At 35.4% G+C, this 57671-nt stretch carries 43 protein-coding genes, 1 tRNA gene, 1 other RNA gene, 1 pseudogene and 2 other annotated features (1 of these 48 running past the window's edge); of the genes and pseudogenes, 9 read left to right on the top strand and 37 right to left on the bottom strand.

The window, feature by feature from the left end:
- On the bottom strand, positions 1-407 hold a 407-nt coding region (locus H8S00_RS02465), incomplete at its 3' end, for a helix-turn-helix domain-containing protein (RefSeq protein WP_186839937.1).
- Between the two features lie 257 nt (positions 408-664).
- On the opposite strand from H8S00_RS02465, the gene abc-f reads away from it, so the two are divergent.
- Entirely contained in the window at positions 665-2578 is a 1914-nt protein-coding gene (gene abc-f / locus H8S00_RS02470) for a ribosomal protection-like ABC-F family protein (RefSeq protein WP_186839938.1), read from the top strand.
- Positions 2579-2668: 90 nt separating this feature from the next.
- Positions 2669-3601 (top strand): carbamate kinase, encoded by a 933-nt coding sequence (gene arcC, locus H8S00_RS02475; protein ID WP_021953271.1) that lies wholly within the window; start codon positions 2669-2671, stop codon positions 3599-3601.
- A 58-nt stretch (positions 3602-3659) separates the two neighbouring features.
- Here the strand turns inward: arcC and ppk1 are convergent, their stop codons facing one another.
- From ppk1 to H8S00_RS02510, 7 genes are all read right to left on the bottom strand, one after another.
- Entirely contained in the window at positions 3660-5894 is a 2235-nt protein-coding gene (gene ppk1, locus H8S00_RS02480; RefSeq protein WP_186839939.1) for a polyphosphate kinase 1, read from the bottom strand.
- Positions 5879-6952: a 6-phosphofructokinase gene (locus H8S00_RS02485; protein WP_021953273.1), complete on the bottom strand. Its 1074-nt coding sequence runs from the start codon at positions 6950-6952 to the stop codon at positions 5879-5881. Before H8S00_RS02485 ends, ppk1 begins: the two co-directional genes overlap by 16 nt.
- A gap of 149 nt (positions 6953-7101) precedes the next feature.
- Entirely contained in the window at positions 7102-8835 is a 1734-nt protein-coding gene (locus H8S00_RS02490; protein ID WP_118588452.1) for an ABC transporter ATP-binding protein, read from the bottom strand.
- A 98-nt stretch (positions 8836-8933) separates the two neighbouring features.
- Complete coding sequence (locus H8S00_RS02495) at positions 8934-10085, bottom strand: T9SS type A sorting domain-containing protein (protein ID WP_186839940.1); 1152 nt, start codon at positions 10083-10085, stop codon at positions 8934-8936.
- A 33-nt stretch (positions 10086-10118) separates the two neighbouring features.
- Positions 10119-11327, bottom strand: a complete 1209-nt coding sequence (locus H8S00_RS02500) for an NADP-dependent isocitrate dehydrogenase (RefSeq protein WP_118588450.1) — start codon at positions 11325-11327, stop codon at positions 10119-10121.
- A 154-nt stretch (positions 11328-11481) separates the two neighbouring features.
- On the bottom strand, positions 11482-13764 hold the full coding sequence (locus H8S00_RS02505) for a fibronectin type III domain-containing protein (RefSeq protein ID WP_186839941.1): 2283 nt from the start codon (positions 13762-13764) through the stop codon (positions 11482-11484).
- A gap of 53 nt (positions 13765-13817) precedes the next feature.
- The gene (locus tag H8S00_RS02510; protein ID WP_118588448.1) at positions 13818-14720 is read right to left on the bottom strand and encodes a S8 family peptidase; all 903 of its coding nucleotides are present in this window, start codon (positions 14718-14720) and stop codon (positions 13818-13820) included.
- Positions 14721-14862: 142 nt separating this feature from the next.
- Between H8S00_RS02510 and H8S00_RS02515 the strand changes: the two genes are divergently transcribed.
- From H8S00_RS02515 to H8S00_RS02525, 3 genes are all read left to right on the top strand, one after another.
- Complete coding sequence (locus tag H8S00_RS02515; protein WP_021953279.1) at positions 14863-15105, top strand: hypothetical protein; 243 nt, start codon at positions 14863-14865, stop codon at positions 15103-15105.
- Positions 15106-15284: 179 nt separating this feature from the next.
- Entirely contained in the window at positions 15285-15659 is a 375-nt protein-coding gene (locus tag H8S00_RS02520; protein WP_118588447.1) for a hypothetical protein, read from the top strand.
- An 11-nt stretch (positions 15660-15670) separates the two neighbouring features.
- On the top strand, positions 15671-15976 hold the full coding sequence (locus tag H8S00_RS02525; protein WP_021953281.1) for a hypothetical protein: 306 nt from the start codon (positions 15671-15673) through the stop codon (positions 15974-15976).
- Between the two features lie 180 nt (positions 15977-16156).
- Here the strand turns inward: H8S00_RS02525 and leuS are convergent, their stop codons facing one another.
- The 8 genes and pseudogenes from leuS to H8S00_RS02565 all read right to left on the bottom strand — a co-directional run bounded on the left by leuS (position 16157) and on the right by H8S00_RS02565 (position 28708).
- Positions 16157-18571 carry a leucine--tRNA ligase gene (leuS, locus tag H8S00_RS02530; RefSeq protein WP_186839942.1) on the bottom strand — a complete coding sequence of 805 codons (2415 nt, stop codon included), beginning with the start codon at positions 18569-18571 and terminating at the stop codon, positions 16157-16159.
- A 93-nt stretch (positions 18572-18664) separates the two neighbouring features.
- Complete coding sequence (locus H8S00_RS02535; RefSeq protein ID WP_118588444.1) at positions 18665-20020, bottom strand: L,D-transpeptidase; 1356 nt, start codon at positions 20018-20020, stop codon at positions 18665-18667.
- Positions 20021-20147: 127 nt separating this feature from the next.
- The gene (gene trpA / locus H8S00_RS02540) at positions 20148-20918 is read right to left on the bottom strand and encodes a tryptophan synthase subunit alpha (RefSeq protein WP_118588443.1); all 771 of its coding nucleotides are present in this window, start codon (positions 20916-20918) and stop codon (positions 20148-20150) included.
- The gene (gene trpB / locus H8S00_RS02545) at positions 20911-22095 is read right to left on the bottom strand and encodes a tryptophan synthase subunit beta (RefSeq protein WP_118588442.1); all 1185 of its coding nucleotides are present in this window, start codon (positions 22093-22095) and stop codon (positions 20911-20913) included. Before trpB ends, trpA begins: the two co-directional genes overlap by 8 nt.
- A gap of 18 nt (positions 22096-22113) precedes the next feature.
- Positions 22114-22344 carry a beta/alpha barrel domain-containing protein gene (locus tag H8S00_RS02550; RefSeq protein WP_118588441.1) on the bottom strand — a complete coding sequence of 77 codons (231 nt, stop codon included), beginning with the start codon at positions 22342-22344 and terminating at the stop codon, positions 22114-22116.
- A 25-nt stretch (positions 22345-22369) separates the two neighbouring features.
- A pseudogene (locus H8S00_RS02555) lies at positions 22370-22950 on the bottom strand (chorismate-binding protein).
- A gap of 99 nt (positions 22951-23049) precedes the next feature.
- Positions 23050-23298, bottom strand: a binding site (T-box leader).
- A gap of 62 nt (positions 23299-23360) precedes the next feature.
- Positions 23361-25433 (bottom strand): elongation factor G, encoded by a 2073-nt coding sequence (locus H8S00_RS02560; RefSeq protein WP_118588440.1) that lies wholly within the window; start codon positions 25431-25433, stop codon positions 23361-23363.
- Between the two features lie 116 nt (positions 25434-25549).
- Positions 25550-28708 carry a family 43 glycosylhydrolase gene (locus H8S00_RS02565; protein WP_118588439.1) on the bottom strand — a complete coding sequence of 1053 codons (3159 nt, stop codon included), beginning with the start codon at positions 28706-28708 and terminating at the stop codon, positions 25550-25552.
- Positions 28709-28999: 291 nt separating this feature from the next.
- On the opposite strand from H8S00_RS02565, the gene H8S00_RS02570 reads away from it, so the two are divergent.
- Positions 29000-30109: a prephenate dehydrogenase gene (locus tag H8S00_RS02570; RefSeq protein ID WP_021953291.1), complete on the top strand. Its 1110-nt coding sequence runs from the start codon at positions 29000-29002 to the stop codon at positions 30107-30109.
- Position 30110: 1 nt separating this feature from the next.
- Here the strand turns inward: H8S00_RS02570 and H8S00_RS02575 are convergent, their stop codons facing one another.
- From H8S00_RS02575 to pheS, 6 genes are all read right to left on the bottom strand, one after another.
- A complete protein-coding gene (locus tag H8S00_RS02575; protein ID WP_118588438.1) occupies positions 30111-30752 on the bottom strand; it encodes an HAD family hydrolase in 642 nt (213 codons plus the stop codon).
- 24 nt (positions 30753-30776) lie between these two features.
- Positions 30777-32060, bottom strand: a complete 1284-nt coding sequence (gene aroA, locus H8S00_RS02580) for a 3-phosphoshikimate 1-carboxyvinyltransferase (protein WP_243052965.1) — start codon at positions 32058-32060, stop codon at positions 30777-30779.
- A gap of 20 nt (positions 32061-32080) precedes the next feature.
- Entirely contained in the window at positions 32081-33124 is a 1044-nt protein-coding gene (queA, locus tag H8S00_RS02585) for a tRNA preQ1(34) S-adenosylmethionine ribosyltransferase-isomerase QueA (RefSeq protein WP_494545894.1), read from the bottom strand.
- 15 nt (positions 33125-33139) lie between these two features.
- Positions 33140-33598, bottom strand: coding sequence for a D-aminoacyl-tRNA deacylase (dtd, locus tag H8S00_RS02590; protein WP_118588436.1), 459 nt, complete (start codon positions 33596-33598; stop codon positions 33140-33142).
- 216 nt (positions 33599-33814) lie between these two features.
- A complete protein-coding gene (gene pheT, locus H8S00_RS02595) occupies positions 33815-36232 on the bottom strand; it encodes a phenylalanine--tRNA ligase subunit beta (RefSeq protein ID WP_186839943.1) in 2418 nt (805 codons plus the stop codon).
- Between the two features lie 19 nt (positions 36233-36251).
- Entirely contained in the window at positions 36252-37271 is a 1020-nt protein-coding gene (gene pheS, locus H8S00_RS02600) for a phenylalanine--tRNA ligase subunit alpha (protein WP_021953297.1), read from the bottom strand.
- Between the two features lie 76 nt (positions 37272-37347).
- Positions 37348-37581 (bottom strand) — a binding site (T-box leader).
- A 263-nt stretch (positions 37582-37844) separates the two neighbouring features.
- On the opposite strand from pheS, the gene H8S00_RS02605 reads away from it, so the two are divergent.
- Positions 37845-38696, top strand: coding sequence for a YihY/virulence factor BrkB family protein (locus tag H8S00_RS02605; protein ID WP_021953299.1), 852 nt, complete (start codon positions 37845-37847; stop codon positions 38694-38696).
- 2 nt (positions 38697-38698) lie between these two features.
- Here H8S00_RS02605 and H8S00_RS02610 read toward each other — a convergent pair whose 3' ends face one another.
- The 9 genes from H8S00_RS02610 to leuC form a co-directional block, all read right to left on the bottom strand.
- Positions 38699-40057, bottom strand: coding sequence for a SpoIID/LytB domain-containing protein (locus tag H8S00_RS02610; protein ID WP_118589005.1), 1359 nt, complete (start codon positions 40055-40057; stop codon positions 38699-38701).
- Between the two features lie 157 nt (positions 40058-40214).
- A non-coding RNA gene (gene ssrS / locus H8S00_RS02615) (6S RNA) lies at positions 40215-40394 on the bottom strand.
- 77 nt (positions 40395-40471) lie between these two features.
- Positions 40472-41131 carry an LbetaH domain-containing protein gene (locus H8S00_RS02620; RefSeq protein WP_021953301.1) on the bottom strand — a complete coding sequence of 220 codons (660 nt, stop codon included), beginning with the start codon at positions 41129-41131 and terminating at the stop codon, positions 40472-40474.
- A gap of 63 nt (positions 41132-41194) precedes the next feature.
- Positions 41195-43015: a glutamine--fructose-6-phosphate transaminase (isomerizing) gene (gene glmS / locus H8S00_RS02625; RefSeq protein ID WP_118589004.1), complete on the bottom strand. Its 1821-nt coding sequence runs from the start codon at positions 43013-43015 to the stop codon at positions 41195-41197.
- Entirely contained in the window at positions 43015-45102 is a 2088-nt protein-coding gene (locus tag H8S00_RS02630; protein ID WP_118589003.1) for a DNA topoisomerase, read from the bottom strand. Before H8S00_RS02630 ends, glmS begins: the two co-directional genes overlap by 1 nt.
- Before the next feature lie 13 nt (positions 45103-45115).
- On the bottom strand, positions 45116-45688 hold the full coding sequence (yfbR, locus tag H8S00_RS02635) for a 5'-deoxynucleotidase (RefSeq protein ID WP_118589002.1): 573 nt from the start codon (positions 45686-45688) through the stop codon (positions 45116-45118).
- Positions 45689-45843: 155 nt separating this feature from the next.
- Entirely contained in the window at positions 45844-47331 is a 1488-nt protein-coding gene (gene thrC / locus H8S00_RS02640; protein ID WP_118589001.1) for a threonine synthase, read from the bottom strand.
- 19 nt (positions 47332-47350) lie between these two features.
- Positions 47351-47836, bottom strand: coding sequence for a 3-isopropylmalate dehydratase small subunit (leuD, locus tag H8S00_RS02645; protein WP_118589000.1), 486 nt, complete (start codon positions 47834-47836; stop codon positions 47351-47353).
- 10 nt (positions 47837-47846) lie between these two features.
- Positions 47847-49112, bottom strand: coding sequence for a 3-isopropylmalate dehydratase large subunit (gene leuC, locus H8S00_RS02650; protein WP_118588999.1), 1266 nt, complete (start codon positions 49110-49112; stop codon positions 47847-47849).
- Positions 49113-49316: 204 nt separating this feature from the next.
- Here leuC and H8S00_RS02655 point away from each other — a divergent pair.
- Together H8S00_RS02655 and mnmL are read left to right on the top strand one after the other, a co-directional pair.
- Positions 49317-49406, top strand: a tRNA-Ser gene (locus H8S00_RS02655).
- A gap of 28 nt (positions 49407-49434) precedes the next feature.
- A complete protein-coding gene (gene mnmL, locus H8S00_RS02660; protein ID WP_118588998.1) occupies positions 49435-50343 on the top strand; it encodes a tRNA modification radical SAM protein MnmL/YtqA in 909 nt (302 codons plus the stop codon).
- Between the two features lie 70 nt (positions 50344-50413).
- Here mnmL and ftsZ read toward each other — a convergent pair whose 3' ends face one another.
- The 6 genes from ftsZ to H8S00_RS02690 form a co-directional block, all read right to left on the bottom strand.
- Entirely contained in the window at positions 50414-51544 is a 1131-nt protein-coding gene (ftsZ, locus tag H8S00_RS02665; protein WP_118588997.1) for a cell division protein FtsZ, read from the bottom strand.
- 284 nt (positions 51545-51828) lie between these two features.
- Positions 51829-52587 carry a cell division protein FtsQ/DivIB gene (locus tag H8S00_RS02670; protein ID WP_147365644.1) on the bottom strand — a complete coding sequence of 253 codons (759 nt, stop codon included), beginning with the start codon at positions 52585-52587 and terminating at the stop codon, positions 51829-51831.
- 39 nt (positions 52588-52626) lie between these two features.
- Positions 52627-53820 (bottom strand): FtsW/RodA/SpoVE family cell cycle protein, encoded by a 1194-nt coding sequence (locus H8S00_RS02675; RefSeq protein WP_021953312.1) that lies wholly within the window; start codon positions 53818-53820, stop codon positions 52627-52629.
- Positions 53821-53833: 13 nt separating this feature from the next.
- A complete protein-coding gene (murD, locus tag H8S00_RS02680) occupies positions 53834-55195 on the bottom strand; it encodes a UDP-N-acetylmuramoyl-L-alanine--D-glutamate ligase (RefSeq protein ID WP_118588995.1) in 1362 nt (453 codons plus the stop codon).
- A 39-nt stretch (positions 55196-55234) separates the two neighbouring features.
- Positions 55235-56215, bottom strand: coding sequence for a phospho-N-acetylmuramoyl-pentapeptide-transferase (gene mraY / locus H8S00_RS02685; RefSeq protein WP_021953314.1), 981 nt, complete (start codon positions 56213-56215; stop codon positions 55235-55237).
- Between the two features lies 1 nt (position 56216).
- Positions 56217-57671, bottom strand: the 3' portion of a protein-coding gene (locus tag H8S00_RS02690) for a peptidoglycan D,D-transpeptidase FtsI family protein (protein ID WP_118588994.1). It continues 279 nt past the right edge of the window; the window shows 1455 of its 1734 coding nt (coding positions 280-1734); its start codon lies off the right edge, out of view; the stop codon is at positions 56217-56219.

A 57671-nucleotide genomic window follows, 5' to 3' on the forward strand; every position in this document is an offset into this window, starting at 1 on the left:
CGGTATTTATGAGGAACATTACACCGATGAAGTGGTTTATCACAGCCATTGCACACATAGGGAGCCCTGTCCAAACGGGAGCAGCACTCCTTCACAAAAGATTTGCACACCTGATTGCATTTCATGCAGGAAGCACAGTTGATGTCGCAAAGAATAATCTTTTCACAGACATTTGTACGTTTGCATCGAAATCTTTTGGTGCAAAAGTTGTGCGGATTATTAAATATCCGTTTTGGTTGAATGTCATCAACCCGGTGAAGACGAATCTCTTTTGAAATGGTAGTTGGATCCTTGCAAAGATATTTGGCAATCTCCTTGAAGGAAAGTCCTTCATTTAGAGAGTCTTCAATAAATTTACGGTCATCTAAAGTTAAGTGTTTCTGGTTTCCCGGTATAAGGTTAGACATGTGTACCTCCTTCTACCGCCATCAGAGAGCATGGAAAAAGCATACAGGGAAAGAGATAAATATGCAAATGAATGGGAGAAAATGGTGTGAAAGGTTAAATTCCATTTATGTAAAAGTAAATTCCACTGTGAGATGGGAGAGTGGAATTTAAAATTTTAATTTTGGAGTTAATGGGATTTATAAACATATAGTTTAAAAATATGCTTATTTATGGTAAACTGTTTTCCAGGAAAATTTACTTTTACAGGAGAAAACAAATGATATTATCATGTAATCATATATCAAAATCTTATGGTGTTGACACTATTTTAGATGACTGTTCTTTCTTTATTAATGATAATGAAAAAGCAGCCATTGTGGGAAATAACGGTGCCGGCAAGTCAACCATAATGAAAATTCTAATAGGGGAACTTAGCGCTGATAATGGAAATGTTACCATTGGCAAGGATAAAACCATCGGTTATCTTGCCCAGTATCAGGATTTAAGCTCCACTAATTCCATATATGAAGAAGTAAAATCCGTTAAGCAGGACATAATTAACATGGAACAGCGCCTTATGGGATATGAAAGGGAGATGGCTAACCTGTCAGGTTCTGCCCTTCAAAAACTTATTGAAGACTATACTAATCTTGAACATCGCTTTCAAATGTTAGATGGTTATTCATACAAAAGCGAAATTGAAGGTGTCATTAAAGGTTTAGGATTTACTTCTGATGATTTTAATAAAGAAGTGGGGAAATTATCTGGAGGACAGAAAACCAGAGTTGCCCTTTGTAAACTCCTTTTAGGAAAGCCTGACATTATAATGTTAGACGAACCCACTAACCATTTAGATTTAAATTCCATTAAATGGCTGGAAAATTATCTTTTAAACTATAAAGGTGCGGTACTTATTATAGCCCATGACAGATATTTTCTTGACAGAATCGTAACTAAGGTCATTGAAATTGAAAATCATAAGTGTCATATTTATGATGGCAATTACTCCGCCTTTGCTGAAAAGAAAAAACAGCTTAGAGAGGTGCAGCTTAATCTTTACCTTAAACAGCAAAGTGAAATTAAACATCAGGAAGAAGTTATTGCCAAACTTCGCTCTTATAAACAGGAAAAGTTTTACAAACGTGCTGAAAGCCGTGAGAAGGCTTTAGATAAAATTGAATTAGTGGATAAGCCCGAAGAATTAAATGCTGCCATGAATATTACCCTTGAACCTGACTGTGTAAGTGGAAATGACGTTTTAACTGTTCAAAACCTTTCTAAGTCTTACAACACACTGCTTTTTAAGGATATTAATTTTGAAATCAAACGTGGCGAGCATGTTGCCTTAATTGGTGATAACGGTACAGGTAAAACCACTATATTAAAAATCATCAATAATATTATTTCTGCCGATAGCGGCATGGTAAAGTTAGGTACTAACGTGCATATCGGTTATTATGACCAGGAACAGCATAACCTTACTGACAGCAATACACTGTTTGAGGAAATTGCAGATGCCTATCCTGATATGACTAATACCAAAATCAGAAACACCTTAGCTGCATTTATGTTTACGGGTGATGACGTTTTTAAATTAGTTTCCGATTTAAGCGGTGGCGAAAAAGGTCGTTTATCTCTGGCAAAGCTTATGCTTTCAGAGGCTAACTTAATTATTTTGGATGAACCTACCAACCACCTGGATATGACTTCAAAGGAGATTTTGGAAAATGCCATAAACAGCTACACCGGTACAGTATTTTATGTGTCCCATGACCGTTATTTTATTAACCGTACTGCAAGCCGTATTTTGGAACTAACTCATACCAAATTAATTAATTACCTTGGTAATTACGATTACTATGAAGAAAAAAAAGAACAGCTTACTGCTACCTTCGCCCCGGAAATTGTCAAGGAAAAGGAAGCAAAAACTGTTTCAGATAATAAACTTGATTATTTAGAAAGGAAGGCTGAAGCCGCAAGGATTAGAAAATTGAAAAATGACATTTCTAAAGTTGAAGAGAAAATAAAAAAATGTGAAGACAGATTAAATGAATTAGATGAGATGCTTGAGGATCCTTCCGTATCTACCAATTCAGCTAAATTAAACGAAATCAGTAAGGAACAAAACGATATCAGTAAGAAGCTTGATGATTTAATGTTACAGTGGGAAGAGTTGTCAGACCAGCTTTAATTATTTGATTTTATCAAGGTTATTTATTGTATTTTAGGCTGTTTTATTCTATACTAGATATATCATTTTACATTTAAGGAGACTATCATTATGGAGAATAGAAAAGTTGTAGTCGCTCTTGGAAGAAATGCCTTTAGCGAGTCATTTCCTAAGCAGCAGGAGCGTGTTAAATTAGCTGCTAAGGCTATTGCAGACTTAGTAGAAGAAAAATATGAAGTTATTATTACTCATAGTAACGGACCTCAGGTTGGAATGATCCAGACAGCTATGACTGAGTATTCAAGACTTGACCCGGACAGAACTGTTGCACCTATGTCTATATGTGGTGCCATGAGTCAGGGATACATAGGATTTGACTTACAAAATGCCATTAGAACTGAACTTTTATCAAGAGGGATTTACAAACCTGTAAGTACCATTATTACTCAGGTCAGAGTTGATCCTTTTGACCGTGCATTTAATGCTCCTTCAAAGGTTATCGGACGTCTTATGACAAAGGAAGAAGCTGAAAATGAAAAGAAAAAGGGAAATTATGTAGAATACGAAGAAGGCGAGGATGGTTACAGAAGAATAATTGCCAGTCCAAAGCCAATTGACATATATGAAATTGATGCCATTAAGGCTTTAGTTGATGCCCATCAGTTAGTTATTGCTGCAGGTGGTGGCGGTATTCCTGTATTACAGCAGCGTACAGGTCTTAAAGGTGCCAGTGGAATTATAGAGAAGGATTACACAGCTGCAAAGCTTGCAGATATGCTTGATGCTTCTACCCTCATGATTCTTACATCTAATGATTATATGACTATTGAAAAGGAGGGTGCTACTGAAACATTAAAGAACATTTCTACAGATGAGGCTAAGGAGCTTATTGATGCTGGATACTTTGATCCTGTTACATCACTTCCTAAGATTGATGCTTCACTTTCATTTGTTTTAGCAGGTAATGACAGAAAAGCCATTATTACTAACTTAAGTAAAGCCAAAGATGGTATCAGGGAAAACATCGGTACCATCATCAAATAATCTTATTATAAAAAACGGTTGAAATCATAATTTCTGAAATTCAACCGTTTTTTTATGTTTATCTCTTTAACGCGTCATAGGCTTCCTGAAAGAAAAACTCCTGGGAATTAATTGGTTCATCATCATTTTCTACTTTGTGATAAACACCTTCATTGTCCATATACCTTGCCTTAATATTATCTTTTAACATAATATCAAAAATATGTCTAATCCTGTTCTTTATTTTTTCATCATAAACCGGTGCTGCCACTTCTACTCTTCTCACAGTATTTCTTGTCATAAAGTCCGCTGAAGAAATAAAAATTTTATCTCTGTCCCTTGTTCCGAAAATATAAATTCTGGAATGCTCTAAATATCTTCCCACAATACTAATTACCCGGATATTTTCTGTATATCCCTTAACTCCTGCCACAAGACAACATATTCCACGAATAACCATGTCAATTTTAACCCCTGCCTGGGATGCCTCAACTAACTTTTCCATTATCTTCTTGTCAGTTAATGAATTAAGTTTAAGTCCTATGTAGCCTTCGCCACCATTTTTTACATGATTAATCTCATCTTCTATCATTTGAATAACCTTATTCTGAAGACATTTTGGTGCCACAAGGAGATGATTTGTCTGTTCCATAACCTGAGCCATACAAATTTTGTTAAATGTTTCAGAAACCTCCTGGGCTATCTGTTCATTTGAAGTCATAAGAGACAAATCTGTATATAGCTTTGAAGTTTTCTCGTTGTAATTACCTGTGCCAATCTGACTTACATGCTTTATGTGTCCCTCTTCGCTGTAGGAAATAAGGCATATTTTTGAATGTACCTTTGTATGGTCAATTCCATATATAATACGGCAACCTGCCTCTTCCATTCGTCTTGACCATTCAATATTATTCTGCTCATCAAATCTCGCTCTAAGTTCCACCATTACCACTACTTCTTTTCCATTTTCAGCAGCTTCAATCAGCGTTTCCACTACTCTGGAATCCTTTGCTACCCTATACAAAGTCATTTTTATGGACACAACCCTTTTATCATAAGCTGCTTCCTTTAATAGTCTCAAAAATGAATTAATGCTTTCAAAGGGATAGCTTAACAAAATATCCTTCTCTTCTATCTGGGCAATCATCGGACGGGATTCATCAATATTAGCTGACAGCTGAGGAACCCTTCTGTTAAAGAATAATTCCTTTTTATTTCTTAAAACATCCTGTATTTTAGATACAAAAGAAAGCTCTAACGGAGACTCTGAATAAAACGTCTGATCCATGCTTAAGTCAAGTTCCCTGCACAGTGACTTAATAACCTTTTCATCCAGCATCCTTGAATACTCTAATTTTACAGGGCAAAGTCTCCTTCTTACCTTTATAAGTTCCTCCATGGAATCCCTGTAATCCAGTGCGTCATCATCAAACTGCTGATCATCTATGTCAATATCAGCATTTCTTATAATTCTAATTAAAGACTTACTTTTAACTGTATATTTTTCAAAAATCTTCGGCATAAAATGAAGAATCAGTTCTTCCACCAACATATATTTATTTTTGCTTGATGGAATCTGTACCAATCGGTTAAACACTCCATTGCTGCAAGGCACAATACATAACTTTTCATTACTTTTTGAGCCAAGAAGAGCCACAGCATATATTTCCCTGTTATTAAGGAACGGGAACGGCTGTTTCTTTCCCACCACCTGTGGTGAAAGAAGAGGCATAACAGTGCTGTAAAAATACTTTTCTAAGTATGCGGCATCTTCATCTGAAATTTCCTTAAAACTAATAAGTTCAACTCCCTGCGTTTTAATTTCCTTCATTAATTCCTCATATACATCGTCTTTAATTTTAAGAAGATTTTTGGTGTGTTTAAAAATATGCTCTAGCTGTTCACTTGCCACCATTTGTGTCTTATTTTCCTTAACAGTGTTATCTAAAAGCATCTGATCATAAATTGAACCCACTCTTACCATATAAAACTCATCTAAATTACTAATGAAAATATTGGCAAAGGACAGCCTTTCACAAAGAGGAACCCTCTTGTCAGCTGCTTCTTCTAACACACGTTTATTAAATTTAAGCCAGGATAACTCCCTATTATCATAATAAGGTTTCTTCTTGAGCTTTGGCTTATTGCCGTGCTTTTTGCTTTTTGCCATATTGTACTTATTATCCTTAACTTCCATTTTTTCCTCTTTTTTTATTTCCTGTGAAACTCTCTCTTCCATAACCCTCTCTTCCTTCTTAAACTTAAGTGCCTTACCTATAGTCAAAACTATTGCACCGGCTATTCTCCTAAACATATTCCTAATTTTTTTGCCTGTAGCACAAGCTGATTATCAATATTAACCATCTTAGTTTTACCGGCAACATCACTTAATGGAACACTTGATATTTTATTATCCACAAAGGTTGCCATATAACCATATTTTTTGTTTTCAATTAATTCTCCTGCCATAACTCCCAGCCTTGTAGCCAATACCCTGTCATAAGCACATGGATTGCCACCTCTTTGAATGTGACCTATTGAAGCAGTTCTGATTTCTTTGTCCACATATGGTTCAAGTTCCCTCGCCAGTCTTTCCGCTGCTATCAGGTTTCCTCCCTCTTTACGTTTTTTCTTCAATTCTTTCTTTGTAAGCAGGCTTTCTTCTTTTGAAATAATTCCTTCCGCTGCCGCAATAATTATATATTTCTTACCTCTTTTTTCCTTTTCTTCAATATCTTTTACTACTGCATTAATATCGTAAGGAATTTCAGGTATTAATATAATATCTGAGTTTGAAGCAATTCCTGCGTGAAGCGTAAGCCATCCTGTTTTGTGTCCCATTACTTCTACCACAAACACCCTTCCGTGGGATTTTGCAGTTGACTGAAGTTTGTCAATATAATCTGTTGCCACATCAATAGCTGACTGAAATCCAAAACTTACATCAATTCCCTCTAAGTCATTGTCAATGGTTTTAGGAAGTGTAACCACATTTAACCCCTTTTCAAATAAAAGATTTGCTGTTTTGTGGGAACCGTTTCCTCCTGCAACCACTAAACAGTCAAGACCTGTTTTCTTATAAGTGTCAATCATTGACTTAACCTTGTCACGTCCTTCTTCGTCCGGCTCATTAATCAGCTTAAAAGGTGTTCTGGAGTTTCCAATAACAGAACCTCCTAAATTTAAAATATCTTCAAAGTCGTCAATCTTCATTTTTTTATAATTGCCCCTTATAAGACCTTTATATCCGTCTAGGAAACCATAAAACTCAACTTTATTTCTTTCCTTTTCATACAGGTACTTTGCCGTACCTCTCATTGCTGCATTTAATGCCTGACAATCGCCTCCACTTGTTAAAAAACCTATTTTCATTGATAAGTCCTCCTTAATACATTATTTTTATTCCGTGCATTAAGCGAAATCTTATTACTATCTTTCCCAAATACACTGTATATTACCACGTTTTTATAAAATCTATATAAATTATATCATATATTTGTGTAAAGTTTTTAATTACACTTTTAAAGCTTTGTAAGTTTATACAAATCATAATATATTCCCTGTTTCTCCATTAATTCTTCATGGGTTCCCTGTTCCTCTATTCCATTTTCAGTTAAAACCAGTATTTTTTTAGCATTTCTAATAGTTGAAAGTCTGTGGGCAATAACTAAAGTTGTACGGTTTTTGGCTAATTTTTCCATTGATTTCTGAACGATTTTTTCACTTTCGTTATCTAATGCGGATGTTGCCTCATCAAAAATCAAAATAGGTGGATTTTTAAGGAATACTCTTGCTATGGATAAACGCTGCTTCTGTCCTCCTGATAATTTTATTCCCCTTTGACCAATATCCGTATCAAATCCCTTTGGGAGAGACATTATAAAGTCGTAGGCATTTGCCTCCTTTGCGGCCTCTATTACTTCTTCCTTAGTGGCATCAGGTCTGCCATATTTTATATTGTCAAATATAGTTCCGGCAAAAAGATACACATCCTGCTGTACCATTCCTATGTTTTTTCTCAAACTGTTAAGTTTTATGTTTCTGATATCCTGCCCGTCAACGGAAATTTTACCGTCAGACACTTCATAAAATCTTGGTATAAGATTACATAAGGTTGATTTTCCCGCACCGGAGGAACCTACTAAAGCTACATATTCCCCTGCATTTATATCTAAATTAATATGTTTTAAAACTCTGTGCGCATTATCATTATATCTAAAGGAAACATTGTCAAAAGAAATATTTCCTTTAACATTTTTCAATTCTATAGCATCTTCCCTGTCCCTGATTTCCGGTTCTAACTGTAATATTTGCTGAAATCTCTCATATCCTGAATATCCGTTTTGAAACTGTTCCGTAAAATCAATTAATGTTTTCACCGGGTCAGTAAAAATGTTAATATAAAGTAAAAAGGTCAGTAAATCTGTTATACTTACGGCATTTCTAGTAATCATAATTCCACCTGATACAATTACAATAAGGTTTATCATTGTATTAAAAGCTGTAAGTCCTGAATTGTATCCGCCCATGTAATGATAACTGTTTTTCTTTGCGTCTAAAAATGCATCATTTCCCACTTTAAACTTTTCATTTTCTATATCTTCATTGGCAAAAGATTTAACCACTCTTATTCCTGATAGATTATCCTCTATCTGTTCATTTATAGCAGCAATTTTTACACGATTTTCCCTAAATGCCCTTTTCATTCTTTTGTTGAAAAAGTATGCATACATAATCATAAAAGGAATCAGCACAAAGGCTGCAAAGGCAAGTTTTACGTTTATACTCATTAAAATAATGAGAGCACCTATTATTTTTATTACTGAAATAGTTATATTTTCCGGTCCATGATGCAAAAGCTCCGTTATGTCAAATAAATCTGATGTTATTCTGGACATTAACTGTCCTACCTTTTGGTCATCATAAAAAGAAAAAGGCATCTTTTGAAAATGTGCAAATATTTCTGCTCTCATATCATATTCAATTCTTGCTCCCATAACATGTCCGTAATTTGAAATATAATAATTACAATAGCATTGAAACAATATAAGCAGTGTAACTACTACGGCAATAATTACAAGAGTTTTCATTGCTTTATCCCTATCCATATAAATAACAGTTGATGTAACATACCTTACAACCAAAGGTATCACAAGTGCTACTGCTGATGCCATAATTGCAAAAAACATATCCGTGAAAAACACTCCTTTATATGGCTTGTAGTATGATATCATCTTTTTTAATGTCTCTCTCATTATTTTGCTCCTGATTTCTTTGTTAATTTGGATAATAGTTTTGTTTATACTAAAGACCTCCGGCATTGCCGAAGGTCTTTAAACTAAATTGTGTAAATTTATTTCTTAGCCTGTTTATTCTTTATAGTAAAGTATCCGCTTGATAATGAGTTAGCTCTTGACACTTTAATATAATATGTACCTTTTTTCCAGTTACCCCATGAGTTATATTGTGACTTTGATCCACTCCATGTGCTACTTGAAATAACTTTTCCACTCTTATTTATAATCTGAATTTTAACGCTTCCTGTTAAATCTCCCTGAAGTATAAAAGCAGGCTTCTTTCCCTTTTTGAGAGCTATCTTATACCACTTGGCAGATTTATCACCGGCAGTAATTAATCCCTTAGCTGTCTTATTATACTTAATAGTAACAGCTTTCTTTCTACTGCTTCCTGCCTTTGCTTTAACAGCTGTGTTCTTTACATTAATTGTATGTAAGTTACCATTTCCGGCTGCCGTATTACCACTGGTGCCATTTGACTTAACTTTAAAGTAATAAGTAACACCCTTCTTTACTGCGAAAGTAAACTTATTAAAGTTATATCCTGATGATACCCATTCTTCATCTGACAAAGCCTTCTTCTTTGAGTTTAACAATGTAAGATAACTTCCATATTCGTAGGAAAAACTTACTGTAACCTTTCCTGTTTTTCCAGCCTTATATTTAAATAAGTATTCATCACTTCCACTGTTTCTGTAGTAAGTAATTGTCTGACCTGACTTAATATTTCTTTCTCCTCTTAAATATAAACGGGTGGAAATATTAACTGTGTTAGTATACACGCTGTCATCATATACTGATGATTCTAATCTAATGTAATATGTTCCCTTGTTACTTAAAGCAACATACCCTTTAGCATTAACCTCACCTACTGTAAGATACTTGTAAAAACCTGTTATTCTGTTAGTGCACTGGGCATCAGTATAAATTTCTACTGTCATGTTTTTATCCAGTCTGACAACATTAACATTTAACTCAAGAGCTCCCGGCTCTGAAATATTAACCGGAATTACTAAGCCCTGATCACTTTTCTGTCCCGGAAACTTATCATTTTGTGTAAAAGTATAAGTTTTCGTTGCACTCTTTTCACTACCTGTTACTGACTTGGTTGGTGTAATAGTATCAACTGCCAATACTGCAAATGACATGGCAAACATCATTACAGCTAATGAAGCAACTAATACTAACCCTTTCATGATTTTCTTCATCTCTTAATCTCCTTCTAATATTATATATTGAGATTACATCAGCCCTTCTAAAGTTTTACGAATTGCTAATATAAATTCCTCCGTATTAAGTTTTTTCTTATTTTCCAATGTTGAAATAAGATATAAATCTCCTGTCATTTCTCCATTTTCAATTGTATCAATACAAGCCTTTTCAAGCTTATCTGCAAATGCCATAAGTTCAGGAAGATTATCAAGTTCTCCTCTCTTTCTAAGGGCACCTGTCCATGCAAAAATAGTTGCAATCGGGTTAGTTGATGTTTCTTCTCCCTTTAAATACTTATAGTAATGTCTCTGTACTGTTCCATGAGCAGCTTCATATTCATAATATCCGTTAGGTGAAGCAAGCACTGATGTCATCATTGATAATGAACCAAATGCTGTAGCAACCATATCTGACATAACATCACCATCATAGTTCTTACAAGCCCAGATATATCCACCTTCTGATCTCATTACACGGGCAACTGCATCGTCAATAAGTGTGTAGAAATACTCGATTCCTGCTTCATCAAATTTTTCCTTATATTCATTTTCAAAAATATCTGCAAAAATATCCTTAAATGTATGGTCATATTTCTTTGAAATAGTGTCCTTTGTAGCAAACCATAAATCCTGTTTTGTATCAAGAGCGAAATTAAAGCAGCTTCTTGCAAAACTTTCTATTGATTTATTTATGTTATGCATACCCTGAATAATTCCCGGTCCGTCAAATTCGTGAATTAATTCTCTTGTTTCCTCTCCTGCTTCATTAGTGTAAACAAGTTCTGTCTTTCCGGCTGCCGGAATTTTCATTTCAACACCCTTATAAACATCACCATAGGCATGTCTTGCTATTGTAATAGGCTTTGTCCAATTTTTTACATATGGCTCGATACCCTTAACAATAATAGGTGCTCTAAATACTGTTCCATCAAGAATTGCCCTGATTGTTCCATTAGGGCTTTTCCACATTTCCTTTAAGTTATATTCAGGCATTCTTGCAGCATTAGGTGTGATTGTTGCACACTTTACGGCTACACCGTATTTCTTTGTAGCTTCTGCTGAATCAAAAGTAACCTGATCATTAGTTTTATTTCTGTAATCAAGTCCCAAATCATAATACTCTGTTTTTAAATCAACAAAAGGTAATAATAATTCGTCTTTGATAAGTTTCCAAAGAATTCTTGTCATCTCGTCCCCATCCATTTCAACAAGGGGCGTAGTCATTTTAATTTTATCCATTTCTGTTTCCTCCTAAGATTTTGTAGTATCCTTGTAGATTATATCTAAATTCCAAAGGAAAGTAAACCAAAAAGTGGTAAATGACCTTTTCTCAAAAACAGATTGCCCCTTTTTCAGGGACACTTTGTAAATATTACCATCAATTATAACTTATCTACTTAATTTTTGCAGATTTAACATTACTCCATTTTTTTGCAGTTACTTTTTTACTACCGTTTTTTTTGTAAGACTTTACCCTAAAGAAATACTTTTTATCAGCCTTTAATCTGCTAAGGGTTGCTTTTGTTTTTGTAACATACTTACTCTTAGCTCCCTTAAAGTTTTTCTTTAAAGAATACTGTATCAAATATCCATCAGCATCACTAACCTTTTTAAAGGAAACTGTTGCTTTTTTCTTTCCTGCTTTTACTTTTTGCAATGTTGTTTTTGCAGGAGGAACATTCTTCATCCTCTTTTGGTCTGCTGCTGTCCATTTATTAAACTTATAAATGCCCCATTTTCCATCTATCTTCACTGGATTTAAATTATTTGTTGACTTACTGATACTTTGAATTTGACCTTTTTTAAAAATCACAGTTCCGTCTGTAGCAGACATTACTTCATAATTACAATCTTTTCCATTTCTGATTTCATAACCATATGCTATATTTCCATCAAATTCTAAATAACCATGTTTTCCAAAGCTATATTCTTTTTTACCTTCTCCACAGTATAATTTCCAATTTTTATTTTTATCCCTAATTGCCAGTTTTTTGATTTTTCCCAAACTATCTGATTCATAAGAACACATTGTTCCTGAAATAGTTTTCTTACCATTTTTCGTAATTACATAACTAGATGTAATCTGATAGTCGTTATTATAAACCTTCACCAAAAATGCATCTTTTTCAAATGCCACCGGGACAATAGACGAATTATACGGCAATGAAGTAACTTTCTTTCCATTATAGTCAAATAAATAAGTATTCTTCCATACACCTCTATTAGAAAAAACATCTATTTTAAGCAGATTTAACTCCTTGTATTCATCATATGAATAAATATAACAATATGCTCCCTCTCCAATTTCTGATGTGTTTTTTCCATCTTTTGAAACTAAATATAACTTTCCATTTTTGTATGCTGAATAATAGTCTGCATCTGACACATCAACGTCTTCGTATCCTGTCAATATTTTTGTTAATGAATATGTATTAATTATATCTGCTGCTTCATTACCATTCTCTTTATTATATTTTACTATTACATTACTTCCATCTTCTATACAATAAACGTAATCACTATTATAATCAAACTGTTTATTTATTTTCTCACTAGAATCCATAATGGTAACATTTCCTGTAAGCCTACCCTGTTGATATGTAATAATTGTTGAAGCGTTTACTTTATGAATTTCTTCAACGCTGTCTGAAATTGAAGATTTCTGCCTTTTCCCTGTATTTTTATCAACAAAATACCACTGATTATTAGCCTTATAATATATTTTTTCATTTATCAATGATACCTTAGAAATAGTTTCACTGCCATTTGCTAATGTGATTTTCTTTTCAACACTTAATGATGGGAAACTATATCTTACATACTCGTTGTTATTATACAATTCCAACGATGAACTATTTACTTCGTTGTTGTAATATTCTTTATTATTTACATCACTTACAATCTTTCCATCCATATTTACCCATAAAGTCTTATATTGTGATATATTATCATCATTTTCTGAAATTGTATCAACCTGTATAATATCTTTATTTATCTGCTCCCAATAAGAACCTGTTCCCATATCTGCAACAACAGTTCCATCTGCCTCTACCATTTTGTAATAGAATCTGGTATATCCGTCTTCTTCAGAGCCATCTAAATATTTACATCCCAAATAGTGCTTCTTATCCTGAAGCAAACATAAATTATCAAATTTTTCCTTTCCCTTATAACCCAATGAATCTTCATTTATTGTCTGATTTTCTTTTGTTATTTTTCCATTATAATCAATTAAATCATATGTGCCATCATAAAATCCAAGAATAATTTGTCCATTCTTTTCTTCTGAATAATCGTATTCTTTTGAAAGTTTTTTAATAAGTTTTCCATTTAAATTTCTTATGCTCCACTGTGAATTTTTATCACATAGTAAAACTACTTTTCCGTTAAAAACCTGTGCACTTACATAAGAACACGGAATGATTACTTTTCCATTCTTGTCAACCAATCCCCATAAATCCATATCATTTTTGCTTTTTCCTACAATTATGGAGTTGCCATATATTCCATCCACCATGTCGTATGACAGCTTAGGCTTAACCACTACGTTATATGCCTTTTTTGCCGTTGCAGCAGAAGTCTGTACTGCTCCCACAGGTATCATTCCTACTAACATGGTTGAAGCCAATAAAACCGCCCCAACTTTTTTCATTTTTTCTTTTAAATTCTCTTTCATTTGAAATCTCCCTCTTTTTTGTCTCTTTTTATCTCTCTAATTCTATTACATCATTAGAGAATATTCAATATTGCATTTGCATTAACCAGACCTGCCCCCTGCCTGTTTTTATCCATAGACATATCTATGGCATTTTCTTTAAGTATTTTTTTACATTCCACATTAGTTAATTTTTCCTTCTTATTTAACATTAAAGCAACTATTCCTGTAACAATAGGAGTTGCCATTGAGGTTCCGCTTTTTTCAATATATGGATAGCCTTTTTGCCATAAATTTGAACAGCTTATAATTTTATTAGCCGGTGCCACAATATCAGGTTTTATAATACACTGCTTCGTAGGTCCCCTTCCTGAGTAATTATAGGTATATTTTCCGTTTACAAATACCTTAATATTGTCATTTTCTGCCCCTACCGTGATTATTTTTTTACAGTCTCCGGGCGTTGAAATAGAGTTAGGTCCCGGACCGTTGTTTCCTGCCGCCGCCACCACCACATACCCTAAATCCCATAATAATTCCACTTCGTCTATAAGTTTTTTCCCTGCTTTTTCATCATTACTTAATGTTCCAAAAGATAAATTTACCACCCTTATTCCATATTTTTTACCGTTATCAATAATCCAGTGAAGTCCGTTAATTACATTTTCTTCTTTTCCTCTTCCCCTATTGTCCAACACCTTTAACGATACAATTTCAGCCTCAGGTGCAACTCCCATTATTTTTCCCTTTGACATTCTACCGGAGCCGGCAATAATTCCTGACACATGGGTTCCATGCCCCTCATCATCATATACGACATGCCTTTTATTTACAAAATCCTTAAAATATATAATACGATTATCAAAATCCAAATGCTTACTTATTCCACTATCCAAAACAGCTACTGTAATTCCCTTTCCCATTATCCTCTGGTTATGAATATTATTTATTTCTAATTTTTTTATTACTCTGTTCATATTTCCTCTATTGTTAAATTTAATATAATATATGCTTTTGTAATTGCCACCGACATTATTTATATAATTTAGATAAATTTGTAAACAAGACAGGCACTATGCCATATTATTTAGTGTAAACAAAAATTTAGGGAGATTTAACATGAGTGATTTAGCAGCAACAAACTGCGGATGCGGTTGCGACGGAGGAAACAATAACTGTTTATTCCTTATCCTTATTCTCATTTTCTGTGGAGGATGTGGTAATAACGGATGTGGAAACGGAATTTTTGGTGGCAATGACTGCTGTTCAATAATCTGGTTATTCTTAATCTTAAGCTGCTGTGGATGCGGTAACGGTTCATTCTTTGGCGGTGGCGGAAACGGTTGTGGTTGCGGCTGCTAGTTAATGATACTGATTTTTATGAATATGATTTAGAATGCTTATTAAATAACGCCTTATATGGTGAGCATTTGTCTGATACTAACTTCTTAACATTGCTAATATGCCTAAGCATTTTAAATAATTAATCAGCATAAACTTTAATAACCGCAAGCCCAAAGCAAATGGAGGATTACAGCCTAATGGAAAAGCAACAATTAAAGCAGACAAAATATGATTCCTTAGTTACTAACCGCACTATGCAGTTAGTAAAGGCTGTAATACCTTACATAAACAACGATGCCGGTACTCTTATTGGCATGCTTATTAAATTTCAGGAATTACAAAATGCCGCAAGAATTAATAATAATGTTGCCATAGCAGCCATGAACGCTGACAAACACAAAGGTATGGAAAACATGCTTGATGACATTAAGGATTTCTTAGATGATGACAACCGTGAAATGCTTGAAAATATAATGAGCATGATGGAAATGATGAGTATGGATGAAAATGCCATGAATGATTTTATAGGCAGTTTTATGGGCGGTGATTTTAACCAGACTAATAATAATTAATGGAGGATTTTATGTCTAATAACAAGTGGATGGATGACCCTGTATTAGAGGGTATTTCAAATGAGAAATTAGAAATGCTTACAAAGATAATTGAAGGTGCAAAAGGAATGGAGCCTAAGCAAATGCTTACATATTTTATTCAGCAGTCAAATGCTGCCGGAAAACAGGGTATTAACTTTACCAATTCCGAAACAGATTTAATACTCAATGTTTTAAAAGAAGGCATGACACCGGAGGAAATTAAACGCATAGATACTGTGAAACGTATTATGGCAATGTTAGAGAAAAATAAACGAACCGGCAAAAATTCTAAATGACAGGAATTTTCGACTGTATATAGCATAAGTATAGTCTTTTAATGAGCAACCAAAAATAAGACCTGCATTGTTTTTACAAACGCAGGTCTTATTTTACTCTCTAAGTCACAAAAAAACCGCCCTGGGGTTAATGAACTTATTAACTCCATGACAGCTTTTTTGTAATATATTCACTATATATTATTTAGCAACAATATTTATAATTCTTCCCGGAACATAAATTTCCTTAATAATGTTTCCTGTTAATTTGTCACCTAAAGCTTCCTTGCCCTGTGCTATGGCATCATCCTTTGAAATGTCAGCAGGTACACTGATAACAACCTTTGTCTTGCCGTTAATCTGTACAGGAACCTGAATTTCATCATCCTTCATCAAATCCTCGTCAGCTTCCGGCCACTTGTTATTTTCAAATACGCTTCCTTCTTTTCCTAGCATCTCCCATAACTCTTCTGCAATATGTGGCGCAAAAGGTGATAAAAGTGTTACGAATGTTTCGATTGTTTCCTTGTCAACTCCGCCTTCCTTCTTAGCGATTTCGTTGAACTTGTTATTGTATTCCATGAAACCTGAAACAACGGTATTTAAGCTAAAGTCCTCTAAACGTCTTGTGATAGTGTGTATCATCTGGTGACGTAATTTAACCATTTCATTTGTAGCCTTTACATCAGCTTCAATGCTGTTTACGGCTAACTTCCAGAATTTAGTAATAAATCTGTAAACGCCATCAATACCTCTCTCATCCCATTCGGAATCAAGTTCAGGTGGTCCTACAAACATTTCATAAATTCTTAATGAATCACAACCGTAATCCCTTACTAAATCATCAGGTGAAACAACATTTCCCTTGGATTTGCTCATTTTAATACCGTTTTTACCGGTAATCATACCCTGATTAAATAATTTCTTAAATGGTTCCTCAAAATCCACAACACCTATATCATACAAGAACTTTGTATAGAATCTTGAGTAAAGTAAGTGCAATACTGCATGCTCTACACCACCGATATACATATCTACAGGCAAATACTTATCTGCTTTTTCCTTAGATACTAATTCCTTATCGTTTTTGTTATCAACATATCTTAAGAAATACCATGATGAACCTGCCCACTGTGGCATTGTGTTTGTTTCACGTTTAGCAGGCTTACCGCAACATGGACATGTTGTATTTACCCACTCATCAATTGCTGCAAGTGGTGATTCACCTGTACCTGTTGGTTCATATGACTCAACATCCGGCAGTAATAATGGTAACTGGTCTTCCGGTACCGGGACAGCTCCACAATCAGGACAATGTATGATTGGGATAGGCTCACCCCAATATCTCTGTCTTGAGAATACCCAGTCACGTAACTTATAATTAACAGTTGCTCTTCCAAAGCCCTTTTCCTCAATAATATGAGGAGCTTCCTTCTTAAGAACTGATGATTCCATTCCGTTCCATTCACCGGAATTAATCATGGTTCCTACAGCTTCTGTATAAGCTTCTGTCATATTTTCTATTTCTTTTCCGTCTTTTGCAATAACCTGAATAATAGGGATATTGAATTTAGTTGCAAATTCAAAGTCTCTGTCATCATGTGCAGGTACACACATAATAGCTCCTGTACCGTAATCTGCAAGTACATAATCTGAAAGCCAGATTGGGACCTTTGCACCATTAAGTGGGTTAATTGCATAACTTCCTGTAAATACACCTGTTTTTTCTTTTCCCTGAAGTCTGTCTACTGATGACTTATTTGCTGCCATCTGGATATATGCTTCCACATCTTTTTCTGTTTCCGGTGTAGCCAGTTCTCTTGCCATGGCATGTTCCGGTGCAAGTACCATAAATGTTGCACCATGAAGTGTATCAGGTCTTGTTGTATAAACTGTAATCTTCTTATCTGAATTTTCTAATTTAAAATCAACCTCTGCTCCATATGACTTACCAATCCAGTCTGTCTGCATTTTTTTAACCTTCTCAGGCCAGTCCAGCTTGTCAAGGTCGCTTAAAAGTCTGTCTGCATATGCCGTAATCTTAAGCATCCACTGTTTAAGATTTTTCTTTGTAACTTCTGCGCCACATCTTTCACAGCATCCGTTTACAACCTCTTCGTTTGCAAGACCTGTTTTACATGAAGGACACCAGTTAATAGGCATTTCCTTCTGATAAGCAAGTCCTTTCTTAAACATCTGAACAAAAATCCACTGTGTCCACTTATAGAACTTAGGATCTGTTGTATTGACTTCCATATCCCAATCATAAAGAGCTGCTATTTCATTAATCTGTCTCTTAATGTTTGCAATATTATCTGCTGTTGATTTTGCAGGATGTGCCTTCATTTTAATTGCGTAATTTTCTGCAGGTAGTCCAAAAGCATCCCATCCCATAGGGTGAATGATATGATATCCATGAAGCATCTTATAACGGCTCCATACATCGCTGATAACATATCCTCTCCAGTGTCCTACATGAAGACCTGAACCTGACGGATATGGGAACATATCAAGACAATAGTATTTTGGTTTTGTGGTATCTTTATTAATTGGTGATATTTCCCAATTATGACGCCACTTTTTTTCGATTTCCTTATGATTATAAGGTGTTGCCATAATTTAATTCCTCCTAAAAAAATGCATGTATAATATGGTGTGGTATTAATCCACTTATATTTTAAAGTCAAATTTATTTAACTTTATTATCCTTTATTCTTCTGTTTCATCCTGTGAAACAGCTTTTGTTGTTTTCTCTTTCTTCTTTTTTTTCTCCGGCTTTTTAGTTGTTTCTTCAAGACCGGCTTTCTGCTTTCTTACCTTTTCTAAATCCTTTGGCGGTGTATATTTCTTATTTGAGCCTGAATCTCTTAAAACTATCTTCACCATTACCTGATACGAACCCACATTTCCAGCCAAATCCTGTGCTTTTATTACTACCGGAAACTCTCCTTCATCTAACTCATCCTTATTAACTGTATATACGGTTATTTTGCTTCCACTTTCATTGGTAGAGGCGCATGCCTTAACCATATTAGTTATGTCAGTTATGTTAGACTCACTATTCATGTCTTTTTTGTCTTTACTTGCAACTTCATATACAAAGCTATCCTTAGAACATGAAACCTTAGGTGGTATCGTGTCAATAACCTTAAATTTCTGTGTAAGCTTTAAAGTCTTTTTTGAAGAAAGCTTATACTTAAAAGTAACCTTTATATCTCCTGTTTCGTCAGTATTTATTTTATTGTATTTAACTAAACCTGTTTTGTTTTTACCATTTTCATCATATAACAAAATATTACCTAAATAATTAGGTTTGTAGCCTCTTTCCACATAAACAGTACCGCTACCACTTACAAGTTCTCCGTTTTTTATTTTCATGTACGGATTGTCACTTTCTGTGTCGGTAGGGTCCCAGCCACAATACTTTTGTGCCTTTGTAAATTCTTCAAAAGGCACCTGTAATTTGTCACCCTTTTGTCCGTTTACAACAGAAACCTCTGTCCCTGTTTTGCAATTTTCATAAATCCAGTCAGAATCCCCTGCACTTAACAGTACACAGGCTCCGTAACTTTTTTTCTTTCCAATTGCATTGTATGAACTTTTATTTAAAGTATAGTTATACTTATTGTTGTATCCTGCCGACTGTATCCAGGAACTGTCTCCAAACATAGTGTTGTTTTTATGCCAGCTACCATTAATATCAAGCCAGGAATAGGTCTTTGATGTTTTATACTTTCCTTTTTTCAAATCACGTCCAACGGAACATCTAAAGCTCTTATATGCCGTCTTTGTATTCCTATCTTTTGAATAACGGTAAACAATTAAAGCATTAAGCTTTTTATTAATCTGGATATAATAATCATCCAAGCCCTCAACATCTGCCTTTTTAGTCTCATTTTCTATACCTTTACCACTAAGACCGCCGGCTTTTTCAGCCTCTTTATTTACCTTTCCCTGAAAGTACATCAGCACGCCAAAAATTATGCCTGAAACAATTAAAATTTCAATAATCATTATTAAAGCATTCTTTAGTTTTTTGTTTTGAAGTTTATGTTTTACACTCAAAATTTCTACCTCTGTGTGATGTTATTCATGCTAAAGGTCTGAACAATCAAAAGCTTATTTTTGAAAAATACCTTCGACCTCAAATTTATATTATACAACATTATCGTCATTTTTCAAGAAGTGTAGTTTATATTATGGCATCCTTCATTTCTTTCACATATTCTCCTACATATGAAACACTGTCTTTTCCGTATTTTGCCACAATTTTAACAATGGCACTACCTACGATAACACCCTCAGCGTATACACTCATTTCCTTTGCCTGCTTTGGCGTACCTATACCCAAACCTATGGCACATGGAACGTCAGTGTTTTCTTTTACTATTTTAGTCATTGCCCCTATATCTGTTGTAATGTTGCTTCTTACCCCTGTTACTCCAAGAGATGAAACCACATATACAAATCCCCTTGCTGATTTTGCAATTTTGGCAATTTTCTCTTTTGATGTAGGTGCAATAAGTGGAATCAAATCTATGTTTTCCTTATCACAATAAGGTGCTAATTCCTCTCTTTCCTCATAAGGACAATCAGGAACTATTACCCCTAAAATTCCACATTCCACACATCTTTTCATAAACTTTTCTGTTCCATATCTGAATATTACATTAATATATGTCATAAAAACCAAAGGAATATGTACTTCATCTTTGATTTCCTTAATTGCATCAAAAAGTTTGTCAGTTGTACAGCCTCCCTTTAATGCCCTAAGGTCTGCCTCCTGAATAACACTTCCCTCTGCTATAGGGTCTGAAAAAGGTATTCCCACTTCAATTATATCTGCACCCTTATCCTGCATTTCTAAAATCAGCTTCTTTGTTGTTTCTAAATCCGGGTCTCCCCCTGTTATAAATGCTATAAATGCCTTTCCATTTTTAAATGCTCCACTTACCTTACTCATAAATCTGTACTCCTCTATATCTTGCAATGGCAGCCACGTCTTTATCTCCACGTCCTGACACGTTTATTACTACTATTTTGTCCTTACTTAATGTTTTTGCGTATTTCATTGCATAAGCAATGGCGTGGGAACTTTCAATTGCAGGAATAATTCCCTCTGTTCTTGATAAATATTCAAAAGCCTCTACTGCCTCCACATCTGTAATCGGAACATATCTTGCTCTTCCCGTATCATGTAAATTGGCATGTTCCGGTCCTATTCCCGGATAATCCAGACCTGCTGATATGGAATATACCGGTGCAATCTGTCCGTCTTCATTTTGACAAAACAGTGATTTCATTCCATGAAATATACCTTCTGTTCCATTTGCCACTGTTGCTGCATTTTTAGGATTATCAACTCCAAGTCCTGCTGCCTCGCATCCTATTAACTCAACTGATTTATCCTCAATAAAATTATAAAATGCTCCCATGGCATTTGAGCCTCCACCTACACAGGCAATAACCGCATCAGGAAGTCTTCCTTCTTTTTCCATTAACTGCTCCTTAATTTCCTTACTGATTACACTTTGAAAATCTCTTACAATTGTAGGAAAAGGATGAGGTCCCATTACTGAGCCTAACACATACAATGTATCATCCATTCTGTTAGTCCATTCCTTCATTGCCTCATTTACGGCATCCTTAAGAGTCATGGTCCCACTGGTAACTGCATGAACCTTAGCCCCTAAAAGTTCCATTCTGAAAACATTTAATGCCTGTCTCTCACAATCTTCCTTTCCCATGAATATTTCACATTCCATATCCATAAGAGATGCTGCCGTTGCTGTTGCCACCCCATGCTGTCCTGCTCCTGTTTCTGCTATTACACGGGTCTTTCCCATTTTTTTTGCCAGCAATACCTGTCCTAAAACATTGTTTATTTTATGGGAGCCTGTATGATTTAAATCTTCACGCTTTAAATAAATTTTTGCTCCCCCTAAATCCTTTGTCATTTTTTCTGCATAATACAAAAGTGACGGTCTTCCTGCATAGTTGTTTAATAAATCTGTTAATTCCTCATTAAACCCTTTGTCATTTTTATAAAATTCATATGCTTCTTCCACTTCGTTTATGGCTGTCATTAATGTTTCAGGAACATACTGTCCGCCATGAATACCAAATCTTCCTTTGCTCATCTCTTTTCTTCCTTTCTGCTATTTTGCCAATTCATCAAGTATTTCTTTTTTATTTTTTGCCCTCATTAGCGTCTCACCAATAAGAACTCCGTTAACTTTTGCTTCTTTAAGCCTTCTTATATCTTCGTTGGTTTTAATACCGCTTTCTGCAATAAACAATACATTATCCGGAACAAGCCTGCGAAGTCTTTCACTGTTTGAAATATCAACCTTGAAAGTTTTTAAATCTCTGTTATTAACACCTATCATCCTTGCACTTGCTTTTAATGCCCGGTTAATTCTTTGAAAATCTATGTATTTTCATATATTCTTCCACATACACGCTTCCGTACCGGGCAATCTTTCCTATATCATTATCATTTCTTGCCAAATCCACTAACATATTATGCTCAGCCAATTCCTTTTCATCTTTTATGAGGCTGTTCTCATTTTCTATATCCTCCGCCTGTGTTTTTCCCTTGGTCTTGTTCCTGCCACAGGAAATGTTGTAAGTTCCCTATCCACTAACTTAACCATGGTTTCCGGAGAAGCTCCAGCTATCTGCATATCTTCTGACTGTATAAAATACATATATGGTGAAGGATTAGTGGTTCTCAAAACTCTGTAAGCATTTAAAAAGCTTCCCTTATATTCCGCTTCAAAACGTCTTGAAATAACTCCCTGAAAAATATCTCCCTCTCTTATGTTTTCTCCACCCTCCACACTTTCTAAAAGAAAGAAGTTTTTCCCAAAGACCTCCATTTCCCTAAGTAATGAAATAGGTGTGATTACATCTGCATATATTTCCTTACATATTGGAATCATGCTGTAATCCTCAAGTAAATGTTCAATTTCTTCAAATTTCTGTGTGTTCATATGTCCTCCTCAAAAAATAATAATGATTTTGGGACAAAAGATTTTGGAATTTCTCATTGATAGGATAAACAAAAAGAAAAGGCCTTTGTCCCTTAAATATTAAGGGACAAAAGCCATAAAATACTTCTGCGGTGCCACCCAAATTAATGTATAACACATTCACTCACTGCATACCATCATATGCGCTCTCTTTTAACGGTGAGTCTCCGTCAGCGTCTACTTCCATCTAAATAGTTTCAAGCTGCCCTCCTAAGTCCATTCATCACTGATAGTCTATTGCCTCACACCAAACGGCAACTCTCTGAAAAACATCTCACATGACTACTTACTCTTAGTCAACGGTTTCCTTTATTCTAAAATTTATATTTCATATTGTCAAGGTGAGATTTACTCTTTCCCCTTGATTATTTTTAAGCATTGTCCTGTATCTGTTTTTCCTGAACATCAGGAGGTGCCTGTTCATAACGGGATACAACATATTCAAATTCACCACTTCCACCGGTTATGGAACGAAGGGATGTAGAATATCCATATAACTCTAACATAGGGACTTCTGCTTCTATTAACTGCTTTCCGTCCTTTGGAGTCATATTAAGTATTCGTCCCCGTCTTTTATTTAAATCTCCCATTATGTCTCCTGAATACTTATCAGGTGCCGTAACACTAAGTAAAGCAATCGGCTCTAACAAAACAGGTCCTGCCTCCAGAAATCCTTTCTTAAATGCAATAATGGTTGCCATTTTAAATGCCATTTCTGAAGAATCCACCGGGTGATAGGAACCATCTGTTAAAGTTGCCTTAACTCCCACTACAGGATAACCTGCTAACGGTCCTGCCTTAACACATTCCTGTAAACCTTTTTCCACCGCTGGGAAGAAATTCTTAGGTACAGCTCCACCAAATATCTTTTCTTCAAAAATATATGGTTTTGACAAATCCCCTGAAGGTTCAAACTCCATAACAACATCTCCGTACTGTCCGTGTCCTCCTGACTGTTTTTTATGTTTTCCCTGTACCTGTGCCTTCTTTCTTATGGTTTCCCTGAAAGCTATTCTTGGCTTTGTAAGTTCCACCTTTACCTTATACCTGTCTTCAAGCTTTGAGGCCACAATCTGCAACTGCTGTTCCCCGATTCCATAAATCAACGACTGTCTGTTTTCTTCATCTGATACGGTTTTCAGTGTTAAATCCTCAATGCAAAGCTTGGTAAGAGCCTGTGCCATTTTATCTTCATCACCTTTATTTACAGCACGATATGCCATATATGTATAAGGCTTTGACATTGTTGTCGGATGATATTCTATAGGCCACTGCCTTGTAGATAAAGTATCGCCGGTTCTGGTGGATGCCAGCTTTCCTATCGCGCCAATGTCTCCTGAATACAATCTGTCAACCTCAATTACATTCTTTCCCCGCATAACATATAATTTGGCAAGTTTCTCTTCCACATCCTTTGTGGCATTATAAACTGTATCTCCGGCTTTCAGTATCCCTGTACGAACTTTTACCAGGGAGTATTTTCCAACAAAAGGATCCATAATAGTCTTAAAAACATATGCTGAAACAGGCTTGTTGCAGTCAAAATCCGCCACTACCTCTTCACCTGTATCTACATTGGTTGCCTTTTTAAGCACCTCTGCCTTATTAGCACTAGGAAAATATTTTTCACAGGTTTGAAGAAAGCTGTTTACTCCCTGACAGCTTACACCTGAACCTATCTGAACCGGAACAATATCACAGCTTATTACACTTTTACGAAGAGCCTTTGATATTTCCTCATATGTAAACTCTTCCCCAGCAAAATATTTATCCATTAACTCTTCATCAGATTCAGCCACAGCCTCCATTAACTGCTCCCTGACAGGCTCTAACTTTGGTTTCACACTATCAGGAATATCTCTTTCAGTATAATTACCTGCATCATCTAAGAATTTTCTTCCTCCCATTTTTACCACATTAACATATCCCGTAAGTTTGTCATTTTCTAAAATAGGAAGATGAAATGGTGCTACTTTCTTTCCGAAATGCTCCTTTAACTGCTCTACAGTTTCCATGTATTTGGCATTTGGTGAATCCATGTTAGTAACAAAAAATATTCTTGGAATACGTCTTCTCTCACATATTTCCCATGCCTTAATGGTTCCTACTTCAACTCCTGCCTTACCGTTTACCACAATAACCGCCGCATCTGCCACGCTCATGGCATCCTCTAACTGCCCTACAAAATCAAAGTATCCCGGTGCATCAAGAATGTTAATCTTAAGTCCGTTCCACTCCACAGGTATAACCGACGCACTAATTGAGAACTTCCTGTTTATTTCCTCTTTATCATAGTCGCTAATGGTATTACCGTCTTCTACACGTCCTTTTCGGGTAATAACTCCTGTAGCATATGCCACGGCTTCTGCAAGAGTTGTCTTTCCCGCCCCACCATGGCCAAGAAATACAACGTTTCTGATATCCGATGTCTTATAAACATTCATATCCCGTACCTCCTTGTATTCAATTTTATATCCGATGGTGTACAAACACCCTAACTATATTTATATATTTTACTCTATAAAATATGACAATACAAGAAAGGTTAATATTTTAACAATTATCTTACAACAGAACTTTTAGAATACTCGACCTTAGTGTACTCTTTATTAACTAAAGTCAGTATATTTTCGTACAAATAATTGTGAGCTGATATATTATTCATCATACTATTTTTATACAATATATCTGCCACATCATAAGCACAAAATGTTTTTGCATCACTATATACATATGTCCCGTCAATTAACTTTGCATATGCCTTCACTGTCCATTTGTCTGTATACTCAGCTGCCTGTTTTGATGTAAAACACACTGTCATTGCATAACTTGAGGCTATATCCGAGTCGGAAGCATTTATTGACAGCTGTCCGTTTTTTGTTCCCTCCACGCTTTTAACATATTTACTGCTGCTTCCAACATGCATATCCTCTTCATCTGCATAGTCAGCTAATGAATAAAGCATACCATATCCTATAACTTCCTTTTGATTTATTACGGAATCTACTGAGTACACAGTTCTCATTCCACCTAATGTTGCACTAATCTGATATCCGTTTATTTCTATTCCCTTACTAATGGTATTGCCTGATTTTGGAATTCCCTGTGGGGTAATGGTTGGTCCATATACCTCCAAAACCGTTTTTCCAGCATCATCCTTTGTAAAATGAATCCTGTCTATACAAAGTCTTCTTGGTTCTGTTTTAGTAAGACTACTGTGGCAATGATATACAATAAACATCTCACTTCCATCAGGTGAAGACACTATTCCATGATGTCCTGCACCATGTACTAATGTATTAGACTGCATAATAGGATTATTTTCATATTTTGTATAATTTCCAAGCGGGCTGGTGGCAGTTGCATATCCACTTCCATAATAATCACTTTCAAAGTGGGAACCTGAATATGTAAGGTAATACACTCCGTCCTTTTTTAGCATAAACGGCCCTTCCGCTACCTTTGCCTTATTTGTTTCCCATGCTTCTTCCGGCGAAATAAGACATGTAATTGTAGAATCATCCATGGTTCTCATATCTGAATTAAGCTTTGCACCATAAATGTAATTACCGTCACTTACTCCGCTTTTTCCATAAAACCTTACAAAATATATATAGTATTGTCCATCATCATCCTTAAACACATGAGCGTCTATTTCTTTACCCTCATGCATAGGCTTCTGTTCCTCCTTCGTCTGGGTAAATGGTCCAAGAGGTGAGTCACTTGTTGCAACACTTAAATGTTCATTTGCAACGTAATACATATAAAACTTACCGTCTTTTTCTATTAAATCCGGTGCCCAAAATCCACTGTCACCATATACATCATTTTTAGATAATGCCCATCCTCTGTCTGTCCAATTAACTAAGTCAGTAGATGAATACACTTTAAATCCTAAATTAGCATTTTCCGTATTAGTTGCATATAAATAATACATACCCTTGTAATACAACACATCCGGGTCTGCGCAGGAATTTAAAACTGAATTGGTATATGTTTTTTCCGGTGTTTTTGGATTATATTCAAATACACTTAAATTTTTAAATGAAGCTCCTGAAAGCCAATGTCTAAATCCTACTGTACCGCTTGAAAAATCATTATCAACTGCCACTATTTTGGCATAATTTTCACCATTATAATTAACATATCCTTTTATTTCATTCCCTGCCACTGCTACAGATACACGATAATATTTATTGTATTCAATTGTCATTTTCTTCTTTGCAATTTCAGTCCATTTATTTTGATGGACTTTTCCCAAAATCACTTCTTTTTTCAGTGCATCTATTCCAAAATAATATCCGTCATAACCATCTGAAACACTACTGTAAGGATTGTTTACCCTAAAAATTATCCCCCCCTGATTGCTGTCTTTACTGCCATCTTCCTTTACGCTTATATCCGCCTCTACAACAAAATCAGTAAATTCATTTCCTGACACAACTACCTTGTTGGAATTTCCTCCATTAATGGACATAACATTTTCATTATATACAGGGGTATTTGAAACTAATCCCGGATAAAAATCAAGACCATATGAATCTCCAAAATTTGTGCTGTATAATAAATTTCCTGTTCCCGGTATTACCTCATAATTATTATTTTTTCCTAAAGTATCCATATGATAAAAACGTTGATTTCCCGAAAAATGATCTATGGAAATTAAAATGTTATTTCGTGAGGTTTCCACAATTCCCGGAGCATATGCTTTAGAACCTCCTGTCCATATGTCGGTTAAAAGCCCCCAGGTTTCAAAATTATCCATTGTTCTTATGTATTTAATATGAGTTCTTCTCTTTGACACATTCTCTGAAGATGAATCCGGTGTGCCTTTGAAATCCTCATCAGTGCAAAATACCACGCCTACAGGTCCGTTACCAACTCTGACAGCCATAGGACAATATGCATTATATCTTCTACCGGATTCCGAATCTATGGTTGACTGATAAACTATTTTTCTTCCTGAATAGTTCCACGTATATCCTCCATCATTAGACTGTATTGCCCTTACCACGTTAGAATACACGCCCCCCGATTTATTATCTTCAATACCTTCCGTCACAACCATGATTCTATTATTTCCTAAATCAACTACAGATGCCATTCCGTCTCTTACAAATTTAGATGAATTAGCATCTCTTGAAGCAGCAACTACGCCGTACTTATTCCATGCTCCCGTAAGACCATCTCTTCCCTGCATTGCAATCCACTGTGCACCGGATACACCATTTTCAGCAGCCAGAGGTTCCGAATCATAATAACACTGCATATCTCCATTTTGTGTCACAAACAGCCACGGAGCACCTACAAACTGACTACATCCTGAAATTACGGTGCTGTCATATACCCAGTTATACCCACCATTATCACTTCTACATACAACAACTGAATATTTACCCTCTGCATTTTTTTCACGAAATGCACAATACACCTTATCTGTCCCTGAAACAGCCATAAACATAACATCACCATAATTAATGTTGTCATTGCTTGCCACTGTACCTATTTTAGTCCAGTTTTCCCCTCTGTTTGAGCTTGTCCATACTTCTATTGTATGACCACTGCTCCTTCCGCCAATTACCGTTCCGTCATCTTTCATTGACATAGAACGTATAGCTCCTGAGCCATAGTATAACTCCTCAGGTGTGTTAGCATATGTTGCACTACCTGATATTAACAGTAATGTAACAACAAAAATCAAGCATAAATATTTCTTCAAAATAAATCCCTCCACTTATAAATATACTTTTATAGATTATTTATATCTAAATTATTTTCTCCCTACAAGTAGTGTAATTTTTTTATAAGGTATTATATTTTATATTCATCACATAAGAATGTTTTTCAGATTCACTTTTCTCTTGATTTGTTTGCTTTAAAGTGTTAAACTTTAAAGTGTTGAAGTAATTATATTCTAATAACAGGATAATTGATTATTTTATTTTTTCGTTTATAATTTACAATGTAAGTATCAAAAGTATAAATTAACTAACAACAGAATGGAGTTTTTATGAGAAATACAGATAGTTTAACATATGGATTTATTGGAATAGGATTAATTGGAGGTTCAGTGGCTAAAGCCCTTCGCCGTGTATATCCCGGCTGTAAAATTATAGTCTACAATCGCGGTGCAAAGCCAAGGGTAATGGCAATGAATGACGGTACTGCAAACATTGCCGTAGATTGTGTTGATGATACCTTTAGGGAATGTGATTACATATTTTTGTGTACCCCGGTGGAAAAAAATGTGGAATACCTTTCATTATTAAAGAATATTATTAAGGATGATTGTATTATTACCGATGTGGGAAGCGTAAAAAGTAACATTCATGCCGCCATTAAAAAACTGAACATGGAGAAGAATTTTATTGGAGGACATCCTATGGCCGGCTCTGAAAAGACAGGCTATGAGTTTTCCAATGACCGCCTTTTGGAAAATGCTTACTATCCTGTTACGCCTACAGATAGCGTTGATAATAAATATGTTAAGGAATACTCCAAAATAGTTTCTGACATAGGAGCCATTCCTATTGAAATATCCTATAAGGAACATGACCGTGTAGTTGCTGCGGTAAGTCATTTGCCGCATCTTATTGCTTCAAGTCTGGTTAATTTAGTAAAGCATAATGACAGCCCTCTTGAATATATGAAAACCTTTGCAGCAGGAGGATTTAAGGATATTACACGTATTGCCTCCTCTTCTCCTGAAATGTGGGAGCAAATATGTATGACAAACAATATTAACATTAGCGAAATGTTAGGACTATATATTGAGGACTTAAAGAAGGTTCAAAATGAATTAGATAAAAAAGACGGCAGGGCTATCAATAATATGATAGCCGAAAGCCGTGATTATCGTGATAATTTAGATGAGCATAACAATAGTATTATCCAGAGAAGCTATAGCGTTTTCTGTGATATTATTGATGAGTCCGGTGCTATTGCAACCATAGCTACCATATTAGCTACTAATGGCATTAGCATTAAAAATATCGGAATCATTCACAACAGAGAACATCAGGAAGGGGTCCTTAAAATCTCATTTTATGATGAATCCTCTGCAAATAAAGCTATTGAACAGCTTGAAAGACACAGATACAAGGTTTTTAAGAAAAAATAAACTAGAAAATATCTTTCAGCTCTGTGATTTTGTAAATAATTTTATCTGCAACACTTAAATCCTGATTTCCTGAATCAGGATTTCTAAATCCAATGCAGGTCATTCCTGCTGTTTTTGCAGCTCTGCTTCCATTTGCAGAATCCTCTACAACAGTACATTCCGCCGGCTTTCCACCAAGTTTTTCTGCTGCTACCAGGAAAACATCAGGAGCCGGCTTTGGTTTTTCCACATTTTCCGCACTAAACAAAAGTTTAAAGCATTTATCTATTCCCAGGGTTTTCATCTGGCTTTCAATATAATCCTGAGATGAAGAAGATGCCACTGCCATTTCATAGCCTTTATCATAAAGATATTTTATTGTTTCCACTGCACCCTCTATTCTCGGAATACCTTTTTCCTTAAGCATCTCATCCTTAACCTGGGAAAATCTTTCCGGCAAATCCGTATATACGCTTACATCCACTCCATATCCCTCTTTTATAAGGTTATACAAAAAGCTTCTTGTAGAACCGATACAGCCTTTATAATGTTCGTAATCAATATCTATTCCTTTTTCCTTAAATACCTTTTTCCATATTTCAAAATGCATAGGTTCGGTATTTACCAAAACACCATCCATATCAAATAAAATATATTTACCCATATTTTCTTTTCTTCCCAATCTTTGTTATTTTGTAATTTCATCAAGAACCTCAAAATAATTTTCAAATGTTTTTTTACAACATAAAGGATTCTTTATAACTATTCCCTCTACTAAAAGACCAATAAGAGAAAAACTCATGGCTACCCTGTGGTCATCGTAGGTTTCAATTTCTGCACCGTGTAATTTTCCCGGCACTATTTTTACATCAGTTCTGCCGTTTACCTCAATAATTTCCGTATCACAGCCTATCTTTTTCAGTTCATTGGCAATAACTGCTACCCTGTCAGATTCCTGCCCCCTTATATGACCGATATTTCTAATGACAGTTGGCGTTGAGGCAAAGGCTGCCACCACTGCCATTGTAAGTGCCTGATCAGAAAAATCCGACATATCAATGTCTATGCCTGAATATTCTTTAATCTGACTTCCGTCAATAATTACACCTTCTTCAGATTCCGCTACAATACATCCTAAGTTTTCTAACACCTTTAAAAATTTCACATCTCCCTGCATGGAATCTAAATGTATCTGATAAACTCTTGCTTTTGTCTTTAAAATAGCTGCCATGGCGTAAAAATAACATGCTGCTGACATATCAGGTTCAATATAGTAATCGCTACAGCTAAATCCGACATTTTCTATCACATATGTATCATCGGTTCTTAAATACTTAATTCCAAACTGTCTCATTAAGTTTTCAGTTATTTTAATGTAAGCACCCTTGGTTCTGGAGCCTGTAAGAGTAACTGTTAACCCGTTTATAACGCCTGCCATCATTAATCCGCTGGCATACTGACTGCTTTTGGTAGTATCTATTTCAACCTTTGTGTTTTTTATTCCCTTAGAATGAATTTCAAAAGGAAAATGACCTTCTTTTTCAAGACAATTAATAGTTACACCACACTGTCTTAAAACATTAATTAACTCTTCCATAGGACGTTTCTTCATCTGTTCAGAAGAATTAAGAGTATAATTTCCACCTGCCACTGCTAACAAAACAGTCATAAATCTTGCGGCAGTTCCTGCACTTCGTACATTTATACATGCATTTTTATTGGGAATATTTCCATTTTCCCCTTGTATAATTACCTGTTTTTCAGATTCATTAATATTAACGTCAAATCCTAAGCTTACAAGACAATCTAAAAACGCCCTGGAATCATCACTAAACAGCACCCCTTTAAGTCTGCATTTTCCCTGTGATAAAGCTGCCAACATAAGTGCACGGTTTGTAATGCTTTTTGAGCCGGGAACCACAACATCAATGTTTCTTTTATCCTTAATTCTTTTTACCTTATAAGTATCCAACTGGTTTTCTCCCATTCATCCTATTTTATAAACATAGCATCGCCAAAGCTGAAAAATCTGTATTTTTCCTTAACTGCAATTTCATAAGCATTAAGTACCTTTTCCCTACCGGCTAAAGCTGACACTAACATAATAAGTGTTGATTCAGGCAAATGGAAATTGGTAATAAGACAATCAATTGCCTTAAACTTATATCCCGGATAAATGAAAATCTGTGTCCATCCACTACCTTCATGTACCACTCCATTTTCATCTGTTACTGTTTCTAATGTTCTGGTACTGGTAGTTCCAACTGAAATAATGCGTCCACCATTTTCTTTACATGTATTAATGAGATTAGCATCTTCTTCATCCACCATATAAAACTCTGAATGCATATGATGTTCCAAAATATTGTCAACCTTTACCGGTCTGAAAGTTCCCAGTCCCACATGAAGGGTAACGTGGGCAATTTTAACACCCTTTTCCCTGATTTTTTCTAATAATTCCTTAGTAAAATGAAGTCCCGCCGTTGGTGCTGCCGCTGAGCCTTCATACTTGGCATATACCGTCTGGTATCTGCTTTTATCTTTAAGTTTGTGGGTAATATATGGTGGAAGAGGCATTTCACCCAACCTGTCTAATACTTCCTCAAATATTCCCTCATAATTAAACTTAATAAGTCGGTTTCCTTCCTCAACTACATCAATAACTTCTCCTGTAAGAATGCCGTCGCCAAAGTTAATAACAGTTCCCGGCTTACATTTTTTGCCGGGCTTAACTAAAGTTTCCCACACATCCTTTTCACGCCTCTTTAAAAGAAGAACTTCGATTTTTGCGTCTGTTCCTACTTTGTTTCCATACAATCTTGCAGGCAAAACCTTTGTATCATTTATAACAAGGCAGTCTCCCGGATTTAAATAATCTATTATTTCCTTAAATACGTGATGCTCCACATTCCCTGTTTCCTTATCAAGTACCATAAGTCTGGAACTGCTTCTATCCTCTAAAGGATCCTGAGCAATTAACTCCTCAGGCAAATCATAATAATAATCATGTAAACTCATTTTATTTTCGCTACACATAATATATCCTCTTTTCTATTTGTTCTTTATTATTTCATCACTATCTAACACAATGGTAAAAGGTCCGTCATTTACAAGGCTTACCTTCATATCCGCTCCAAATATTCCCTTTTCAACTACATCTATTTCTTTTTTGCACTGTGATATAATATATTGGTACATTTCATCTGCCATATCCGGTGCACCGGCGTTTACAAATGAAGGTCTGTTACCTTTTTTACAATCACTATATAAAGTAAACTGTGAAATAAGAAGCAGCTCTCCACCTACGTCCTTTAAAGCTAAATTGGTTTTCCCATTTTCATCTTCAAAAATTCTCATTCCAATTAGTTTTTTAATCATTTTATCAGCAATTTCCACAGTGTCCGTACCGGCAATTCCTATAAAAACCATAAATCCTTTTCCTATTTTGCCAACTACTTTTCCATCTACGGAAACATTAGCATCAGTTACACGCTGTATCAAAAACTTCACTTTTATCACCTCTTGTTTTATTGTCCGCCTACTAGTTTACAATATCTTTTAAGCTTTGTAAAATACTAAAGAAGTTTATCTGTTTCATAAGCTAAATATAATGGTGTTTTTTCACATTTTCCCCTTCTATTTTTTAGATTCTTATAAAAACAGACATACCATTGTAGTTTTCACCACTTATGATATGCCTGTCTTAATCAACTTACCCTTAAGGTTCTATCCTCTAAGCTGGATTCCCATTTCTTCAAGTCCTTTAAGAATCTTCTTCATTGCACTTGAAACATCATTTTCCTCTAATGTTCTGTCCTTTGCCCTAAATACTATTGAATAAGCAACTGACTTGAATCCTTCTTCAATCTGGTCTCCTTCATATATGTCAAAGAGACTGTAGCTTTCAAGATTCTTTCCGCCGCTCTTTTCAATAACTTCCTCTATCTGTCCCACTAAAATATTCTTTGGAACTACCATTGAAATATCTCTTGTGACAGCAGGGAATTTGGCAATGCCCTCATATTTCTTATCAAATGAAGACATTTCATATACATATGGCATGTCAATAACTGCAATATATGCTCTTGTTTTCATGTCATAATTTTCACATACTGTAGGATGAACTTCTCCTAAATATCCAATAACATTTCCGTCATAAACTATGTTAGCCTGACGTCCCGGATGAAGGAATGATTTACCTGCATCAGCATCATAGTGTACTCTGTCCTTCATTCCTACCTGCTCTAAAAATTCTTCCACAACACCTTTCATTGTAAAGAAATCACCATCACCATAAAATCCTAGTGTAAACTGCATTCTTTCATCAGGAAGCTCTGTAAGTGGTAAAGCTTTTGGAAGATAAATATTTCCCATTTCAAAAAGTCTTACGTCTTTGTTTCTTCTGTTGTAGTTTGTAGCTAATGATGTAAGCATACCTCCAAGAGATGATGTTCTCATAACACTGAAATCTTCTCCTAAAGGATTTGAGATAACAATGGATTTTCTCATATCAGAATCCATAGGAAGTAGCAATTTGTCATAAACCTTCGGGCTTTCAAATGAATATGACATTCCCTGTGAAAATCCACAGTAAAGAGCTACTCTTCTTGCAATTTCATCTATTCTTAATTTATAGGATAATTTTCCTGCTGTTGCCTCTCCACTTGGAAGTGCTGTAGGAATGTTGGCATATCCGTAAAATCTTGCCACTTCTTCAGCAATATCGCACATACCAATTAAATCCTGTCTGAATGTAGGTACCGTAATTGTCTTAGTTGCAGCATCATATTTCAGCTCAAGAGCAGGGAAATAACTTACCATCTGCTCCTCTGTAAGATTAAATCCAATAAGTTTATTTACATAATCAGGATCAAATTTAATAGTATGTTCCTCCTTCTTTTCAGGATATACATCTACCATACCTGCAACAACCTCACCGGCACCTAACTCTTCAATAAGCTCACATGCTCTGTTAATTGCATCCTCTGCATTATTAGGGTCAAGTCCCTTTTCAAACTTTCCTGATGCATCAGTTCTAAGTCCTACTCTCTTTGATGAAAGACGGATGTTGGTGCCATCAAAACATGCTGCCTCAAAAAGCATATCCTTAACATCATCATTTATTTTTGAATTTTCTCCACCCATGATTCCTGCTAAGCCTACAGGCTTTTCACCATCGCAAATCATAAGCATTTCGCTGTCTAATTTTCTTTCCTGACCATCTAATGTTTCAAATGTTTCTCCATCATTTGCACGTCTTACAACAATTTTATTTCCTGCTATTGTTGATAAGTCATAAGCATGCATTGGTTGTCCAAACTCTTCCATTACATAATTTGTAATATCTACAAGATTGTTAATAGGTCTGATACCCATTTTTGCAAGACGTCTCTGCATCCATTCCGGTGACGGAGCTATTTTTACATTTTTTACTACCTTTGCACAATATCTTTTACATAAATCCCTATCTTTAATTTCAACTGAAATGTAATCATTTACATCTCCGTCTTTTCCCACAGGAGCTGTTTTTGGTGCCACAAAAGGCTTTTTAAATGTAGCTGCTGCTTCCCTTGCAATACCCATTACACTGTAACAGTCAACTCTGTTAGACGTGATTTCGTATTCAAATACTGTATCATGAAGACCTAACACTTCTACAGCATCAGCCCCTACTTCCACATCATCATCAAATACATATATACCGTTTTCAGGTGCCTTTGGATAATAATCCCTTGATGAGCCTAACTCTTCAATAGAGCACATCATACCATAGGATTCTATTCCTCTAAGCTTGCCCTTCTTAATCTTAATTCCTCCCGGTGTTCTTGAGCCGTCATGTCCTCCGGCAACTCTTCCTCCATCTAAAACTACAGGAACTTTCTGACCTTCTTCAACATTTGGTGCTCCTGTAACTATCTGAATAGTTTCTGTTCCTATATTTACCTGACAAATAACTAACCTATCTGCATCCGGATGTCTTTCTATTTTTTCAATCTGTCCTACAACGATTTTGTCAAGATCAGCATCTAATCTCTCGTAGCCTTCACATTTTGTTCCTGATAAAGTCATTGCATCCATATACTCCTGATCGCTGCATTCAAGTTCAGGAACATATGCTTTTATCCAAGATAATGGTGTATTCATTATTGTAAACTCCTTTCCTTTAGAACTGATTTAAGAAACGGTCATCGTTTTCGTATAACAGTCTCATATCATCTATTTCATATTTTAACAATGCTATTCTCTCTAATCCTACTCCAAATGCAAATCCCTGATATTTTTCAGGATCAATTCCACACATTTCAAGTACGTGAGGATGTACCATACCACATCCTAAAATTTCAATCCAGCCTTCGCCTTTACAGAATCTGCATCCCTTTCCTCCACATTTAAAGCATGAAACATCCATTTCTGCACTTGGCTCCGTAAACGGGAAGTGATGAGGTCTGAATTTAGTCTTTGTATCAGGTCCAAACAACTCCTTGGCAAATTCCTGTAACGTTCCCTTTAAATCTGCAAAGTTAATGTTTTTGTCAATTGCAAGACCTTCAACCTGATGGAATGATGGTGAATGTGTTGCATCTACCTGATCTGAACGGAAAACCCTGCCTGGTGAAATAATTCTGATAGGTGGCTGTGTTTTCTCCATTACTCTTGCCTGAACTGATGAAGTCTGTGTTCTAAGAACGATATTTTTATTAATATAAAATGTATCCTGTTCATCTTTAGCCGGATGATTTGCCGGTATATTAAGTGCCTCAAAGTTGTAATAGTCGTATTCCACTTCAGGACCTTCTACCACTTCGTATCCCATTCCCACAAATATACGCTGCAATTCCTCTAATGCCAATGTGTTAGGATGCTTATGTCCTATTTTGTTCTTTTTAGCAGGAAGTGTAACATCAATAACCTCTGCCTTAAGTTTTGCTTCTCTTGCCTTCTCCTGTAACTGGGCTTTAACTTCCTCCATTTTTTCCTCAATGGCTTTTCTTGTATCATTAACCATCTGACCTACCTTTGGTCTGTCTTCCGGAGCAACATCCTTCATTCCCTTAAGAACTTCTGTCAGTTGTCCCTTCTTTCCAAGGATTTCTACTCTTATGTCATTAAGAATATTTAAATCTTCGGCATTTTTGATTTTTGCAATTGTTTCCTGTTTAATTGCTTCTAATCTCTCCTTCATGTTACCTGTCCTTTCATCTTTATTTTAATAAATAATTTTCTTTATTGCTAACGCAAAAAGTCCCTGCATCATACGATGCAGGGACGAAATATACACTTCCGCGGTACCACCCATATTCTCACGAATAATATCCGTAAACTCTCATTTATGCTTAACGCGCCTCTCACGTCACAAACTACTAAGGAATCCGTTCATAAGTGCGGCTCCTGTGGGAAATTCAACCACTGTCTGAACTTAAGAGACCTTTCAGCCGGTGAGTCTCTCTCTCTTAAAGAAAACAGCTGTCTACTTACACATTCATTGCCTTTACAACATTCAAATTTTAACATACAAAAATATTACTGTCAAGTTTGAAAATTATCTATAGGTTTAATCTTACAATTCCTATTGCACATACCAATGTTATGCATATTATGTTTTTTATAATTGTCTCTCTGCTACTTTTCACAAACCTTCCTCTTCCTGAATCCATAATAACATTATCCTATCATAATTTGTTTTCCCTGTACATATTTGCCATCCTGTGAAAAAATGTTATACTAATGCATATACTTTATATAAACGGAGATTAAGATGAAAAAAATTATGAATTTTGCCCTGAATATATATGGATTTTTTTATAGAATGGGAAAAGACAGAGTTGGAATATATACCGCCCAGGCATCATTTTTCATTACCTTGTCACTATTTCCTTTTTTACTTTTGTTTTTAAACGTAGTTGGTATGACAAGTTTAGACAAAAATGCCCTTATAAGGATTATCAACAGTTATTCACCGGATGTTATTAAGCCCCTTCTCATTCAGATTATTGGTGAGCTGTATACCCATGTATCAGGAACGTTGCTTTCCATTGTGGCTATTGCCGCAGTTTGGTCTGCCTCTAAGGGGGTTCTTTCAGTAATGTTTGGTTTATATGAAATCAGTAAAATTCACCGTGATAGGAACTATTTAATATCACGTTTTGTTTCTATGCTCTATACTATTTTATTTTTACTGGCAATTATTGTAACCATGGTTCTTTTGGTATTTGGTAACAGGATATTTAATCTTCTTTTGTCCTTTATTCCAATACTGGAGAATGTTACAATACTTACTCTTATATTAAGATATCTTATTTCTTTTGTTATTTTATCGGGATTTTTCATTATACTGTATAAAATAGCTAACTTCAGGCTTACAACAATAAAAAAATGTATACCGGGAGCTCTTTTTTCTGCCCTTGGATGGATGATTTTTTCATATGTATTTTCTATTTACATTGATAATTTTTCGAATATGTCCTATATGTACGGAAGTCTTACGGCATTTATTATTATAATGCTTTGGATATATTTCTGTATCTATATTTTATTTATCGGTGCAGAAATAAATAAGCTTCTTCATCCTGAAACAGAGGCATTTTACTATGAAAAAGTTCAAAAGTAATCCTAATTAGCATTCTTTATTTCAATGCCATGATAATAGCTTTTTAGGATGTCTTTATAATTTTTCCCTGACTTTGCCATTTCCATGGCTCCATTCTGACTCATTCCACTGCCATGACCAAAGCCACCACCATATATGGTATAGCCTCCCTTTTCCTTTTCCAACAGAATAAATGCGCTAGGCAACATAGTCATTCCAGCTCTTGTGGTATCATCACATAATTTGATTTTTCCGTAACATGAGCATAACGCCTTTCTTATTTCATTTTGATTTTGCATAACAATCTGTCTTTTGTCACCGTATACGGTAATCTGGGAAGCAATTCCCCCGGCACCTCTCTCATTTACTTCAATACGGCTTATATTTCCCACATTTACCCCTGTAGTGTTATAAATGGAATTTTCTAACTGCTCATTGGTATAATAAACCCTCCACCTGTAAAATGGATATTTGCTTTCAATTCCTTTTACATTCTTTTTAATAAATTTTTTAAACTCCCACTGATTTTTTACATTTCTTTTGGAATTTTCCGTAAAGTTTTCCCCCTTTAAATAATTCATCTTCTCCTTACCCCATATTTTGTAGTCGGTGGTATATCCACAGGATGTGGAAAAATAATAAGCCTTTATTAACTTGTTTTTGTAAGTCATTACTACTCCCTTAGTTTCTTCTGCCGCCCTTTTGCTGTTTTTTCCCGGCTTTATTCTGTTGTACACCTGAAAATCAGTACTGTCATCAGCATTTGCCTTATACTTTTCATATTTTAAAGCATTAGATTTCATAATAAAATTTCTTGCACACACAGCCTGTGCCTTTAATGCCTCTAATGAAGATTCCTCTCCTATCTCACTGGATATAACTGCCGCAATATAATTTTCCATATCCACCTGATTTACCACAACCATTCCGCTTTGTTCCCTATATAAATATAATTCCCCCATATACACCGGAGAACCGTTTTCAGTATTATGCCCCTGTATTGTGATGCCGGTTTTCCCATAAATTTTTACCACATCACTGTTTTTAAAATAACTGCTATCTCCATCTAAACTAACTTTTTTGCAGCCTTTTTGTTTTGCAAAATTTTTACCGTAATAAACCTTTAGATTGTCTCCTTTTAGTGTTAGGCTTGAATGATAAATTGATGTATAATTGTTACTCATTATTACAATCCTTACCTTTTGAAGCTGTTTTATACCTGTTTTCTTTTTGTCTTCCGTTGTTGCTTCTTTAATCAGAATATTTGTGGTATTTTCAGTGGAAATTGTATCTATTTTTTGTATTACTTCCCGGCATTTTTTTCCTGTTATAATGGCTGTTATAAGAAAAAATACCGAAAAAAACACTATTATCTTTTTCATGCTCCCCCCTATTTATGTTGTCCCTATGTTTCATACTATTAATACTCTCAGAAAATTATTCAGCATAAAAGTAAGCCGGAGAAGTTTTATACTTTTCCGGCTTACTTTTAAAAATCGGGCAGTAAAAACTGCCCGACTGCTTTTCCTATGTTTGTTATGTATACCCGAAATGCCCTTCCTGCGTTTTGAGTCCTAGCAACTGCCAGGTGGGCAACCGCATCTAAAGTTCTGAAGTCCACTAAATAACGAGGCATGTCATCCCCTTAGAGATATAGGAATCCCTTTAATCAAACTGTAGGTTCAAAATATACAGGACCTACGAGCATCTCAGGTAACTATATTATAAGTTATGAAACCTTTTTTTGCAATATGTTTTCATTTCCAAATTATGTGTAAATTCGCAAAATTCCGTGACTATTTTTTAGATACTATTTCATCCTTATTTTTGAAAATGCTATTTTCAGGTATAACTCCTCTTACACATGACAACGGATAAACATTTGTATGTCTTCCTATCATTGTTCCCGGATTAAGTACGGAATTGCATCCTACTTCAACATAATCTCCCAGCATGGCACCAAACTTTTTAAGTCCGGTTTCAATTCTTTCATCACCGTCTTTTACTACCACAAGAGTTTTATCAGACTTTACATTAGATGTAATGGAGCCTGCTCCCATATGAGAGTGAGTACCTAAAATACTGTCACCTACATAATTATAATGTGGCACCTGAACAGTATTAAATAATACAACATTCTTAAGCTCTGTAGAATTACCTACTACGCAATTCTTTCCAACAATAGCCTTTCCTCTGATAAAGGCTCCCGGTCTTACCTCTGTTCCCTCATCAATTATCAACGGTCCATTAAGAGTTGCCGTAGGTGCTATGGTAACTGACTTGTGAATCCAGATATTGTCACCTTTTTTGGTAAATTCATCCTTTGGTAATTTATCACCCAGTTTTAAAATAAAATCACCAATATCAGCTAACACTTCCCATGGATATTCCTTTCCTTCAAAAAGTTCTGCTGCTATAGTTTCATTTAAATCATATAAATCCTTTATTTTATACATATTATCCTTCTCTCCAAACTGCTTACAGCTGCAGTTTATTCTATGATGTTATAACACCGGTAATTACTCAACTGTAACTGATTTTGCAAGGTTTCTTGGTTTGTCAACATTAAGTCCCTTTAATACTGTAGTGTAATAAGCCACTAACTGAAGAGGAATAACCGTAATAAGAGGCATTAATATGTCCTCTAAGACAGGAACTTCTATAACCTCATCCATAACCCCTTCACTAAATTCTGTACCTTCCTTGCATACTGTTATGGTAAAGGCGCCTCTTGATTTAACTTCCATAATATTGCTTACAGTCTTTTCCAGTAAGTCTGACTGGGTTGCCACACCAATAACCGGCATTCCATCTGTAACTAAGGAAATAGTTCCATGCTTTAATTCTCCCGCTGCATAGCTTTCTGAATGAATGTATGATATTTCCTTTAATTTAAGTGAACCTTCCATACTAAGAGTATAGTCAAGTCCTCTTCCGATATAAAGAAGGCTGGTTGCTGTTATAAGCTTGCTGGCAACATACTTGCACCTGTCTTCACATTCCATTGTTTTCTCAATCATTTCAGGAATTTTCTGTAATTCTGCTGTGAGTCTTCTGCATTCCTCTTCTGTTATTGTTCCCTTAGCATATGCCATTTCATATGCTAACAGATACATTACTGCCATCTGAACTGAAAATGCCTTAGTTGATGCAACAGAAATCTCCGGTCCTGCATGAGTATATAAAACCATGTCTGCCTCTCTTGCTATGGATGAACCTTTAACATTTACCACAGCTAACACCTTTGCACCTTTTTCATGGGCTAAATGAAGGGCTGCCTTGGTATCTGCAGTCTCTCCTGACTGGGAAATAACAATAACTAAGTCTTCACTTGTCACAATAGGATCTCTGTATCTGAACTCTGATGCAATATCAACTGTAACTTCCGTTCTTGCCAACTTCTCAATTACATATTTTCCTACCATTCCTGCATGCATTGCTGTTCCACATGCCACAATAAAGAATTTTCTGTAATTCTTAAGCATTTCCGGTGTAAGACCACATTCTGATAAATCAGGCATTCCGTTGTTAATTCTTGGGGAAATTGTAGTTTTTACCGCTGTTGGCTGTTCATGTATTTCCTTAAGCATAAAATGCTCATATCCGCCTTTTTCAGCTGCATCCATATCCAGATTTGAAACCTGCACTTCCTTAGTAATAGGTTCTCTGTGAATATTACAAAATTCAATTCTGTCTGACTTAATGGTTGCTATTTCATTTTCTTCTAAAAGATAGTATTTTCTTGTGTATTTTAAAATTGCAGGAACGTCAGAAGCTATAAAATTCTCTTCTTCGCCTACACCTATAATAAGAGGGCTATCCTTTCTTACTGCAAAAATTCTGTCCGGGAAATCCTTAAAAAGTATTCCAAGAGCATAAGCCCCTCTAATATCATTTAATGTCTTAATAATAGCTTCCACCGGATCACCTTCATAATAGTAATCTAATAATTTTGCAACTGTTTCAGTGTCTGTTTCACTTATAAATGTATAACCCTTTCCAATCAGGAAATTCTTTATATCTTTATAATTTTCAATAATTCCATTGTGAACTATTGATACTCTCTTACTTCCATGAGGATGAGAGTTAATATCTGACGGTTCACCGTGAGTTGCCCATCTTGTATGACCAATTCCGCAATGACCATCCGGTTTATGTTCTTTATTTATTTTTTCTCTAAGATTCTTTAATTCACCTTTTGATTTTTCAACCATTATACGGTCCTTTTCAAAAACCGCAATTCCTGCTGAATCATATCCACGGTACTCAAGCTTTGATAATGCATCTAAAAGCACTTCAGTACAATCTCTTTCCCCTACATATCCAACAATACCACACATTATTTCTTCCTCCTATAAAACTGCGCTACGTAGTTGTAATAACCTGTCATTTGTCCTGAGTTGTTTAAATTTATTACATTGTTAAATCTGCCTCTTATAAATTCATTTAACTTATGCATATACTCATCTGAGGTTATTTTGCCTTCTGCCACCTGAGTAAGTCCTAATTCCCAACTGGCGGTTAATTCCGGGTTTAGTAATGACTTAATGGAGCCATGTACCACACCAAATATCATTTCACCTAACTGGGTAGGTGTAATAACCTGTGTTTTTTTGTTTAGAGATAAATATTTGATATTTACCAGTTTCTTAATAATTTCAGCCCTTGTGGCACTGGTTCCAATTCCCGACCCTTTAATTTGCGCTCTCAGGTCTTCGTCCTCAATAAGCTGTCCGGCATTTTCCATTGCCAGAATAAGTGAACCTGACGTATATCTTTTAGGAGGTGAAGTTTCACCCTCCTTTATCTCTGTTCCCGATACTGGGATTTTATCACCTTTTTTTATATTATGCAAAAGATTAAAGAAATCTTCATCCAAACTTAATTCGGAATTTTCACTGTTTTCTTCATTTGTACCTTCCACATCTTCCTGTTTTGCACTTTTTTTCTTTTCCTTCGGCACACCTGCTATTTCCAGATATCCCTTATTTACAAGGATTTTAAAATTAGAGCTAAACTGTTCCGTTGTTGTAGTTTCATCCCTGTAGGTTGCCGGCATTATACCTATAAGAGATGCCTTTTTGTAAATGGCAGGGGGATAAAATATGCTAAGGAATCTCCTTACAATAACCATATAAACCTTTTGATTTATAGGCTTTTGCTTCTGCAAACCATTAAGTCCCTGTCCCGTTGGTATTATGGCATAATGGTCTGTAATTTTTCTGTCATCCACATATTTTGTCTTTTCAATGCCCTTATAAGATGATGCCTTTAATATATTAACGGCAAAGTGTCCACATGGAGAATAATTCTGCAATCCTCCTATATTTTTATGTATCTCCTTTGCCACTGCCGTAGATAACACTCTGGCATCGGTTCTTGGATAAGTTACCAGCTTATTTTCATATAATTCCTGAACCACGTTAAGAGTTTCATCAGGGCTTATTTTAAACATTTTTGAGCAGTCATTCTGCAACTCAGCCAGATTGTAAAGTAACGGTGCCTGCTTTTTTTCCTCCTTCATGGTAATGGATTTTACAGTCATTTCCAAAGGATAAGCATTGCTTTCATTATTAGTGCTGTTTCTTTCTAAAGCATTAATTAAAGCCTCTGCTACCGGCTTTTCCTTAAACCCGTTTTCCTTATACAAATAAGGTGTTTCAAAAAATTTTGAGCCCTCTACCGCCTTCCATTCAGTGTCAATTTTTCTTCCACCTATATCAGTAGCTGCTAAAACACGGTAAAAAGGGGTTTTTACAAAGCTTCTTATTTCTCTTTCCCTGTTGCAAATCATTCCAAGGACACAGGTCATAACCCGTCCTACATTTATGGACTTCCATCCGTCTTTTAAATAATTTTGAATGGAATTTCCATATTTAAGGGTTAAAAGCCTTGAAAAATTAATTCCCATAAGATAATCTTCCTTTGCTCTTAAATATGCTGCATCTGAAAGATTATTATATTCACTTAAATCCTTTGCTTCCCTTATTCCTCTGAGAATTTCCTCCTCTGTCTGGGAATCTATCCACACACGCTTTTCCTTTTTATTTTTTACCCCTGCTTCCTGAGCAACTAATCTGTATATGTACTCCCCCTCACGTCCCGAGTCGGTACACACATAAATAGTTTCCACATCATCTCTATTTAAAATATCCTTTACAATTTTAAACTGCTTTTTTACTGACGGTATAACTTCGTATTTCCATTCACCCTCAGGAATGAATGGCAAATCCTTTAAATTCCATTTTTTATATTTTTCATCATACACTTCCGGATAGCTCATAGTCACTAAATGACCGACGCACCATGTTACAATGGCATTTTCACTTTCCATATATCCGTCCCGCCTTGAAGTGTTAAGCTTTAATGCCTTTGCGAATTCCGCCGCAACACTTGGCTTTTCCGCAATAAATACTGATTTTCCCATTTAATTCCTCTATCTAGTTAATCTCATCTAATGTCCTGTTATATGAGGGAAGAAATTCCTTCATAAATTTATTCACTTCCTCCATATTCATATCCTCTAAATACTTTTTAATGGTTTCCTCTGCCTTTTGGAAATCGCTGTTTCCCATATTTTTTTCTTCTAAACACTTAATATATGCTGACAGCTTATCTGCCGCCTTAACAATTTTCCAATCATCATTTTCTTCTTCAATTAATATGTTCTTATATGCCCCTCTCATTTTTTCCGGTAATTCTGACAAAAGCTGGTTTGCTGCAATATGTTCCACTTCCTTGTAGGCATCCCGTATTTCCGGTGCATAATATTTTATGGGAGTTGGCAAATCTCCTGTTATGATTTCTGTTGTATCATGCATAATTCCCAACATTGCAATATGTTCAGCATTGTAATTCTTATTGTAATAAGTATTTCCTATAACTGCCAGTGAATGAGCAATAATTGCCACTTCCAGGCTATGCTCTGCAATATTTTCGTTTATTGTATTTCTCATAAGTCCCCAGCGGTTTATATATTTCATTCTGGCCAACATACCAAAAAAATTATTCATAATACATTTCCTCTTCCATTGCAAATTTGCGCACTTAACGTTTAGTATAACAAATAAATAAAGAAAAGTATATACCATACAAAACGTAAAAAAGTGCTTAATCAGGCATAACGTATATGTCTGACTAAACACTTTTATTATTAGTTAAATTCTAATTAGTCTAAAAATTTCTTAACTATATCCTTCATTCCGTCTACTTCAACTAAATTGTTATGACGAACTTCTGCATTTCTTATTTCTTCAATGGCATTAGGAACTTTTACATTTCCTATTTTACTTAATTCATCCACTAATTCAAAATCGCCCATGCTATCATACTTAGGATCAATGGCAACCATAACACTTCTTGTAAACTTAAAAGGACTTGCTGTTGAAGCAATAACGGTTACTGTGTCATCATTTGTTTCTGCCTTGTATTTTTTGTATACACTTGCAGCTACTGATGTATGAGTATCCATTATATAACCTGTTTTATCATATGTGTCTCTGATTGTTTCTGCTGTTTCCTCTTCTGACGCATAATTTCCATAGAAATCATCTAACTGCTTTTTCATGTCATCAGTAATGTCATATTTTCCGTTTACCTTAAGACTGTTCATTAATTCATTATTCTTATCAGCATCATTTCCTGCAATCTTATAAATTAATCTTTCAAGGTTGCTGGAAATAAGAATGTCCATTGAAGGTGATGTTGTAAGAATAAATTCTCTGTTTTTATCGTATTCTCCTGTTTTAAAGAAATCAAACAATACTTTATTTTCATTTGAAGCACAAATAAGTTTTGCTATTGGAAGTCCCATATTCTTTGCATAATATGCAGCTAAAATATTTCCAAAGTTACCTGTAGGAACCACAACATTCATTTTCTGGTCTTTAGCTAACTTTCCTTCAGCATATAACTTAGCATATGCATATACATAATATGCAACCTGTGGCACAAGTCTTCCAATATTAATTGAATTAGCTGATGAGAACTGATATCCTCTCTTATCCATTTCTGCTGCAAGTTCCTTGTCTCCAAAGATTGCCTTAACACCGCTTTGTGCCTGATCAAAGTTACCTTTTATGGCAACAACGTAAGTATTGTCACCCTTTTGTGTAACCATCTGTTTTTCCTGAATAGGGCTGACTCCGCCATCAGGATAAAATACTATAATTCTTGTTCCCGGCACATCTGCAAATCCTGCCATGGCAGCTTTTCCCGTGTCACCTGATGTAGCTGTAAGAATAACTATTTCATTTTTTACATTATTCTTCTTTGCTGATGTTGTAAGCAGATATGGGAGAATAGACAATGCCATATCCTTAAATGCAATTGTTTTTCCATGGAATAATTCCAGATAATATGTTCCCTGAACTTCTGCTAAAGGTGCAATTTCTTCTGTATCAAACTTTGAGTCATATGCATTGTTGATGCAATACTTAAGTTCCCCTTCAGTAAAGTCAGTGAAGTATAACTTCATAACTTCATATGCTACCTGCTGATATGTCATTTTGGATAATTCTTCCACTGAAACATCTAACTTCGGTATTTCCAATGGAACAAATAATCCGCCGTCATCTGCTAAACCCTTTAATATAGCCTCTGATGCCTTAAGTGTTCCTTCTTTACTTCTTGTGCTCTTGTAAAGTATCTCTTTCATTAAAACAATCCTCTCTCTCTTATCTGTTATTTATGTAATTGATTAATCCGCCACTGCTGATTATCTTTTGCATAAATTCAGGGAATGCCTGTCCCTGATATTCTTCACCTTTTGTTTTATTATATATTTTTCCGCTGTCAAAATCTACCTCTACTTCATCTCCATCGGCAATTCCTTTTGCTGCCTCAGGACACTCAATAATAGGAAGTCCGATATTAATTGCATTTCTGTAAAAAATCCTTGCAAAGGTTTCTGCAATAACACAGCTTACACCGGCAGCCTTAATAGCTATTGGTGCATGCTCTCTTGAGGAACCGCAGCCAAAGTTTTTGTCTGCTACAATAATATCACCTTTATTTACTTTATTTACAAATTCCCTGTCTATATCTTCCATGCAATGTTTTGCCAGTTCTTCCGGGTCCGGAACGTTAAGATATCTTGCCGGAATAATAACATCTGTATCAACATTACTTCCAAATTTAAATACTCTTCCTTCTGCTTTCATGTGCTACCTCCTATAATCCTAACTCTTCAGGTCCTGAAATTTTACCTGTTACGGCACTTGCTGCTGCTACGGCAGGACTTGCAAGATAAACCTCTGATTCAGGATCACCCATACGGCCTACAAAGTTTCTGTTTGTTGTAGCAATGGCTCTTTCACCCTTTGCAAGGATACCCATATGTCCACCAAGACAAGGTCCACATGTAGGAGTGCTAAGGGCACAGCCTGCCTTTATAAATATTGAAGCAAGACCTTCTTCTATACACTGTAAATAAACAGCCTGAGTTGCCGGGAATATAATACATCTTACACCCTTTTTAACTTCTCTGCCATCAAGAATCTTTGCTGCAATTCTCATATCTTCAATTCTACCGTTGGTACATGAACCGATAACAACCTGATCCACCTTAACTTCTCCCACGTTGTCAATTGTTCTTGTATTTTCAGGAAGATGAGGAAATGCTACTGTTGGCTTTAATTCACTTAAATCAATAGTATATTCTTCATCATATACTGCATCTTCATCAGGAGTATATTCAGTAAATTCCTTTGTAGAATGTTTCTTCATATATTCACGGGTTAAATCATCTACAATAAATATTCCGTTTTTTCCACCTGCTTCAATAGCCATGTTAGTCATGGCGAATCTGTCATCCATCGAAAGGTATTTAACCCCTTCTCCCATAAATTCCATTGAACGGTATAATGCTCCGTCTACACCTATCATACCGATAATGTGAAGAATAACATCCTTTCCACTAACCCATTTTCCAGGCTTTCCAACTAAGTTAAATTTAATGGCTGAAGGTACCTTAAACCATGCCTTTCCTGTTGCCATTCCGGCTGCCATATCCGTACTTCCAACACCAGTTGAAAAAGCTCCAAGAGCTCCATATGTACAGGTATGTGAATCAGCACCGATTACCACATCTCCTGCTACTACTAATCCTTTTTCAGGAAGTAAGGCATGTTCTATTCCCACACGACCTGTTTCAAAGTAATTTGTTATATCATTTTCTTCTGCAAAATCCTTTACACATTTGTAAAGCTCTGCTGATTTTATATCCTTATTTGGAGTGAAATGGTCAGGTACTAATGCAATTTTATCCTTGCAAAATACGCAATCCACATCCATTTTTTTCATTTCACCAATAGCTACAGGTGCAGTTACATCATTACCTAAAACCAAATCCAAATCGGCTTCAATTAACTGTCCTGCTTTAACTTCATCAAGTCCTGCATGCTTTGCAAGAATCTTCTGAGTCATAGTCATTCCCATGTTGATTTCCTCCTTATATCTATACCCACATCCTGAGATGTATTTATATACACAATCTTTATTATATTAAAACAATTTTCAATCATAGTCAATAACCGTGATACATTAAAGCCTTAGAATATCTCCTATTTTTACTTTTTTCTTCTTTTAACTTCTTATTTTCCTTGAAAGGATGTCAAAAATGTGTTATAAACTTTATGACACGGAGACGTACCGAAGTGGCCGTAACGGGGCTGACTCGAAATCAGTTTATCAGTTTACTCTGGTACAAGGGTTCGAATCCCTTCGTCTCCGCTTTTTTTATGTCTGGAGATTACAAATTATGCACTATTATTCCCTTAATTCATATTTAAAAAATAAATACGGATGTAAAGTATATAAACTTTCCCTTTCCTCAGGGCTTTCCTGCCCTAACAGAGACGGAAAAATCAGTTATGGCGGTTGTATCTTCTGTAGTAACGGAGGTTCAGGTGAATTTGCCTCCTCCTGCCATGAAACTATCACTAATCAAATTGAAGATGCTAAAAAAAGGGTATCTGACAAAATTAAGAACGGCAAATTTATTGCCTATTTTCAGTCTTTTACCAACACTTACGGTGAAGTTTCCTACTTAAGAAAAATCTTTACTGAAGCCATAAATCACCCTGATATTGTAGCATTGTCCATTGGCACAAGACCTGACTGCCTTCCTAATGAGGTTTTGGAATTATTAGACGAATTAAATAAAATCAAACCAGTGTGGATAGAATTAGGGTTTCAAACCAGTAATGAAGAAACTGCCCGCTATATTAACCGAGGATACACCCTGGATGTTTTTGATAGTGCAGTAGACAAGCTTAACCGAATCAGTGTAGATGTTATTGTTCATATAATCTTAGGGCTTCCTAATGAAACAGAAAAAGATATGATAAATACCGTAAAATATGCCTGTTCTAAAAATATTTCCGGTATAAAATTACAGCTTTTACATGTATTAAAAGATACTGCATTGGCTAATGATTATTACTTAAATAAGTTTTCTGTATTATCTCTTGAAGAATATACAGATATTTTAGCCAAGTGTATCACGTATATCCCACCTAATGTGGTTATTCACAGAATAACCGGAGACGGACCTAAATCACTTCTTATTGCCCCTGAATGGAGTGGTAACAAGAAGATGGTTCTTAACTATATTAATCGTAAATTTGACCGGATTGATTTGAAACAGGGAAGTAATGTTACTTTGTAAACTTTTCATACTCATTTTTAAAATGGAGTTATCTTAAAGATAACTCCATTTTTTATTTCCATATTATTAATTATTTGTTCTGTAAAAATTCAGGAATCTTAATTGGCTTTTCTTCAACTGTTCCCTGTGCATGTGAAACAGGTGATTTTCTTGTAAAGTCATTCTTTGGTGCTGCTGATGAAGGTGTAGCATTGTAGCTAAATGACTTCTTAGCTGCTCCCATACCAAATGGTGATGCCTTTGCTGCAGCCGGCTCTCCAATACCTGTAGCCATAACTGTAATAGAGCATTCATCCGGATATGTATCTTCATATCTTACACCAAATATAATATTAGCATCTTCTCCTGCTAATTCCTGTACATAACTTGCAGCTTCATTTGCTTCAAAAAGACTAACGTCACCGGTAATGTTAATAATAACATTCTTAGCTCCGTTAATTGATGTTTCAAGTAATGGAGATGTAACAGCCTGCTGTACAGCTTCTGATGCCTTCTCATCACCACTTGCCTCACCAATACCGATATGTGCAATTCCTGCATCTCTCATAACTGTCTGTACATCGGCAAAGTCTAAGTTAATTAATGCGGGAACATTAATTAAATCTGTAATACCCTGTACTGACTGCTGTAATACTTCATCTGCCTTCTTTAATGCTTCAGGCATTGTAGTTCTCTTATCAACAATTTCTAATAATTTATCATTTGGAATAACGATAAGTGTATCAACGTTTTCCTTTAATCTTTCGATTCCTGCAAGAGCATTGTTCATACGTGTCTTAGCCTCAAATCTGAAAGGCTTTGTAACTACACCTACTGTAAGAGCTCCCTGCTCCTTAGCGACACGTGCAACAACAGGAGCTGCTCCTGTTCCTGTTCCGCCTCCCATACCACATGTTACAAATACCATGTCGGCACCTTTAAGTAACTGTGCAAGTTCTTCTACGTTTTCTTCTGCAGCTGCTTCACCAACTTCAGGTTTAGCTCCTGCTCCAAGACCTTTTGTAATTTTTTCACCAATCTGTAGTGTAGTAGGTGCCTTGCTTCTCTTAAGCACCTGTGCATCTGAGTTAACAGATATGAACTCAACACCACCGATGTTTTCATCTATCATTCTGTTTACGGCGTTGTTTCCTGCTCCACCAACACCTACAACTATAATTTTTGCAACTGCTTCACTTTCGTTTGTAGTAATTTCTAACAAGAGTTTATCCTCCTTCGTTTCATCTAAATTTCACTTATTTTAATATCACAACAATATGTACTAACATTTTTCAGTAAATATATAATGATGTGAGTGTCAAAAATTAATTTTGCCATTCACTGATGTATCCGGACTGCTTAATTGCCATGCAATTTTTGCACTTCTGAAACATCATATGATTAGTCATAATTGCATATATACTATATAATATAATTCTTTGCAGAAAATATCAACAGTAAATTTCTAATTTGTTAAAAAAAAATCATTCTTTTTTTATTACAGTTTTATTTTTTTGATTTCTTTTCTGCACTATTATCGTTCTTTTTGATGGTGTACATTCCCTCTTCATTGGCAATTTTCATATTTAAAACACCATCATAACCCTTTACTTCATCATACATATCATTTAAATCTTTTAACTTCTTGTCTAAGTTCGTTGTTTTGCCCAAATCCACCTGTAGCTTGTCCATAACAAGTGATGTTTCAGATGAATCATTTACAATAACCTTTTTTATGGTGTAATTATACTGCTCTATGGAATTAATAACAGTAAGAAGTGAGTTTAAAACCTTTTCCTTTTTCATGTCAATTTTCTGATATAGAGTTATTTTGTTATATCTTAGTCCCTCAACCTTTGGAATGGATTTTAATTTATCACTGCTTATTTTTAGCACCTTTCCATTTCTGTCAAAATAACAATTCACATTATTTTCAACTACATATCCCTTTAATTTGTTTTCATATCCGATGATTTTCACTTTAGACGGAGATAACATTTTAACGGAATATTTACTTAAAAGTTCTATGTCATCACTTTTTCCTATTTTATTTTTTATCCAGAAAAGAAGAGTATTGTCAATTTTCTTATTATCTAAATATGCTTTTACTTCCTCTGTTGTATATTGATTTAAATCAAGAGATGTTTCTATACTCTTTAAACTAAATCCGTAAACAACAATAAGCACAAGGGCAACTATAATGGGAGTTGCAATAAAAAGTACCTTAAACCCTTTTCTAAGCCTTCTCCTTCTTCTTCTTTTCATTTTTCTGGTTTGTTTCATATAATTTACCTGTACATCCTGTTATCTTATTCTTTTAATCCTTCTTGATACTGAAAGCACCATACCCATTTCTATTATTAAAAACATAAGAGAGGTGCCACCATAGCTTATAAAAGGCAACGATACACCTGTATTTGGTATTAATGTAGTTACAACGGCAATATTTAAAACAACCTGAATGGAAATATGTGCCAAAACACCAACTACAATCATGGAGCCAAACATATCCGGTGCATTGCTGGCTATAACTCTCATTCTTCTAATCATAAATACAAACAGAAGTATAATACAAATTGCTCCGAAAATTCCCAGTTCCTCACATATTATGGAAAATATCATATCATTGTTAGCCTCCGGCACAAAACCTAATTTCTGTGCGCTGTTACCAAGACCTTTTCCAAAAATTCCTCCGGAGCCTATGGCATATAATCCCTGAAGAGGCTGAAATCCCTTACCTCTTCCCTGAAGGAAATTCTCAGGATTTTTCCACACTGCTATTCTTTCAAATCTAAAACTTAATGACGCCAATTGCGGCATATTTCTTAAAATATACAGACCTATAATTCCGCCTACAAGTCCTACGGAAATAGTTCCCGTAAACCACTTTCCGGCTCCTGCCACTATAATCATTACAGCCCCGATACCTGCTATTATAATTGCGGAGCTTAAGTTAGAAGTCAGCACATACACCAGTCCTGCCCCTAATAATGTAATTGAATATATCTGCCAGCATAATTTTCCTTTTTTTATTGCCTGCTGACCACATTTAGATAAAATTGCCGCTGTCATTATTATAACGCCGATTTTTACTATTTCCGCCGGCTGGAACTGGACAAGCTTAAGATTTATCCATCTTTTAGCACCATTTGCCTCTTTTCCTAAAGGTGTAAGAATTAACAGAACCGTAAATAAAGAAAAACAATATATAAATGTTTTATACTTTTTAAGCAGTCTGTAATCTAATAATATAACCGGTATCATTACTGCAACACCAAAAGCTGTTGCCTGTATCTGTTTTTTCAGAAAATAGGCTGAATCGTTATATTTATTCAGAGCTGTATAGGAACTTGCACTGTAAAGTAAAACATAACCTAATAACATTATAAAAATCCATACGAAAAGAAGGCTATAATCAAAATAGCCATCCCTTTTATTTCTTTTTCTTTTTACGGTTACCTCTTCACCTGTTGCAGGTTCGTATTCCTTTTGCTCCATAAATCTTTCCCTTTTACTTTTTCATATCATAAACTAACTCTTTAAACATGTCACCACGCTGCTCATAGTTATCAAACATACCCCAGCTTGCACATGCCGGTGAAAGTAAAACTGCATCTCCCGGATTTGCTGCCTTTCTGCATTCCTCTACTGCTTCTTCAAGAGACTGTGTAAAAATAATATTATCAAAACCATATTTTTTTACGGTGTCTGCTATCTGCTGTGCAGTCTGACCCAGTAAAACAAGGCATTTAACCTTTCCCTTTAATTCCTTTGCAAAATCATCAAAGGATACTTTTTTATCATATCCTCCGGCTATAAGAACCGTAGGACGGCTCATTGCCTGAATTGCCTTTATTGAAGCATCTGTATTAGTTCCCTTTGAATCATTATAATAAATAACATCATCCACTGTATCCACATATTCTATTCTGTGGGGAACAGCCTTAAACTTTCTAACAGCTTCTTTAATAATGTCTGCAGGAACTCCCATATTAATGGAAATGCCGATTGCAGCCATAATGTTTTCTATATTGTGAATGCCTACTAAATTGGTATCTTCCGTAGTTGTAATTATTTTTTCCCCATTGTCATCTTTATAGATAATATTCTTACCATCTAAAAATATGCCTTTATCAAGCTTTCTTTTACTGCTAAACCACACAATTCTATTATTAAGCTTTGGTGCATATTCTCTTAAAATCTCATCTTCATAGTTAAGAATAACAGGCTGGTTACTATCCTGATTTTTTGTAATGCTCATTTTTACGTTAGTATAGCACTCCATTGTATGATGTCTGTTAAGATGATCCGGTGTAATGTTTAATACTGCACTTACATCCGGTTTAAATGTATGTATGGTCTCTAACTGAAAACTGCTGATTTCCGCCACGGTAACTGAATCCACGTCTGTGTCAAAGGCTGTAGTTGTATAGGGATTTCCAATATTTCCTACCACATCAACATGGGAATAATATGCAGCTAATATCTCCCCTGTAAGGGCTGTTGTTGTTGTTTTACCATTAGTACCTGTAATGGCTGCAAGTTTTCCCTTTGCCACAACATATGCCAGTTCAATTTCTCCCCAGATAGGAACACCTTTTTCCCTTACCTTATTAACAAAAGGTGCATCTATTGCTATTCCGGGACTTAATATCATTAAATCAATATTATCAATAACGCTATCTTCAAGTTCCCCAAGAATCACTTTCACATCCTCCCGGTCACTAAGCTTTGCTAAAACATCCTCTTTATTTAATTTTTCATTTCCATCATAAATAATAACAGTTGACCCAAGTTTTTTTAATAAATCAGCTGCCCCGATTCCACTTTTTCCCGAACCGGCAACCATTACCTTCTTTTTATTCCATTCCATTATTCTATAACTCCATTCATCTATAAATATATGCAATTATTACATTGCAATATAAGCCACAAGACACAATATGGCAGTAACTACTGCAAAGGCAGCCACAACCTGTGTTTCTGCGTAACCGCTTTCCTGAAAATGATGGTGAAGAGGTGCCATTTTAAACACTCTTCTGCCTTTTCCATATTTCTTTTTGGTATATTTAAACCATGTTACCTGAATAATATCAGATAGCGCCTCTATTAAGTATATAAATGCCACAATTACTATAAAAATAGGCATTTTAAGCATAAATGCCATGGCTGAAACAAAGCCTCCTAACGCCAGGGAACCTGTATCTCCCATAAATACTCTTGCCGGATATACATTGTATAAGAAAAATCCCAGCAATGCTCCCACAAAAGCTGCACTTATAGGTTCAAGTCCCGTTCCAATGGCTACCGTTGTAAAAAATACTGCTATTATTATAGTAACACTTGTTGCAAGACCATCAAGACCGTCTGTTAAATTAGCACCATTTACTGTACCTAATACTACAATAAACAAAAAGGGAACAAAAAGCCATATAGGCATTGTTACTTCCATTCCGTTAGTAAAAGGAATAATGGTTGCCGTTCCCAGCCCTGAAACCTTTACTATATAAAAACAAAATACTGCCGTAACAACAAATTGTGCCACTAATTTCTGGATTTCAGTTAATCCCAGATTTCTTTTTTTCACTACTTTAATGTAATCATCAGTAAAACCAATAATACCAAATCCTATTACCATAAAAAGCACTGGCACTATTTTGGTATTTTTTTCAACAAACATAAATACCAGTGACGTTACAATAACACTGGCTAATATTATCATTCCACCCATAGTTGGAGTTCCGGCTTTACTTTGATGGGATTTCGGACCTACTTCTCTTATATACTGACCAAACTTCATCTTTTTTAACAGTGGAATTACTATTGGACATAAAATAACGCTAACTGCAAAAGACATAATAATTGCCACAATAATTGTTGTACTTGTACTCATCTTATTCTCCTTGTTCTTTTTCCTCCAGTAAATACGGAAGAATATTCCGGTATAATTCACTTATGACAGGTGCTGCTACCTGACCTCCATAATAAATACCTTCCGGCTCATCTATAATGGCCATGGCTATGACCTTGGGATTATCTGCCGGTGCAAATCCCATAAAAGATGCTATGTATCTTCCTGAACCTCTGGGCAGCTTTTGGGATGTAGCGGTTTTTCCACCTACCTTATATCCTTCCACCTGTCCTTTACTTCCGGTTCCCTCAGAAATTACTTTTTCTAATACATATTTCATTGTATCAGATGTTTCCTTTGATACAACACCTTTCTTTTCTTTATAACCAAATTTTTCAACTAAATCTCCCTCTACATTTTCTGCCTTAAGGGCAAAATGTGGTGTTACAAGTTTCCCGCCGTTTACTACCGCACTTGCAGCTACAAGATACTGTACCGGTGTTATCTGGAAAGACTGTCCAAAAGACATAGTGGCAAGTTCCACATTTCCCACATTTTTTATCTGGTGGATTATGGTTCCTGCCTCACCGGGTATATCAATACCTGTTTTTTGTAAAAGGCCTAACTTATCCAGCTCCTTATAAAATTTTTTAACTCCTACCTTAAGTCCTACATCTATAAAAACCGGGTTACAGGAGTTCATTGTTCCCTGAAGGAATGTTTCTGCCCCATGCCCTGTGGTTTTATGGCATCTTATTTTTCTGTCATCTACAATTCTAAAACCCGGGCAGCTGAATCTGCTGTCTAATGTAACAACATTGTTTTCCAACGCTGCTGTAGCTGTCACTACTTTAAAAGTGGAACCTGGTTCATAAGTATCATTTATGCACTGGTTCCTCCACATTTTATTTAACAAATCCTGCTTTTTTTTCTTTTTATCCTCACCGGATATTTCATAATTAAGCTTATAAGGCTCATTTAAATTAAATTCCGGTGCATTTACCATAGCTAATACTTCCCCATTATTAGGATTCATAACTATTATGGAAACGTAATTTGCTCCCTTCGCTTCAAGAGTATTATATGCAATCTGCTCGGCATATTGCTGAATATTAACATCTATGGTAGTGGTAAGATTGTTTCCCGGTACCGGCTCTTCCCTCTGTTCTAATGCATTCTCCATTTCAATACCTCTTGTATCTGTTGGAGTAAGTATCAGACCATCCATTCCTTTCAAATACTTTTCGTATTTTACTTCAAGACCGATTATACCTTGATTATCTGCCCCTGTAAATCCCAGAACTTTTGAAGCAAGACTCTCATAAGGATAATACCTTTTGTAATCTTCGTCAACCTTTACCCCCGATAGATTATACTCTCTTATTTTATCACCGGTTTTCTTATCCACATTTGACTTGATTTTTTCCCGAGAGCTTATCTTCTCCACCTTCTTTCTTACATCCTTTTCTTCCATTTGAAGTTCCGATGCAAGCATTTT

Origin of the sequence: Eubacterium segne (assembly GCF_014287775.1) — a bacterium.
Classification (GTDB): domain Bacteria; phylum Bacillota; class Clostridia; order Lachnospirales; family Lachnospiraceae; genus Eubacterium_G; species Eubacterium_G segne.

What these genes read in the sequence shown, in the direction of transcription:
- abc-f (WP_186839938.1), top strand. Translation starts at nt 665, where the DNA reads ATGATATTATCATGTAATCATATATCAAAATCTTATGGTGTTGACACT.
- arcC (WP_021953271.1), top strand. Translation starts at nt 2,669, where the DNA reads ATGGAGAATAGAAAAGTTGTAGTCGCTCTTGGAAGAAATGCCTTTAGC.
- ppk1 (WP_186839939.1), bottom strand. Translation starts at nt 5,894, where the DNA reads ATGTTTAGGAGAATAGCCGGTGCAATAGTTTTGACTATAGGTAAGGCA.
- H8S00_RS02485 (WP_021953273.1), bottom strand. Translation starts at nt 6,952, where the DNA reads ATGAAAATAGGTTTTTTAACAAGTGGAGGCGATTGTCAGGCATTAAAT.
- H8S00_RS02490 (WP_118588452.1), bottom strand. Translation starts at nt 8,835, where the DNA reads ATGAGAGAGACATTAAAAAAGATGATATCATACTACAAGCCATATAAA.
- H8S00_RS02495 (WP_186839940.1), bottom strand. Translation starts at nt 10,085, where the DNA reads ATGAAGAAAATCATGAAAGGGTTAGTATTAGTTGCTTCATTAGCTGTA.
- H8S00_RS02500 (WP_118588450.1), bottom strand. Translation starts at nt 11,327, where the DNA reads ATGGATAAAATTAAAATGACTACGCCCCTTGTTGAAATGGATGGGGAC.
- H8S00_RS02505 (WP_186839941.1), bottom strand. Translation starts at nt 13,764, where the DNA reads ATGAAAGAGAATTTAAAAGAAAAAATGAAAAAAGTTGGGGCGGTTTTA.
- H8S00_RS02510 (WP_118588448.1), bottom strand. Translation starts at nt 14,720, where the DNA reads ATGAACAGAGTAATAAAAAAATTAGAAATAAATAATATTCATAACCAG.
- H8S00_RS02515 (WP_021953279.1), top strand. Translation starts at nt 14,863, where the DNA reads ATGAGTGATTTAGCAGCAACAAACTGCGGATGCGGTTGCGACGGAGGA.
- H8S00_RS02520 (WP_118588447.1), top strand. Translation starts at nt 15,285, where the DNA reads ATGGAAAAGCAACAATTAAAGCAGACAAAATATGATTCCTTAGTTACT.
- H8S00_RS02525 (WP_021953281.1), top strand. Translation starts at nt 15,671, where the DNA reads ATGTCTAATAACAAGTGGATGGATGACCCTGTATTAGAGGGTATTTCA.
- leuS (WP_186839942.1), bottom strand. Translation starts at nt 18,571, where the DNA reads ATGGCAACACCTTATAATCATAAGGAAATCGAAAAAAAGTGGCGTCAT.
- trpA (WP_118588443.1), bottom strand. Translation starts at nt 20,918, where the DNA reads ATGAGTAAGGTAAGTGGAGCATTTAAAAATGGAAAGGCATTTATAGCA.
- trpB (WP_118588442.1), bottom strand. Translation starts at nt 22,095, where the DNA reads ATGAGCAAAGGAAGATTTGGTATTCATGGCGGACAGTATGTTCCTGAA.
- H8S00_RS02550 (WP_118588441.1), bottom strand. Translation starts at nt 22,344, where the DNA reads ATGATAGGTGTTAATAACAGAGATTTAAAAACTTTCAAGGTTGATATT.
- H8S00_RS02560 (WP_118588440.1), bottom strand. Translation starts at nt 25,433, where the DNA reads ATGAATGTTTATAAGACATCGGATATCAGAAACGTTGTATTTCTTGGC.
- H8S00_RS02570 (WP_021953291.1), top strand. Translation starts at nt 29,000, where the DNA reads ATGAGAAATACAGATAGTTTAACATATGGATTTATTGGAATAGGATTA.
- H8S00_RS02575 (WP_118588438.1), bottom strand. Translation starts at nt 30,752, where the DNA reads ATGGGTAAATATATTTTATTTGATATGGATGGTGTTTTGGTAAATACC.
- queA (WP_494545894.1), bottom strand. Translation starts at nt 33,124, where the DNA reads ATGTGTAGCGAAAATAAAATGAGTTTACATGATTATTATTATGATTTG.
- pheT (WP_186839943.1), bottom strand. Translation starts at nt 36,232, where the DNA reads ATGAATACACCATTATCTTGGATAAAAGCATATGTTCCTGAACTTGAA.
- pheS (WP_021953297.1), bottom strand. Translation starts at nt 37,271, where the DNA reads ATGAAGGAGAGATTAGAAGCAATTAAACAGGAAACAATTGCAAAAATC.
- H8S00_RS02605 (WP_021953299.1), top strand. Translation starts at nt 37,845, where the DNA reads ATGAAAAAAATTATGAATTTTGCCCTGAATATATATGGATTTTTTTAT.
- H8S00_RS02610 (WP_118589005.1), bottom strand. Translation starts at nt 40,057, where the DNA reads ATGAAAAAGATAATAGTGTTTTTTTCGGTATTTTTTCTTATAACAGCC.
- H8S00_RS02620 (WP_021953301.1), bottom strand. Translation starts at nt 41,131, where the DNA reads ATGTATAAAATAAAGGATTTATATGATTTAAATGAAACTATAGCAGCA.
- glmS (WP_118589004.1), bottom strand. Translation starts at nt 43,015, where the DNA reads ATGTGTGGTATTGTTGGATATGTAGGGGAAAGAGATTGTACTGAAGTG.
- H8S00_RS02630 (WP_118589003.1), bottom strand. Translation starts at nt 45,102, where the DNA reads ATGGGAAAATCAGTATTTATTGCGGAAAAGCCAAGTGTTGCGGCGGAA.
- yfbR (WP_118589002.1), bottom strand. Translation starts at nt 45,688, where the DNA reads ATGAATAATTTTTTTGGTATGTTGGCCAGAATGAAATATATAAACCGC.
- thrC (WP_118589001.1), bottom strand. Translation starts at nt 47,331, where the DNA reads ATGAAAGAGATACTTTACAAGAGCACAAGAAGTAAAGAAGGAACACTT.
- leuD (WP_118589000.1), bottom strand. Translation starts at nt 47,836, where the DNA reads ATGAAAGCAGAAGGAAGAGTATTTAAATTTGGAAGTAATGTTGATACA.
- leuC (WP_118588999.1), bottom strand. Translation starts at nt 49,112, where the DNA reads ATGGGAATGACTATGACTCAGAAGATTCTTGCAAAGCATGCAGGACTT.
- mnmL (WP_118588998.1), top strand. Translation starts at nt 49,435, where the DNA reads ATGCACTATTATTCCCTTAATTCATATTTAAAAAATAAATACGGATGT.
- H8S00_RS02670 (WP_147365644.1), bottom strand. Translation starts at nt 52,587, where the DNA reads ATGAAAAGAAGAAGAAGGAGAAGGCTTAGAAAAGGGTTTAAGGTACTT.
- H8S00_RS02675 (WP_021953312.1), bottom strand. Translation starts at nt 53,820, where the DNA reads ATGGAGCAAAAGGAATACGAACCTGCAACAGGTGAAGAGGTAACCGTA.
- murD (WP_118588995.1), bottom strand. Translation starts at nt 55,195, where the DNA reads ATGGAATGGAATAAAAAGAAGGTAATGGTTGCCGGTTCGGGAAAAAGT.
- mraY (WP_021953314.1), bottom strand. Translation starts at nt 56,215, where the DNA reads ATGAGTACAAGTACAACAATTATTGTGGCAATTATTATGTCTTTTGCA.